The following is a 46200-nucleotide window of genomic DNA, read 5'->3' as shown; positions in this document are numbered from 1 at the left end:
CGTGAGCACACCCCCCGACAAGCACGACGACGAGTCCCCCGAGTGCCCCTGGGCCTCCCGCCCGGCCACGGGTGAGCACGAGCGGCTCTCGCCGCCCGCGCCCATGATCGAGCTGGACACACCGCCGCAGGAGGACGCCGTCAAGCCCCTCGGGCCCCGCCGGCTCGCGCGGCTGCAGCGTGAGATGGCCGAGCACGCGCGGCAGCTGCAGGAGACGCCGGCGCAGAACGGGGGCGAGCAGGTGGACGACGCCCTGCTCGCAAAGCAGCATCGGCTCGCCGAGCTGGCCCTGCGTGCAGCCGCGGCGAACGAGCAGGACCGGCGGGACGCCGACGCGTGGCCGGACGTGCTGCTGGGAGCGGTCCCGCTGCAGTAGAGACCGTACTTGTTGATGTACTGCACCACGCCGTCCGGCACGAGGTACCAGACCGGCTTGCCCGCGGCCACCCGGGCGCGGCAGTCCGTGGAGGAGATCGCCATGGCCGGGACGTTCAGCAGGGACACGCTCTCCGATCCCACGGGGGCGGAGAGCACGTGCCCGGGGCGGGTCACGCCCACGAACCGGGCCAGGCGCCACAGCTCCTCGGCGCCCTTCCACGTGAGGATCTCCGCCATGGCGTCCGCGCCCGTGATGAAGAACAGCTCGGCGTCCGGGCGCTGGGCGTGCAGGTCCCGCAGCGTGTCGATCGTGTACGTGGGCCCGTGCCGGTCCACGTCCACGCGGGACACGGTGAAGCGCGGGTTGGACGCCGTGGCCACCACCGTCATGAGGTAGCGGTGCTCGGCGTCCGTGACGTCCTGCCCCGCCTTCTGCCACGGCTCACCCGTGGGCACGAAGACGACCTCGTCCAGGTCGAACACCGCCGCGACCTCCGACGCGGCCACGAGGTGCCCGTGGTGGATGGGGTCGAAGGTGCCGCCCATGACCCCCAGCCGGGTCCTGCCCGGGATGCGCGGGGGAATGGTCAGCTCCGTCTCGGCCGTGACCACCGGGGCGCTCGTGGGATTCACTCCAGGCGGTCCGGTGTCAGTGGCGCGGTGCGGCGTGCACGCTGTCGAGCATGGCCTGCTCGTCCGCGGGCAGCTGCGAGGGATCGTGGTATTCGCCGACCACGGGGGCCTTGCCGCGGGAGGAGAAGGACATGGCGGCCAGCAGGCTCACCACGAAGAGCACGAACGCCACGATGCCGAACACCGGCGCCATGGAGAGCAGCTCCTCGTTCACGTGGTGGGCTCCCTCGGAGGCCACGAGGGTGGCGTTGGACAGCAGGTGCAGCGAGCTCATGCGTTTCCCTTCTCGGACCGGCGGCGCCGGTGGTGTGGTGCGGCGGACGTCTGTCGCGCCACGTCCGTTCCATGGTACGTCTCAGGGGCGCACGTGACCGTCACCCTGGACTACCCACTTGGTGGTGGTCAGCTCCTCCAGGCCCATGGGGCCGCGCGCGTGCATCTTCTGCGTGGAGATCCCGATCTCCGCACCGAGTCCCAGCTGGCCGCCGTCCGTGAACCGCGTGGACGCGTTGACCATGACCGCGGCGGAGTCCACCTCGGCGGTGAACCGCTCGGCGTTGGCGAGGTCGTTGGTGATGATCGCCTCGGTGTGGCCCGTGGAGTAGCGGCGGATGTGCTCGATTGCCGCGTCCAACGAGTCCACCACCTTCACCGCCATGTCCATGTCCAGGTACTCGGTGGCCCAGTCCTCGTCCGTGGCCTTGAGGTGGTCCGAGCCCGGGGGCAGCAGCGCGGCGGCGCGGTCGTCCACGTGCAGGGTCACGCCGGCCTTGTCGAGTGCGGCGAGGACCTCCTTGCCGGTCTCCTGCGCGTCCGCGTGAAGCAGGAGGGTCTCCGCGGAGTTGCACGTGGAGGTGCGGTGGGTCTTGGAGTTGACCACCAGCCGGGTGGCCGTCTCCGCGGCAGCGGAGGCGTCCACGAGCACGTGCACGTTGCCCTCGCCGGTCTCGATCACGGGCACCGTGGCGTTCGTGACCACGGACTGGATCAGGCCGCGCCCGCCGCGCGGGATGAGCACGTCCACCTTGCCGCGGGCACCCATCAGGGCGTTGGCGCCGTCCCGGCCGTAGTCGTCCACGGTCTGGACGCAGTCCACGGGCAGCTTGGCGTCCGCGAGGGCGTCCCGCAGGACACCCACGAGGGCCCGGTTGGAGTCGAACGCCGCAGAGCCGCCCCGCAGCAGCACGGCGTTGCCGGACTTCACGGCGATCCCGGCGATGTCCACGGTCACGTTGGGGCGGGCCTCGTAGATCACACCCACCACGCCCATGGGCACGCGCACCTGGCGCATCCGCAGCCCGTTCGCGAGGGTCTGACCACGCACCACGGAGCCCACCGGGTCCGGCAGCGCGGCCAGCTCGCGCAGCGCGTCCGCGAGTCCCGTGATGCGCGCGGCGTCCAGCTTGAGGCGGTCCAGCATCGCCGCGGAGGTGCCGGCCTCGCGACCGCGCTCCAGGTCCCGGGCGTTGGCCTCGAGGATCACGTCGCGGCGCGACTCGATGCGGTCCGCCATGAGGTGCAGCGCCCGGTCCTTCCAGGCACGCGGTGCCCTGGCGAGCGTGCGCGCGGCCACGCGGGCGTCGTCGGCCATCAGGCCCACCCCGGTGACGGGGTCGTCCCCGAACGTCTCCTGGGCGGTCAGTACGGACGTGTTCTCGGCCATGGTTCCTCCTGCGGGTGTGTGGCGGGCGGTGCGGTCGGTGTCGTACGGCTCCGGCGGCTGCGGTGTCCGGAAGCGGGCGGCGGGCCCGGGCAGGACAGTGCCCCTCGCTCTGCCGCCGCGGGTCTCCGGTGTCAGCCCGGGGTGCTCACGTGAGCTTGGTGCGGGCGGAGCGGGGGCGCAGGTTCACGAGGTTGTCCACGTGCACGAGCTCACGCGCGTAGTCCTCCCCGAACTCCTCCCCCAGCTCGTAGGTGCGCTTGCCGAGCATCCCGGGGATCTCGTCCGAGCCGTAGTTCACGAGCCCGTGGCCCACCTCGGTGCCGGTCGAGTCCACCATGGACACGGGGTCTCCCGCGCTGAAGGTGCCCTCCACAGCGGTGACCCCCGCCGCGAGCAGGGAGCGCCGGCCTCGAACGGCCTCCACGGCGCCGTCGTCCAGGGTGAGGGTGCCCTTGATGTCCGCGAGGTGCGCGAGCCACAGAAGGCGCACGTTGCGCCGCCCGCCAGTGGTGGCGAACCACGTGCCCACGTCGTCCCCGGCCAGCGCGCTCTCGATGTTCGCCGCGGAGGTCACGAGCGCCGGGATGCCCGACGCCGCCGCGATGCGCGCGGCCTGCACCTTGGTCACCATCCCGCCGGAGCCCACTCCGGCGCGGCCCACGGTGCCGATCTCCACGCCCTCGAGGTCCGCGATGGGGTCCGTGACGGTGGGGATGCGCTCGCCGCCGTCCTTGGGCGGGCGGGTGTAGAGCGCGTCCACGTCCGAGAGCAGCAGCAGCGCGTCGGCCTTGATCAGGTGCGCCACGAGTGCCGCGATCCGGTCGTTGTCGCCGAACTTGATCTCGTGGGTGGCCACGGCGTCGTTCTCGTTGACGATCGGCAGGATCCCCAGGTCCAGCAGCCGCTCGATCTGGCGGTGCGCGTTCTTGTACTGCGAGTGGCGCATGAGGTCCTCGGCGGTCACGAGCACCTGCCCCACCGTGACGTCGTAGCGCGCGAAGTGCTCGGTGTAGCGGGAGATGAGCAGACCCTGACCCACCGACGCCGCGGCCTGCTTGGTCGCGAGGTCCTTGGGCCGCCTGGACAGCCCCAGGGGCTGGAGCCCGGCGGTGATCGCGCCCGAGGACACGAACACCACCTCCACGCCCTGGGCCTTGATGCGCCCGAGGGCGTCCACGATGGAGCGCAGCGCGTTCTCGTCGATCGAGTTCTCGATGGAGGTCAGGGACGAGGAGCCCACCTTCACGACCACGCGCCGCGCCTTGGGCAGCTCCTCGCGGCTCTCGATGGCCGAGCGCCGGTTCTTGCCGCGGCTCTCAGTGCTGAGCTGGATCGCGGACTTCGAGGCCTGCTGCTCCACGGCGGAGACGTCGATGGTCTCGGTGGGGGTCTTCTCGTGGTGGGTCACTTCTCGTTCGTCTCCTTCGTCTCGGACGTGCGGCGGCGATCTCGTGCGTCCACGGACTCGGTCCAGATCCCGGCGCGGCGCTCCTGCTCGAGCTCCGCGCGGGCCTCGGACTTCGCGTCCATGCGGTCGTAGAACTGTTCCCGCTTCTCGCGGCGGGTGGGTCGGGAGGTCTCCTCGAGGCGCAGGTCCGAACCGCGGGGTCCGCCCAGCAGCTCGGCGCCGCCCACCATGGTGGGCTCCCAGTCGAAGACCACGCCGTTCTCCTCGGGTCCGATCAGCACGGCGTTGCCCGGCTTGGCACCGATCCGGAACAGCTCGTCCTCGATGCCCAGCTTGGCGAAGCGGTCCGCGAGGTAGCCCACGGCCTCGTCGTTGTTGAAGTCCGTCTGCAGCACCCAGCGCTCGGGCTTCTCGCCCCGCACGTGGTACAGCGGCTCCTCGGCGCGGTCCTCGCGGGTGATCACGAACTCGTGGCGGTCCTTGCCACGACGACGCCGCGCGGGCTCGGGCTGCAGCACCGGCACGGTGCGGCGGCGCTCCTCGCGCTCCTCCTCCTGGGCCCGTGCCTCCGAGACCAGGCGAGCCATCGCGAAGCTCAGCTCCCGCAGCCCCTCGTGGGAGGCCGTGGAGATCTCGAACACCGGGTAGCCGCGCTCCTCGAGCTCGGTGCGCACGAAGTCCGCGAGCTCCCGGGCCTCGGGCACGTCCACCTTGTTGAGCACCACCAGGCGGGGCCGCTCCGTGAGAGGAATGGAGGACGGGTCGTCGTCCTCGATGTCCTGCGCGTAGTGGGCGAGCTCCGCCTCCAGCGCGTCGAGGTCGCTCATCGGGTCGCGGCCCGGTTCCAGGGTGGCGCAGTCGATCACGTGCACCAGGGCGGCGCAGCGCTCCACGTGGCGCAGGAACTCCAGGCCGAGTCCCTTGCCCTCGGACGCACCCGGGATCAGACCGGGAACGTCCGCCACGGTGAAGCGCGTGTCGCCGGCCTGGACCACACCCAGGTTGGGGACCAGCGTGGTGAAGGGGTAGTCGGCGATCTTGGGCCGCGCGGCACTCATGGCGGCGATCAGGCTGGACTTGCCGGCGGAGGGGAAGCCCACGAGCGCGATGTCCGCAATGGACTTCAGCTCCAGCTCCACCTCCTGCTCCTCGCCCGGGGTGCCGAGCAGCGCGAAACCGGGAGCCTTGCGCTTGGGGGACGCGAGCGCCGCGTTGCCACGCCCGCCCATGCCGCCGGAGGCCAGCACGTACTCGCTGCCCTCCCCCAGCAGGTCCGCGAGCACATTGCCCTCGCGGTCCTTGACCACGGTGCCGTCCGGCACGGAGAGCACGAGGTCCTGGCCCTTGAAGCCGTGGCGCATGTCTCCCTTGCCGGGCTCCCCGTTGGGGGCCTTCTGGTGCGGGGCGTGGTGGAAGCCCAGCAGGGTGGTGGACTGCCCGTCCACCCGCAGGATCACGGAGCCGCCGTCCCCGCCGTTGCCGCCGTCCGGGCCGCCGAGCGGCTTGAACTTCTCGCGCTTGACGGAGACGCAGCCGTGGCCGCCGTTGCCGCCCGTGGCGTGGACGATGACTCGATCAACAAAACTGGCCACGTGGCTCCTCGGATTCTGGGGTCCCCCGCGCGGGGCGGGGAGACGGGGCTGTCCTGAAAAGACTAGAGGGTGAGCGCGTGACGCGCCCACCCTCCAGTGGTCGCCGTCACGCTGCGGTGACGGCGGGGGGACCCTGGGGTCCGGAAGAACTGACTACTCGGCGGTCTGGATGTTGACCACGCGGCGGCCACGACGGGTGCCGAACTCGACGACACCGGCGGCCAGGGCGAACAGGGTGTCGTCCTTGCCGCGGCCCATGTTCAGGCCCGGGTGGAAGTGGGTTCCACGCTGGCGGACGATGATCTCGCCGGCGTTGACGGACTGGCCGCCGAAGCGCTTGACACCCAGGTACTGGGCGTTGGAGTCACGGCCGTTGCGAGTGGAGCTCGCACCCTTCTTGTGTGCCATGGTGTGTGCCTACCTTCGTTGGAAATGTATGGGGGACCGGGAAATCAGGCGTCGATGCCGGTGATCTTGACCGTGGTCAGCTCAGCACGGAAGCCCTGGCGCTTCTTGTAGCCGGTCTTGTTCTTGTACTTCATGATCGAGATCTTGGGACCGCGCAGGTCCTCGACGATCTCGGCCGTGACCTTGACGTCGGCCAGGGTCTTGGAGTCGGAGGTGACCTTGTCCCCATCGACCAGCAGCAGCGCAGGAAGCTCTACGGTGCTGCCTGCCTCGCCGGCGACGCGGTCAAGGGTCACGAGGTCTCCAACGGAAACCTTCTCCTGGCGGCCGCCTGCGCGGACAATCGCGTACACCACTTGGGAACTCACTTCTCTCGACATCTACGGACTGCGTGTAAAGGTCGGGTGGGCTCCTGCCGGACTGCGAATGTCGAGACATCACGCCGCGGTGGTCTGTGACCGACCCGCTCTCTGCGTGGCTGTCGCACCGAGAACAGGAAGTTCACCCGAGTGTGCCGAGTCCGGGCGCATGAAAACGACTATGCGCACACCGGTGTCCGGCACCGACAGTCCAGACTACCCGATCCCCGGAAGTCACGCCACTCGCGGGCTCTCCGCCGTGCGGGATCAGCCCTCCTGGCGTGCGGTGGCGGCCGAGGTCTGTGCGAAGAACTCGAGCTCCAGGTGGCACGCGCGCAGGAACGCGCGGCGCATGGCCTCGCGCGTGGCGGTGTCCGCCTGCTCGGCGGCGCGGTCCACGGCGGCACGGGCCACCTCCGTGGCGGCGTGGAACTGCGGGTCGTCGTAGGTCTCGAGCCAGTCCGCGAACGGGTGCCCCTGCAGCCCCGTGCGGCGCGCCCGCTCCGTGAGCTCCGCCCCCACGTGCGCGTAGAGCCAGTAGCACGGCAGGACCGCGGCGGCACCCACCGCGAACCCGTCCTGTCCCGTGCGGGCGAGCAGGAAGTCCGCGTACGCGCTCGTGGTCCCGGAGGGCTGTTGCGGGGCGCGCCCGTCCAGCCGCGCGCGGTGCAGTGCGGACTCCCCCGTGACCACAGCGGCCGCCGCCCTGGCGAAGAACTCCCGGGTGCTCTCCTCGGGGGCCGCCGCCGCGAGCAGCGCGAGGGCCCGCGAGTAGGCGTCCAGGTACTGCATGTCCTGGTCCAGGTAGCGCTCGAACTCGTCCCGCTCCAGCGTGCCGTCCCCCAGCCCCACCACGAAGGGCAGGACCGCGATCTGCTCGCGGATCGGCGCGCTCGCCTCCCAGAGCTCGTCGGTGAAGCGTGTGCCGGGATCCTCGGTGCCCCCGCACGACGCCGCCGCGTCACCACGCGCGGACACGTCCCCCGCCGCGGCCTGCAGTGCGTGCCCGGCCGCCACGGCCCTCTGTGCCGGGGAGGCAGTGTGGACAGCGCCGTCTGCCGGGGAGACAGCGGGAGCGGCGTCGTCGTCCTCCCCGCACGCCGCCGCCACGAAGGCGGGGTCCGTGACGAGGTCCTGGACGTGGTGGAAGTGGTGGACCGGGCCGTTGCCGTGGCCCACGTGCAGGGAGTCCGCCGCGCGCAGCGCACCGCGCAGCCAGCGGCGGGCGGTGTCGATCCCCTGTGCCCAGTCCCCCGTGCGCGCCACGACCGTGGCCACCGCAGACGACAGTGAGCACCCGGTCCCGTGGGTGTTGCGCGTGGCCACTCTCGTCCCCGAGTACTGGGCCACGGGCTCGGTCCGGCCCGGGACCACGAGGGCGTCCGGGGTGGACTCCCCGCTCAGGTGCCCGCCCTTGACCAGCACGCGCGTGCCGAAGGTTTCCGCCACGGCCCGGCCCTGCTCGAGCGCCTCGTCCCACGTGGTGGCCACGGGCCGCTCCGCGAGCACGGCGAGCTCGGGCAGGTTGGGGGTGATCAGGTCCGCGTGGTGCAGGATGCCGCGCAGTGCGTCCTCGGCGTCGGGCTCGAGCAGCCGTCCCCCGGCGGTGGCCACCATGACGGGGTCGATCACGGCCACGGGCGCACGGTGGGCCGCGAGCCACGCCCCCACCGTCTCGATGACGTCCACCGAGCCGAGCATCCCGACCTTCACGGCATCCAGCTCCACGTCCTGCGCCACGGCGTCCAGCTGCGCCTGCAGCACGGACACGGGTGGGGTGTGGACCGCCACCACGCCCTGCGTGTTCTGCGCGACCACCGCAGTGACCACGCTCAGCCCGAAGCCGCCCATGGCGGCGATGGACTTCAGGTCCGCGGCGTGCCCGGCACCACCCGTGGGGTCGGTGCCGGCGATCGAGAGGACGCGGGGGGCGGGGACAGAAGGCGTGGGGTTCACGACATTCCCTTCGCTAGTACGAGCTAGATCAGGTTCTACGGGTGTGTTCTCAGCCGCCGTGCGGCACCCCGTGCACGTGGTCCCGATCATGCCACAGGAGCGCCCGGACGAGTCCGAGCGCTCCTGTGGTGGGTGGTCCCCCGCGGTCCTCCCGGGAGGGCCGCGCGGGGCGTCAGTCCCCCTTGGGGGTCATCGTGATGTCCCGGGCGCTCACGCCCACACCCACGATGGTGGGCTGGCCGTCCGAGGAGGCCGAGCTCACGGGCGCGGCCGCGGCGGTGAACCGCGTGGCCGAGCGCTCGGCGGCGTCGTACTCACGGGTCTCCACGCTTCCGGCACCCGGTGCGGCCGTGGGAGCCACGGCGCGGCGGGAACCGCGGCGGCGCCTGGCAGGAGCGGCGTCCGTGGTGGACGCGGCGGGCTGTGCCGTCGTGGCGCGCCGGGACGGGTCCGGCTGTCCAGCCCCGCCCTCGGACGGCGACTGCTTCTGGGCGTCCCGCTCCGGCGCGGAGCCCTCGGGCTGCTCGGACCGGGTCTGCTCGGCGTCGGACGACGCGGCGCCGTTGCCGCGACCCCGGCCGCGCTGGCCCGCGGAGCGTCCCCCGCGGCCCTTCGAGCCCTCGCCGCCCCGCCGTCCGGAGCCGCGACCGGACCCGGTGCGGTCCTGCGACGCGTCCTCGCCGGAGTCCTCGGCCGAGAAGGCCGCGGAGAGCGAGTCCAGGGTGAGCGCCTCCTGCTCCGCGCGCTCGTCCTTCTGCCCCTGGGGGAGCTCGATGACCTCACCGTGGATCGTCAGGCTGGACCCGGCGTCACCCGCGGCGTGCTCGCCGCGGGGTTCGGAGGCACCGTTCCCACCGTTCTCGGTGGCGGTGTCCTCGCCCTGGTTCCCGCGACCGCGGCTGCGCTTGCCGCGGCGCTTCTTCCGACGCCGCCCGCTCTCGGAGTCCGCCGAACCGTGCTCGGACGCCTGCTCCGGGCCCTGGTTCCCGTGCTCCGCGTGCTGGCCGGTCGAGTCCTTGTGCTCGGCTCCGCCGCGGGAGGCGCCCTGGGCGTCGTCGTCCTCGTGGGAGGAGGCGGCCGCGATGTTCGCGAACGCCGTGCGGGCGGCCTCGTCCCGGGCCTGCTGCTGGTCGTCCGCGCCACCCCGGTTGTTGGACCGGGGCTTGTCCTGCGGCTGGTTCTGCTTCTGCCGCGAGCGCTTGCGCTCGTTGCGGTTGCCGCCGCGGTGGTCCGGCGCGGTGGCCGTGGAGCGACCCTTGAGGGGGTGGTCGTGGACAACGACGCCGCGGCCCGCGCACTCCTCGCACGGCTCCGAGAAGACCTCGAGCAGGCCGGTGCCCATGCGCTTGCGCGTCATCTGCACGAGACCCAGGGAGGTCACCTCCGCCACCTGGTGCTTGGTGCGGTCACGGCCCAGGCACTCCACGAGCCGGCGCAGCACGAGGTCCCGGTTGGACTCCAGGACCATGTCGATGAAGTCCACCACGATGATTCCGCCGATGTCCCGCAGCCGCAGCTGGCGCACGATCTCCTCGGCGGCCTCGAGGTTGTTCTTGGTGACGGTCTCCTCGAGGTTGCCGCCGGAACCGGTGAACTTGCCGGTGTTGACGTCCACCACGGTCATGGCCTCGGTGCGGTCGATGACGAGCGAGCCGCCGGAGGGCAGGAACACCTTGCGCTCCAGGGCCTTCTGGATCTGCTCCTCCACGCGCATGTGCTCGAAGAGGTCCTCGTCCTCCGTCCAGCGCTGCAGGCGGTCCAGCAGGTCCGGGGCCACGTAGGTCACGTAGGCCTCGATGTTGTCCCACGCCTGCTCGCCCTGGACCACCATGGCGGTGAAGTCCTCGTTGAACACGTCGCGGACCGTCTTGATGGTGAGGTCCGGCTCGGCGTAGAGCAGCTCCGGCGCCAGGGTCTTGGTGGAGCCCGCCTTCTCCTGGATCTGCTCCCACTGGGAGCGCAGCCGGTTGATGTCGTTGGTCAGCTCGGTCTCGGAGGCTCCTTCCGCGGCGGTGCGCACGATCACGCCCGCGCCCTCGGGCAGCCGGTCCTTGAGGATTCTCTTGAGCCGCTGGCGCTCCACGTCCGGGAGCTTGCGTGAGATCCCGGTCATGGACCCGCCGGGCACGTAGACGAGGTAGCGCCCCGGCAGGGACACCTGGCTGGTGAGCCGGGCTCCCTTGTGACCCACGGGGTCCTTGGTGACCTGCACGAGCACCGTGCTGCCGGGCTTCAGGGCGTTCTCGATCTTGCGGGGCTTGTTGCCGAGCTCCGCGGCGTCCCAGTCCACCTCGCCGGCGTAGAGCACGGCGTTGCGCCCGCGTCCGATGTCCACGAACGCGGCCTCCATGGACGGCAGGACGTTCTGCACCTTGCCCACGTACACGTTGCCGATCAGCGAGTCCTGCGTGGTGTGGGAGACGAAGTGCTCCGCGAGGATCCCGTCCTCGAGCACGCCGATCTGGATGCGGTCCTCCTTCTGGCGGACCAGCATCTTGCGCTCCACGGACTCGCGGCGGGCCAGGAACTCGGCCTCGGTGATCACGTGGCGGCGGCGGCCGAACTGGCGGGACTCGCGACGGCGCTGGCGCTTGGCCTCGAGGCGCGTGGAGCCCTTGACCCCGGTGACCTCGTCGCTGCTCGTGCCCTCGGACGCGCCGCGCGGGGCGCGCACCCGCGTCACGGAGCCGTCGGAGTCGTCCACGAGCTCCATGTCCTCGTCCCCGCGACGACGCCGCCGGCGCCGCCTGCTCGAGACGCTCCCGTTCTCGTCGTCCTCGTCCTCGTCGCGGTGCGCCGCACGCTCGGCGTCGCGCTCCTGGGCGGCCTCGCGCAGGCGGGCCTTCTGCGCCTCGGCCGCACGGCGGATCTCCTCCGGGTCCGGGGCGCGGAACAGCAGCGAGGCACCGGGGCCGAAGGCTCCGAAGTCGTCCTGCGTGGGGGGCTGGGTGCTCTCCTGCGCGGAGCCGTCGTCCTCGGACGCCGTGTTCTCGGCCGAGGCATCGGTGGCCTTCTCCGCCGCGGCACCGTCCTTCTCCGCGGTCTCCGTCTTCTGGGACCCGGTGTCCTGGCCCGCCGCGGCGTCGTCGTCCGCCTGGTTGGCCGCGGTTGCTTCCTTGGTCTCCTCGGCCGCCTTCTCGGCGGCGGGCTCCGGAGCGGCGGGGGCCTCGCCTGCGTCGACGGCGGCGGCCGTGGCGATCGCCTGGCTCGTGCCGTCCACGGGGGTCACCGTGGCCTCGGGGGTCTGTGCGGTGGTGTCCTGTTCAGGTTCCATGTGCAGTTGTGCTCCTGCTCGGGGCACCGTCCGCACCCGGGCCCGAGGTGTGCTCGGTCGGTCGAGCCGGTGTTCTCCACGCGGCCGCCGGAAGTCGGTGTCGTACCCGCGGGCGCGGCCTGTGGGGCGCGCTGTCCGCGAGCCGGCGGATGCCCGAGTCGCTCGGTCCGTGGGACCGCGAACTTGAACCAGTGGCGGACGCGCTCGATCCTGTGAGAGCCGCGGGTCCGTACCGATGGTTGTCGGTGCTCCTGCCGGGCCGGTGCCTCACGTGCGGCTTGAGGACCGACCGCGCACCAGTATCTCACAGTCGTCCCCTGTGGCCGCGCATCCGGGTGGTGCACGCCACAGCTCCACCGCGGTGAGAGCCACCGGAGGCGCACCTCCGCGCGGCACGTCCCCCGGCCGGTGGTCTACGATCGGGCGCGTGAGTTCAGCATCCCGCCCCGCACCCACCACCGCCACGGGACACCCGAGCGGTACCCCCTCGGACACGGTTCCGCCACCCGTGACGCGCTCGGACCGCACCTGGGGGGTGCTGGCCGTGGTCCTCTCCCTGATCGGCTTCGCGGCGTCCGCGGAGCTCGTGGCCGAGCGGCTGGCCCTGTACCAGGACGCCGGGCACCGGGCGAGCTGCGACATCAACGCGTGGCTGGCCTGCGGCACGGTCATGCGCACCCCGCAGGCGGAGCTGTTCGGCTTCCCCAACCCGTTCATCGGGATCGTGGCCTACGCCGTGGTGCTCGCCGTGGCGGTGGGCGTGCTGGCCGGGGCGCGCTACGCCCGCTGGTTCTGGTGGCTGCTGTGGCTCGGGATCGCCGCCGGTTCCGTGTTCACCCTGTGGCTGTGGTGGCAGACCACGTTCCACATCAACGCCCTGTGCCTGTACTGCATGATCGTGTGGTGCGCGCAGACCTACCTGCTGGCCCACACGACGGCACGGATGCGCCGTGCCGGAATGCTCGGCGGCGCCGGCCGGGAGGGCGCCGGCTCCACCGCGTGGGCCTGGCTGCTGGGCACCGCGGTGCTCGTGGTGGTCTTCGGCGTGGTGGCCGTCCGCTTCGCGCCGGCAATCCTCGGCTGACCAGCCCCTGGCACGACGACGACGGGGCGGCACCCAGCGTGGGTGCCGCCCCGTCGTCGTTCCCGCAGGCCAACGGCCCGTGTCAAGCCCGAGGGTCTGGCACGCGCCGTGGTGGTGCGGGTGCGGCTCAGGCGAACCAGATGCCGATCTCGCGCTCGGCGGACTCCGGGGAGTCCGAGCCGTGCACGAGGTTCTTCTGGACCTTCTCGCCCCAGTCCCGGCCCAGGTCCCCGCGGATGGTGCCCGGGGCAGCGGTGGTGGGCTCGGTGGACCCGGCGAGGCTGCGGAAGCCCTCGATCACGCGGTCACCCTCCACCACGGCCGCGACCACCGGGCCCGAGAGCATGAACTGCACGAGCGGCTCGAAGAACGGCTTGCCCCGGTGCTCGGCGTAGTGCTGCTCCAGGATCTCCCGGGTGGCGTGCACGAGCTTGAGCTCCGCGAGGGTGTAGCCCTTGGCCTCGATGCGGGCCAGGATCTGACCGGTGAGGCCGCGCTCGACGCCGTCCGGCTTGACGAGGACGAGGGTGCGCTGGGACATGGGTCTCCTTGGTGTCGGGGTGGAGGTGCGGGAGCCCTGGTGGGCCCCGCACCCGGTTCGGGACCGAGCCTAGCGAACGCGGGGCCGCTCGTGGGGCCGCGCCCGCCCGGTTGGCTCACACCCGGGGGTTCTCCGCCTCCCAGCGGCGCTGCTCCTCGGCCCGTTGCAGGTTCTCCCGGTCCATGCGACCACCCTTGACCACGGCGTACCACCACGCGAGCGCGCACAGCGCCCCGATCCAGAACATGGCGGGGACCACGAAGCCGGTGGCGATCAGCACGAGCTGCAGCACCCATCCGGCCGCGTAGCCCCACGGCCTGCGCAGCACCGCGCACAGCAGGACAAACAGCAGCGCAAGCACCACGGAGCCGCCCATGAGCCACAGCTTCTGGGGTGTGCTCCAGTCCTGAGTGAACAGCCCGTAGGCCGTGAGCGCGGCGAAGAACACGATGAACGCCTCGATGCACAGCACGCAGGACGCGAACATCATGCGGATCGAGCGGGGCTTCTTGGGCTGGCCGGGGCGCCACTCGCGCTGGGCCTTGGTCATGCGGGCCATGCGGCTCCTTCCAGGGGTGCGGTCACGAGGGGTGCGGGCGACGGGTCACAGGCCGAGCAGCGCACGGGCCTCACCCACCACGGTGATGGAGCCGGTGACGAGCACCGCGCCATCGAACTGCTCGCGGGCCGCGGCGTCCTGGATGGCCTCGGAGCACGCCTCGTCCAGGCGCTCGGCCACGTGCACCACGTCCTCGTCGAAGCCCATGTCCACGGCGATCTTCGCGAGCTCCGCCGGGGGCACCGCCCGCGGGGAGTGGGACGCGGTGCACCACAGCTCCAGCTCGAACTCGTGGTACTCGTCCGCGAGCACCCGCATCATCGTCTCCACGTCCTTGTCCCCCAGCACCCCGACCACCAGGTTGAGCTTGCTGAACGTGAACGCCTCGCGCACGGCCGTGGCGGAGGCCACGAGCCCGTGCGGGTTGTGGGCGGCGTCGAGGACCACGGGCGGAGCCTTGCGCGCGAGCTCGAGGCGACCGGGTGAGTACACCGCGCCGAGGCCCTCGCTCACGAGCTCGGGGTTCAGCGGCTTCTCGCCACCGCCCAGCAGCGCCTCCACCGCGGCAATCGCGACCGCCGCGTTCTGCGCCTGGTGGGCGCCGAACAGCGGGAGCATCACGTCCGGGTACTCGCCCGCGAGTCCCTGGACCGTGATGACCTGCCCCCCCACGGCGGTGGTGCGCGCGGTCACGGAGAACTCCACGCCCTCGAAGCGGAAGGGAACTCCCAGCTCCTGCGCGCGCTCGAGCAACACCTGGGCCGCACCCGGCTGCTGGGCGGAGCTCACGAGGAACCCGTCCGGCTTGACGATCCCGGCCTTCTCGCGGGCGATGTCCTCCACGGTGTCACCGAGGATGTCCGTGTGGTCCAGGTCGACGGGCGTGACCACGGAGACCGCGGCGTCCGCCACGGTGGTGGCGTCCCACGAGCCGCCGATCCCGACCTCCAGGACCATCACGTCCACGGGCTCGTCCGCGAACACCGCGAACGCCAGCACCGTGAGGGTCTCGAAGTACGTCAGGCGCGGGGCGCCCTCGCCCTCCAGGTGGCGGTCCACGAGGTCCAGGTACGGGGCGATCTCCGTGTAGATCCGCACAAAGGTCTCGTCGGAGACGGGCTCGCCGTCGATGCTGATCCGCTCGGTCACGCGCTCCAGGTGCGGGCTCGTGTAGCGGCCCACCCGCAGGTCGTGCGCGAGCAGCAGGGACTCGACCATGCGCGCCGTGGACGTCTTGCCGTTGGTCCCGGTCACCTGCACCACCGGGGCGCTGCGGTGCGGGTCCCCCAGCGCGGAGACCGCGAGCTGCATCGCGTCCAGGCGCGGCGCCATCCTGTGCTCCGGCGCCCGGGCCAGCAGCCCCTGGTAGATCTCCTCGACGGACGCGAAGTTCTCGTGCTCGGTGGCGCCGCTCATGCGTCCACCACCGCCACGGTGACGTCCAGGTCCGTGGCCTCTACCAGCTCCAGCTCCCGGGTGAGGGTCTCCCCCTGCACGAGCTCGCGGTGCGCGTCCACTGCGGCCAGCGTCGCGGGGTCGGCGTGGACCGTGGTGCGGATCCGGTCCGAGACCACCAGCCCGGCGTCCTTGCGGGCCTGCTGGATTGCACGGACCATGTCCCGGGCCACGCCCTCGGCGCGCAGCTCGTCGGTCAGCTCGGTGTCCAGCACCAGGAAACCGCCGCCGGGCAGCACGGTGACGGCGCGCGCGGAGGACGCCGCGGCGTCGTCGACCACCGTGACCAGCTCGTACTCGCCCTCCTCCAGCACCACCGAGCCGGCGACGACGCCGCCGTCCTCGGTCACGGACCAGTCGCCCGCCTTGGTGGCCCGGATGACCTGTTGCACCTGCTTGCCGAGCCGGGGACCGGCGGCGCGCGCGTTGACCTTGAGCTCCTGCGAGATGCCGTAGTCGGCGGCCGAGACCTCGTCCGCGTCCACCAGCGTGACGGACTTGAGGTTCAGCTCGTCCGCGACGATCTCCTGGAACGTGCCCGCGAGCGCCTGCGCCCCGGGCACGGCCACGGTCATGCCGGCGAGCGGCTGGCGCACGCGCAGGCTGCTGGCCTTGCGCAGCGCGGAGCCCGCGGAGCAGATGGCGCGCGTGCGCTCCATGGCGGTGAGCAGCTGCTCATCGCGCGGGAACAGGGAGGCGTCCGGCCAGTCGGTGAGGTGCACCGAGCGCCCGCCGGTGAGCCCGCGCCAGATCTCCTCGGTGACGAGCGGCAGCAGCGGGGCGGCCACGCGGCACACGGTCTCGAGGCACGTGTAGAGCACGTCGAACGCCTCGGTGTCCTCCTCGAAGAAGCGCTCGCGGGACCGGCGCACGTACCAGTTGGTGAGCGTGTCCATGTAGGCGCGCAGGCGCTCGGCGGCGGCCCAGATGTCGTACTCGTCGAAGAGCCGCTTGGTGTCCGTGACCAGGGCGCCGGTCTCGGCCAGGATGTAGCGGTCCATCACGTGCTCGGCCTCGTACCGCGGCTGGGCGTCGTAGCCCTCTCCCCCGCGGGCGGCGTTCGTGTAGAGGCCGAAGAAGTGGTAGACGTTCCACAGCGGCAGGATCATCTGCCGCACGCCGTCGCGGATGCCCTGCTCGGTGACCACCAGGTTCCCGCCGCGCAGGATGGGCGAGGACATCAGGAACCAGCGCATGGCGTCCGAGCCGTCCCGGTCCAGGACCTCGTTGACGTCCGGGTAGTTGCGCAGGGACTTGGACATCTTCTGCCCGTCCGAGCCCAGCACGATCCCGTGGGAGATCACGTTGCGGAACGCCGGGCGGTCGAACAGCGCGGTGGCCAGGATGTGCAGCGTGTAGAACCAGCCGCGGGTCTGGCCGATGTACTCCACGATGAAGTCACCGGGGTTGTGGGTCTCGAACCACTCACGGTTCTCCATGGGGTAGTGCACCTGCGCGTAGGGCATGGACCCGGAGTCGAACCACACGTCCAGCACCTCGGGAACGCGGCGCATCACGGACTTACCCGTGGGGTCGTCCGGGTTGGGGCGGGTCAGCTCGTCGATCCACGGCCGGTGCAGGTCCACCTCGCCGGCGGCGTTGCGGGGCAGGCGCCCGAAGTCCGCCTCCAGCTCCGCGAGGGAGCCGTAGACGTCGCGGCGCGGGTGGTTGGGATCGTCCGACTCCCACACGGGGATGGGCGAGCCCCAGTAGCGGTTGCGGGAGATGGACCAGTCCCGGGCGTTCTCGAGCCACTTGCCAAACTGACCGTCCTTGACGTTGCCGGGGATCCAGTTGATCTGCTGGTTCAGCTCCAGCATGCGGTCCTTGATGGCCGTGACGCTCACGAACCACGAGGACACCGCGCGGTAGATCAGGGGATTCCGGCAGCGCCAGCAGTGCGGGTAGGAGTGCTCGTAGGAGGCCTCGCGCAGCAGCGCGCCGCGGGCCCGCAGATCCCGGATCACGGTGCGCGCCACCTCCTTGTCGAACACGTTGTGCCCGGCGAGCTCCGCGAGCGGCGCCCCGGCGGCCAGGGACTCGTTCGTGAAGAGGTCGTAGAAGCGCCCGCCCTCGTCCACGGAGAGCACCACGGGGATCTCGTGCTCGGCGCACACCTGCTGGTCGTCCTCGCCGTAGGCGGGAGCCTGGTGCACGATGCCCGTGCCGTCCGTGGTGGTCACGTAGTCCGCCACGAGGATCTGCCAGGCCTGGGCGGTGCCGAAGCGCTCGTCGTCGGTGAAGTAGTCCCACAGCGGGGCGTAGCGGATGCCCGCGAGCTGCTCGCCCGTGTAGTGGGCGGTCACGGCCTCGCGCACGGCGGCGGCCGGGTCCTCGGCGTCACCGTAGCCGAGGTCCTTGGCGTAGCTGCCCGCGAGTTCGGCGGCCACGAGGAAGCGGCGTCCGGCCAGGTCCCCAGCACCGGGCACCAGCACGTAGTCGATGGCGGGGCCCACCGCGAGGGCCTCGTTGGTGGGCAGGGTCCAGGGCGTGGTGGTCCACGCGATGGCCTCCGCGCCCGCCAGCTCGGCGGCGACCTCCGGGTGCGCGGCCCACGAGGTGTCCTCGGAGAGCCGGAACGCCACGGTCACGGAGGTGTCCTGGCGCATCTGGTAGACGTCGTCGTCCATGCGCAGCTCGTGGTTGGACAGCGGCGTCTCGTCCTTCCAGCAGTACGGCAGCACGCGGTAGCCGGAGTAGACCAGGCCCTTGTCGTCCAGGGCCTTGAACGCGCCGATCACGGACTCCATGTACTCCGGGTTCAGCGTCTTGTAGTCGTTGTCGAAGTCCACCCAGCGGGCCTGGCGGGTCACGTAGTCCTGCCACTCGGAGGCGTACTTCATCACGGAGGCGCGGCAGGCGTCGTTGAACGTGTCGATGCCCATGGCCTCGATGTCCTGCTTGTCGGTCATCCCGAGCTGCTTCATGGCCTCGAGCTCCGCGGGCAGCCCGTGGGTGTCCCAGCCGAAGCGGCGCTCCACGCGGCGCCCCTGCTGCGTCTGGTAGCGAGCCACGAGGTCCTTGACGTAGCCGGTGAGAAGGTGCCCGTAGTGCGGCAGACCGTTGGCGAAGGGAGGGCCGTCGTAGAAGACGAACTCGTTGGAGCCGTCCGTGCCGCTGTCGCGCTGGTCGATGCTCGCCTGGAAGGTGTCGTCACGTTTCCAGTAGTCGAGGACGCGCTCCTCGACCGCGGGCAGACGCGGGGCCGCGGGGACGCCCTGGGCGTCGGGGTCGGTGCTCGCCTTGGGGTACACGAATGAGTCGGTCACGGTGCTCCATCCTGAGGTGCCGGTGGTTCAGGATGCGAGGACGCCCTGGCGCACGGGGCGCCCGTGGCGCGGTACCACCTCGCTTGTCCGCCACGCCGCCGGAGATGCCGACGACGCCGCGAGCCGCTCATTGGGGGCTGTCACGGGCCCGAGTCGTCCGGTTCTACTGAGGCCCGCACGGGCCGGTTCTTCCGGAAGGGCTCCCCGGTGATGGCCGGATCAGCGCCCGCGCGCACGAGACGCACCCGCCCATGATAGCGCGCCGGGCGGCGTCGTCCACGTCCGTCCGCTGCCTGGGGGCGGCGGGCGATCCGCAGGACGGGGTTGCTCCGCCCAGGAGACGGCAGTCACAGCTGCTCCCGGGTGCCGCCCGCAGCAGGGCACGGTCGCGGTCAGGGCCGCGGGTCGGTGCGCCCGAGGGCGGCGACCCGGCCCACGAGGATCACGGCCGGGGCCCGCACCCCTCGCTCCTCGGCCGTGCGCGCGACGTCCGCCAACGGCGCGAGCGTGGTGCGCTGCGTTGGCGTCCAGCCCCGTTCCACCACAGCCACGGGCAGGTCCCGGGGGTAGCGCGCGGCGAGCAGCGTCTCCGCTGTCCGCGCGAGGCCGCGCACCCCCATCATGAGGATCAGCGTGTGGCCCTCGCGGTACGGGACGTGGCGCAGCTCCTCGTGGGCGGTGATGACCGTGAAGCCGTGGGCCATGTCCCGGTGCGTCACGGGGATCCCGGCGGCCGCGGGCACGGAGATCGCGGAGGTGACTCCCGGAACCACCTCGGTGGCGATCCCGTGGGCGTGGCAGAACTCCACCTCCTCCCCGCCGCGGCCGAACACGTACGGGTCCCCGCCCTTGAGCCGCACCACCCGGCGCCCCGCCCGGGCCTGGTCCACGAGCGTCTGGTTGATCCGGTCCTGCGTGACCTTGTGGTAGCCGGCGCGCTTGCCCACGTCGATGATCTCCGCGTGCTCCGCGAGCGCCGGGAGCAGGTCCGTGGGGCCCAGCCGGTCGGCGACCACCACGTCCGCGCCGGCCAGAAGGTGGCGGCCCCGCACCGTGAGGAGCCCGGGGTCGCCCGGTCCACCGCCCACGAGGGCCACGGTTCCCGGCTGCTGGGCGTCCGGTTCGAGGTGGTCGCTGGACCGGGAGCCGAGCTGAGCAGGGACGTCGCCGATGCGTGCCTCGTCAGTCTGGTCAATGCGGGGACCCGGCGCCACAGGGCCGCCGTGGTGCGGGGAGGGGCCCGCGGAGCTGGGGAGTGCGGGCCCGTCGGTCCCTCCTGGCGACGAGGCGCCCTCCCGCGAGCGCCGCGCCCTGACCGGGATCTCCCCGGTCTCCAGGCGTGCCGCGATCCACGCGGTGACGGCCTTGGCACGCCGTGGGTCCCCGCCCGCGTTGACGGCCACGGTGACCCCGTGGGCCCGCGTCACGGCCGGGACCCACGCGCTGGACGCGGCGGCGTCGCCACCCGTGACGCAGAAGACCCGGTGCTGCTCGGCGGTGCGGGTCACGAGGTCCTGGACGGCGGGCGAGTCCGTGTGGGCCAGCACGAGCCACGCCCCGGCCACGTCCTCAGGGCGGAAGCCCCGGCGGTGCCACGTCAGCTCCCCGGCCTCCGCGAGTGCCCGCAGGTCCTCGTGGGCGCCCGGCGCCACGAGCTCGACGGCCGCACCCTCGGTGAGCAGCGCGGGCACCCGCCGCGCGGCCACCGGCCCGGCACCCACCACGAGCACCCGGCGGCCGGAGAGGTTCAGACCCAGGGGGTAGGTCATGGGCGGGGCACTCCTGAGCGACGGCGGAACGGAAACCGCCATGCTACGTGCGGGTCCGTGGCCCCGTACCCCGGCCGTCACGGGGCGTCACACTCCCCGGACGGGCCTCACTCGGTCGCGGCACCCTGCTTCCAGTAGCCCATGAACGAGATGTCCGCCTTGGGCACCCCGCCGCTGACGCACATCCGGCGCATGGACTTCACGGCCGAGGACTCCGCCGCGAGGAACCAGTACGTGCCGCGGCCCTCGGGGCGCGCCGTGGCCCACACGAACTCGGACTCGTCCTGCCAGGACGCCAGCTCCGTGTGGCCCACCGCCCAGTACCGGCGGGCGTGCTCCGCGAGCCGCTCCCACAGCCACAGCTCCAGGGCCAGGTTGCGCTCGCGGGCGCCGCGCGGCAGCCAGGCCCAGACCAGCTCGGTGCCGCCGTCCAGGACCACGCGGTGGGCGCCGGGCTCGTCGCACGACGCCGCCCGGGCCAGTGCCCGCGGACCCGCACCCGGGACAGCGTCGGCCTCCTCGGGGACCTCCACGGCCACGGTGATGGAGCGCGGGGGCTCGTACGCCCCGCCCGCCGGGCGGTTGACCCGAACCCGCTGCTCCACGCCGTCCACGATCGCGGAGATCGCGGGCAGGGCTGTCTCGTCCCCCGCGATCACCACGTCCTGACCGGCCGCGCGGCCGTCGTCCCATGCCGCCCACCACGCGGAGTCGCCGGAGGGTACGAGCAGCCGGGCGGAGTCCCCGGCGCGGACCGAGTCCCCCCACGCGGCACCCGGACCCATGCCGTGCTCGGGGTCCCCGTGCAGGACCACGTCGATCGCGAGCTCCGGCACCCGCTGCCCCGCGAGCTCCACCGTGGTGGCGTCCCGCACGGTGTAGGTGCGCATCCACCCGGCCTCCTCGCGCGGAGCGGCCATGAACTCGCGGCGCCAGCGGGCCATGTCGGCGACATCCACGTCCACCGCTCCACCGGCGGGCGGGATGAGCAGCTTGACGTAGGAGTCCGCCCGGGGCCCGGGGCCCTGCTCACCCCACGGCATGGTCCTCAGCTGCTCCCCCGCCACGTGCACCCGCACGAGGTGCTCGCTGAGCTCCTCGCGCCGGGTCACCGTGGCGTCCACGCACGCCAGCTGGGTCATGCGGGCACCTCCCCGTTCTCCTCGTTCTCGTCCCGGGCGTCCGGGTACGGCCGGGCCGTACCGGTCCGTGGCCCGGACGTGGGTCCGGCCGCCGTCCGAGCCGCCGATCCGACCGTGGCATCCGCCGGGGTCTCGGCCCCCGCAATTCCCGGGGCACGCGACCGGCCCGCCGACAGCGGGATCACCACGCGGGCGTCGGTCACGGGATCGTGCAGCACGCGGGCGTCCATGTCGAACACGCGACCGACCACCTCGTCGGTCATGACCTCCTCCGCCCCGCCGCGGGCCACCACCTGGCCGGCCTTCATGGCCACGAGCACGTCCGCGTAGCGCGCGGCCAGGGACAGCTCGTGCAGCACCATCACCAAGGTGATCCCCCGGGCACGCTGCAGCTCGCACAGGATGTCCAGGATCTCCACCTGGCGGGCGATGTCCAGGTAGGTGGTGGGCTCGTCCAGCAGCAGCACCTCGGTCTGCTGGGCCAGGGCCAGGGCGATCCACACGCGCTGTCGCTGGCCTCCGGAGAGGTCGGTCACGTGGCGGTCCATGAGATCGCGCAGACCGGTGAGCTCGAGCGCCTCGGCCACGGCGGCGTCGTCCTCCGCGCGCCAGCGCCCGAAGGCACCGCGGTGCGGGTGGCGACCGCGCGAGACCAGCTCCCGCACGCTCACCCCCTCCGGCGCCACGGGGTCCTGCGGCAGGAAGCCCACCGTCTGCGCAAAACGGGTGCGGTGCCAGCCGCGGACGTCCTCCCCGCCCACGAGCACCTCTCCGGCGGTGGGGGTCAGCTGGCGCGCGCACGTGCGGAGCAGCGTGGACTTGCCGCAGCCGTTGGCGCCCACGAGCGCCGTGACGCGCCCCGCTGGGAACGTGACGTCCACGTCCGTGAGCACGGGTGCGCCGCGGTAGCCGGCACGCAGTCCGCGCACGGCCACCTCGGACGACGCCGCCCGGACGGTCCGCGCGGCGCTCGCCGCTTCTGCGGGCCGGGCCTCGTGCCGCGGGCTCGCCGCGGTGTCCCTGAGCTCGTCCTCGGGGCTCATGCCTCCGCCTTTCCTCGTCCGATGAGCAGCCACAGCAGCGCGGGGGCGCCGGCAGCCGCGGTGACCACGCCCACGGGCAGCGCCAGGTTGGGCAGCGCCTCGGCGGCCACGTAGTCCGAGACGACCATGAGCACCGCACCCACGAGGGCCGCGTGGTGCGCGTGCCCGGCGCCGCCACCGATGCCGCGGGCGATGGGCGCGGCCATGAAGGACACGAACGCCACGGGCCCCACGGTGGCGGCGGCCACCGCCACCAGGGTCACCGCGAGCGCCAGGGCCGTGAGCCGCACGCCCTGCACCCGCACGCCCAACCCAGCGGCGAGCGCATCCCCGGTGCCGAGGGCGTCCACGGCGGGCGTGAGCACCGCGCACAGGGGCAGCAGCACGAGCAGGCAGAGCCCCACCTGCGCGATGTCCTGCCACGAGGCGGCATTGAGCGAACCGGTGAGCCACTGCATCGCGTCCTGCGCGGCGTAGATGTCTGCACGGGTGAGCACGCCGTTGATGGCCGCCCCGGTGAGGGCACCCCCGGCCACACCGGTGAGCACGAGCTTGCCGATGCTGGCATGCGTGCCCCCGGCGGCGAGGATGACCGCCAGCATCAGACCGAAGCCACCCGCCAGCGCGCTGACCGTCACCGCGGCCCCGGAGAGTCCCGCGGTGATCGCCACCACCGCACCGAGTCCCGCGCCGGAGGAGACGCCCATGATGTCCGGGGAGGCCAGCGGGTTGCGCAGCACGCGCTGGAACAGGTGGCCCGCGAGTCCGAAGGCGGTGCCCGTGAGGATTCCCAGGACCGTGCGGGGCAGGGTGATCTGCCACACGATGTAGTCCGCCGGGCCGTCGTAGTCGTGGGCCAGCACCGCGAGCAGGTCCGGAACCGCCACCACGTACTTGCCGAGCGCGATGCGGGCGAAGGACGCCACGGCCAGCACGAGCAGCAGCAGGAGGGTGACCCTCCGGGTGCGGCGACGCGTGCGGGTCCGTCCCGCGCGGACGGCGTCGACCGTCTCCGCGCGGGACGGGAGCTGCAGCGCTGCGCTCATGCCGCCACCGTCCTACCGCGCAGCACGGCCACGAGGGCAGGGGCGCCGATCACGACCAGGGCGATCCCCACCTGGATCTCCCGGTCTGGGACCAGCACGCGCGCCACGACGTCCGCGAGCAGTACGATGGCCGGTCCCGCGAGCAGGCACGCCGGGATCACCCGCCGGTAGGAGACACCCACCACCGCGCGCACGGCGTGGGGCACGAGCAGCCCGGAGAACACGAGCGGGCCCACCAGCGCGGTGGACGTGCCCGCCAGCAGCACCACGGCCACACCGACCAGTCCGCGGGTCAGGGCCGGGTGGGTTCCGAGCCCCCGGCCCAGGGCGTCCCCGAGCGTGAGGGTGTCCAGGGAGCGGGCCAGGCACCAGCCGAGCACCAGACCCGCGACGACCACCGGGGTGGCCACCACCAGGAAGGTGCCGTCCGGGCGGGTGAGCTCCCCCACCTGCCAGCGCCGGAAGGTGTCGAACGTGGCCTGGTGGCTCAGCAGGATCGCGCTCGTGAGCGCGGTGAGCCCCGCGGACACGGCCGCACCCGTGAGGGCCAGCGTCACGGGACGCGCCCCGCCGCGGGCGGCAGTGGCCAGCCCGTACACCGCGACCATGGCCACGGCCGAGCCCAGCGCGGCCAGCCACAGCTGGTTCGCCACACCCGACAGTCCGAACAGCGCGCCGCCTGTCACCACCGCGAACGCGGCACCGGCCGTGAGCCCCAGAATTCCCGGATCGCCGAGCGGGTTGCGGGTGGCTCCCTGCAGCAGGGCACCCGCCACGGACAGGGCCGCTCCGGTGAGCACCCCGGCGGCGGTGCGCCACACGCGGGACTCCACCACGGCGCCGTCGAGCGGGGGCACACCCGGCACAGCGCCGGGATCACCGCCGAAGACCTGCGGCACCACACGCCACGTGCTCGCGAGGTCGATCGGGCGGGAGCCGCACGAGATCGAGAGGACCACCGCCACGAGGAGGACGACCGCCATGACGAGCCAGGGCAGGACCCTGCGCCCCGGGCGCCCCGCAGAGGAGATGCGCGGGGCGTGGGCACCGGCGGTGTCCGCGGCGCCGGAGCGTGTGAGGGGGGTGCTGGCGGGCACGGAGGCTAGGCCCCCAGGGCGTTCTTGATCGCCGGGACGTGGGTGTCCAAGGCGCGCGGCAGGGACAGCGGCGAGGACGAGTAGCCCGAGAGCACGTCCTGCTTGGTCGTCAGGAACAGCCCGTGGCCGGCGGCAATCGCCGGGATGGTCTTGAGCACGGAGTCGGTGCGGAACTTTTCCGCCTGCGCCTCGTCCTCGGCGGCGGCCACGAAGAGGTCGCTCGTGAGCTCGTCCGCGCGCTCCTTGGGCCACTCGCGCCAGAACTCCCTCTCGGAGACGTTCTTGGTGACCACGGGCGCCAGGGTCAGGCCGAGCTCGGTGAAGAAGCGGGGGCGGCCGTCCGAGGGGCCGTAGAAGCCGAGGGCCTGGGAGACGTCCCCGTAGATGAAGCTCTTGCCCTTGGCGTCCCCGAGCTCCTCGGAGCGGGTGCGGATGAGCTCCTCGGTCTGGGAGATCAGCTCGTCACCGGCCTGGGAGCGCCCCAGGGCCTTGGCGGTGAGCCGTTGCATGTCCTGCCACGAGTTCACCCACGGGCCCGTGGGGTAGGCCACCGTGGGGGCGATCTTGGTCAGGCGCCCGTACTCTTCCGCGGTGAGCCCGGAGTTCACGGCGATGATCAGGTCCGGGCTGAGCTGGGCGATCTCGGTGAAGTTCACGCCGTCGGACTCGTCGATGGTCTTGGGCGCCGTCCCGCCCAGCTCGGAGACCTTGGCGTCGAACCAGTCGGTGGAGCCCTTGTCGTTGCCGCCCCACGCCACCTTGGTCATGCCCACGGGAACCACGCCGAGTGCGGCCACGAAGTCCTGGGTGTTGCTCGCACCCACGCACACCACGCGCTCGGGGGCCTTCTCCACGGTGGTGGACCCCAGGGCGTGCTTCACGGTCACGGGGAACGTGTCGGTGGGCGTGGAGGACGTCGAGGCACCCGGTGCGGCGTCCGAGCCGCCGCCGTCCCGGGATCCGGTGGAGCACGCCGCAAGCCCCATCAGGGAGGCCACGGCCAGGCCGGATCCGAGCAGGGAGCGGCGGCTGAGCTGACGACGGGTCTGGGAGGGGTCGCTGGACATGGCTCTCCTCGAGCGGTGAATTTGATAAGGCTTGCCTAACCTAATTCACCCGCTTGAAAACCCGCAAGTGGGCTGACCACACCGGTGCGCACGTTCCCCGCATCGGCGCGGAACCACCGGTCAGGAGGTGGTGCGGATCACCTTGTGCGGTGCCGCCTGGGCCACGGGCTTGAGGGTCAGCGTGTCGATGTTCACGTGGTGCGGCAGCTCCACCGCGAACGCACAGACCTCCGCGACGTCCTCCCCGGTAAGCGGCTCGGCCACGCCCGCGTAGACCTTCTCCGCGGCGGTCCGGTCCCCGCCCAGTCGGTTGAGGGAGAACTCGGGGGTGTGCACGAGCCCGGGCGCGATCTCGACCACCCTCACGTTGTGCTCGGCCTCCTCGAGCCGCAGCGCCTCGGTCATCGCGCGCTCGGCGTACTTGGCGGCGTTGTACCCGGCACCGCCCTCGTACGCACGGATCGCGGCCAGGGAGGTGAGGTTCAGCACCGTGCCCCGTCCGTTGGCGCGCAGCGCGGGCAGGAACGCGCGGGTCACCCGCAGGGTGCCCAGCACGTTGACCTCGTACATCCACTGCCAGCCCTCGGGGTCCGCGTCCGCCACGGAGTCCGTGCCGCGCGCCCCGCCGGAGATGTTGAGCACCGCGTCCACGGTCCCCTGCTCGGTGAGCACGCGGTCCCGCAGCGCGTCCACCTGACCCTGGTCGGTCACGTCCGTGGGCGCGGAGATCGCCCCGGTCTGCTCCGCGAGTTCGGCGAGCCGCTCCTCGCGCCGGGCCACGGCGTACACCGTCCACCCGCTCGCGCGCAGCCGCCGCACCGTGGCCTCGCCGATCCCCGTGCTCGCACCCGAGACCACCGCCACCTTGCCCGTCCCCGCGGTGCCGGGGGTGCCGTATGCCGATTCCGTGTTCTGCGTCATGCCCCGCAGTCTACGGAGCACGACGCCGCACGGCCGGGTCTCGGTGCCCGCGTGCGTTCCCGGGCCGGGTGCCGGGCAACGTCTCGCTGGTGCGTGGACCCGGCGGTGGGGACGGGCCCTGACGCGCACCGGTGACCGGGCGGCGTCGTCCCCCGGGGATTCGAAGTGGGGAAAAACCCCGTGAGAGACTGGGCGCATGGCACACGAGATGACGGGTACAGACACGCCCGAGACCCCCGACCACGCAGCGACCACCGCCACGGTGAGCGTTCCGGATAAGCCGGCCCTGGAGGGCCTGGAGGAGAAGTACGCCGCGCAGTGGCGCGAGAACGGGACCTACGCGTTCCGCGAGGACACGGACCGGGAGTCCGTGTACTCCATCGACACTCCCCCGCCCACGGCGTCCGGCTCCCTGCACGTGGGGCACATGTTCTCCTACACGCAGACGGACGTGATCGCCCGCTTCCAGCGCATGAGCGGCAAGAACGTGTTCTACCCGCTGGGCTGGGACGACAACGGCCTGCCCACCGAGCGCCGCGTACAGAACTACTACGGCGTGCGCTGCGAGCCCGGCCGCCCGTACGTGGAGGGCTACCGCCCGCCCGAGAAGCCCGCCAAGAACCAGCGGGACTGGGACGTGGTCTCCCGCCAGAACTTCATCGAGCTGTGCGAGGAGCTCGCCGTGGAGGACGAGAAGGTCTTCGAGCACCTGTTCTCCACGCTGGGCCTGTCCGTGGACTGGAACCGCACCTACCGCACGATCGACGCGCACTCCCGCAAGGTCTCACAGCTCGCGTTCCTCAAGGACTACGAGGCCGGCAACGCCTACATGGCCGAGGCACCCACCATGTGGGACGTCACGTTCCGCACCGCGGTGGCCCAGGCCGAGTTGGAGGACCGGGAGCGCGAGGGCGCCTACCACCGGGTCTCGTTCCACCGCCCGGACGGCGAGAAGGTCTTCATCGAGACCACCCGCCCCGAGCTGCTGCCCGCGTGCGTGGCCCTGGTGGCCCACCCGGACGACGAGCGCTACCAGCACCTTTTCGGCACCACCGTGCGCTCCCCACTGTTCGACGTGGAGGTGGAGGTGCGTGCCCACGCCCTGGCCAAGCCGGACAAGGGCTCGGGCATCGCCATGATCTGCACGTTCGGCGACCTCACGGACGTGACGTGGTGGCGTGAGCTGGACCTGCCCACGCGGGCCCTGATCGGACGCGACGGCCGTTTCCAGGCCGAGCAGCCCGAGTGGATCGCGGACGGCACCCCCGCCGAGCGCTACGCGGAGGTGGCCGGCAAGACCGTGTTCTCCGCGCAGAAGGCCGTGGTGGACATGCTGCGCGAGTCCGGGGACCTGGACGGCGAGCCGAAGAAGATCATGCACCCCGTGAACTTCTACGAGAAGGGCGACAAGCCCCTCGAGGTGGTCACCTCCCGCCAGTGGTACATCCGCAACGGTGGCCGGGACGCCGAGCGCCGCGACGTGCTGATCCAGCGCGGCCGCGAGATGGCCTGGCACCCCTCGTTCATGCGCTCCCGCTACGAGAACTGGATCGAGGGCCTCAACGGGGACTGGCTGATCTCCCGCCAGCGCTTCTTCGGCGTGCCCTTCCCGGTCTGGTACCCGCTGGACGCCTCCGGGGAGCCGGACTACGAGCACCCCGTGCTGCCCTCCCCCGAGCAGCTGCCGGTGGACCCCGCCGCGGACACCGCCCCGGGCTACACCGAGGAGCAGCGGGACCAGCCCGGCGGGTTCATGGCGGACCCGGACGTTCTGGACACGTGGGCCACCTCCTCCCTGACCCCGCAGATCGCCACGGGATGGGGCGTGGACGAGGAGCTGCACGCCAAGACGTTCCCCATGGACCTGCGCCCGCAGGGCCACGACATCATCCGCACGTGGCTGTTCTCCACCGTGGTGCGCGCCGAGACGCTGGCTGGTTCCGTGCCGTGGACCAACACGGCGCTGTCCGGGTGGATCCTGGACCCGGACCGCAAGAAGATGTCCAAGTCCAAGGGCAACGTGGTGGTCCCCACGGACGTGCTCGAGAAGTACGGCGCGGACGCCGTGCGCTACTGGGCGGCCTCGGCACGCCTGGGAGCGGACACCGCGTACGACGAGGGGCAGATGAAGATCGGGCGCCGCCTGGCCATCAAGCTGCTCAACGCCTCCAAGTTCGTGCTGGCCCAGGGCGTCACCGAGGCCTCCGTGCTGGGCTCCGGCACGGACGCCTCCGTGGTGACCAACGGCCTGGACCGCTCTCTGCTGGCCCAGCTGGCCACGGTGGTGGAGCGCGCCACCGCCGCGTTCCGCGAGTACGAGTACGCCCGGGCGCTGCAGCTGATCGAGTCCTTCTTCTGGACGTTCACGGACGACTACGTGGAGCTCGTGAAGGACCGCGCCTACGGTTCCCGCGGGCAGGAGGCTCAGTCGTCCGTGCACGCGGCCCTGGCCACCACCCTGGATACCGTGCTGCGGCTCTTCGCGCCGTTCATCCCGTTCGCCACCGAGGAGGTCTGGTCCTGGTGGCGCACCGGATCGGTGCACCGTGCGTCCTGGCCCGTGACCGACGGCTACGCCGGTCTTGCGGCCGAGGGCGACCCCGAGGTGCTCACCGTGGTGGGCGAGGCCCTGTCCGGGCTGCGCAAGTCCAAGTCCGAGGCCAAGGTCAAGCAGCGCACCGCGGTGCTCTCCGCCACGGTCTCCGCACCCGCGACTCAGCTGGAGCAGCTGCGTGCCGGGCTCGACGACCTCAAGGCCGCCGGCAACGCCGCGGACCTCACGCTCTCCCCCGCCGAGGGTGAGCTCAGCGTGAGCGGCGTGGAGCTGGAGCAGACCGAGGAGGCCTGACCCGGTTCCCCGGAGAAACACAACGGCGGGCCCCGGACATCGTCCGGGGCCCGCCGTCTACGGAACGGGTCGGAGGCCTCAGCTGAAGTCGGGGCCCTTCTCGCGGCCGCGCTTGAGCTCGTAGAACCCCGGGTAGGAGGCCAGCGCCAGCGCACCGTCCCAGACCTTCCCGGCCTCTTCGCCCTTGGGCGCGGGGGTGAACACGGGGCCGAAAAAGCCGACGCCGTTGACGGCGATCACGGGCGTGCCGATGTCCTTGCCCGCGACGGCCCGGGCCTCGTCCGTGGAGGCGCGCAGGTCGGCGTCGTAGTCCGTGGAGTCCTTGGCGGACGCGAGCTCCGCGGGCAGCCCGACCTCCGCGAGGGACTCGGTGATGATCTGCTCCAGGCTGTCCATCCCGCGGGGGTGGCGGCGCGTGCCCATGGCGTCGTAGAGCTTCTTGCGGTACTCGTCCCCGTGCTGCTGCGCGGCCGCCTCGACCACGCGCACGAGCCACATGGACTCGTCGTGGCCGTGGTGGTGGTTGTCCGGGTTGTCCTCGTTGAGGATGCCCAGGGAGATGATCTTCCAGTCCACCTCCACGTCACGGACGCGCACGACCTCCTCCATCCAGCGGGAGGTCATCCATGCCCACGGGCACAGGGGGTCGAACCAGAAGTCGACGTGCTGCTTCTCAGCCATGAGAGTTCCTTTCGTTGGTTCGTGCGGCGTGTCACGCTGACTTGTGACGACGCCGCTCGGCCTCGATCATCTCGTGCGTGAAGATCTCGGGGTCCGCGATCTTGGCCACGGCGTCCTCGGTCACGAGCACGGCGGCGATGTCGTCCCGGCCCGGGAGGTCGAACATGACGGGCATGAGGATGTCCTCGAGGATGGCCCGTAGTCCGCGGGCACCGGTGCCGCGCTCGAGCGCGAGCTTCGCGATGGCCTCCAGCGCCTGGGGGTCGAAGGTGAGCTCCACGCCGTCCAGCTGGAAGAGCTTGCGGTACTGCTTGACCAGCGCGTTGCGCGGTTCGGTGAGGATCCGCACCATGTCCGCCACCGAGAGCTTGGACAGCGTGGTCACCACGGGCAGGCGGCCGATGAACTCGGGGATCAGGCCGAACTTCAACAGGTCCTCGGGCTGGACCTGCCCGGCGATGTCCACCTCGGTGGTGTCCTTGATGGGCGCGCCGAAACCGATGCCCTTCTTGCCGGTGCGCTGCTGCACGATCTCCTCGAGACCGGCGAACGCACCGGCCACGATGAACAGCACGTTGGTGGTGTCCAGGTGCAGGAACTCCTGCTGGGGGTGCTTGCGCCCGCCCTGCGGGGGCACCGACGCCACGGTGCCCTCGAGAATTTTCAGGAGCGCCTGCTGGACCCCTTCGCCCGATACGTCACGCGTGATCGAGGGGTTCTCCGATTTACGAGAAATCTTGTCGATCTCGTCAATGTAAATAATCCCCTGCTCCGCTTTCTTGAGATCGAAATCAGCGGCCTGGATGAGCTTGAGGAGAATATTCTCGACATCTTCACCGACATACCCGGCTTCCGTCAGGGACGTGGCGTCCGCGACCGCGAACGGCACGTCCAGCTTCTTGGCCAGCGACTGCGCGAGGTAGGTCTTGCCCGAGCCCGTGGGGCCCACGAGGAGGATGTTGGACTTGGCCACCTCGATGGCCTCTTCGTCCCCCTCCGCTCCAGCAATCGCGAGCGTGTGCCCGGAGACCCCGGCGCGGATGCGCTTGTAGTGGTTGTACACCGCCACGGCCAGCGCCCGCTTGGCGGGTTCCTGGCCGATCACGTACTCCTGGAGGTGGTCGTAGATCTGCTGGGGGCGCGGGAGCTCCGTCTGGTCCGTCTCCGGGACCTCGGTGAGCTCCTCCTCGATGATCTCGTTGCACAGCTCGATGCACTCGTCGCAGATGTAGACGCGCGGGCCCGCAATGAGCTTGCGCACCTGCTTCTGGCTCTTGCCACAGAAGGAGCATTTGAGCAGGTCAACGCTCTCTCCGATGCGCGCCATGTGTCAGCCTCACAGTTCGTCGTGGCGGGTGCTGGGACCACTCTAGGCGAGGGGCGGGCGGTGCACCCAATCACCACCGCGGTGTCATGGGCACCCCGCCGGCGCTCGAACGGGACGCGGCCACGGCGGGCACCGGGTGCCCACCGTGGCCGCGTTCCACGCCGTGACAGACCGCGTCAGGCCTGGGTCACCGTGGAGGGCTTGTTGATCTTGCGGGAGTCCAGGACCTGGTCGATGATCCCGTACTCCTGCGCCTCCTTGGCGGTGAGGATCTTGTCGCGCTCGATGTCGCGGTTGATCTCCTCAACGTTCTTGCTGGTGTGCAGCGCCATGGTCTCCTCGAGCCACGTGCGCATGCGCATGATCTCGTTGGCCTGGATCTCGATGTCCGAGGCCTGGCCGCCGCCCTGGCCCTCCATGGCGGGCTGGTGGATCAGCACGCGGGCGTTCGGCAGCGCGAGGCGCTTGCCCGGGGTGCCGCCGGCCAGCAGCACGGACGCCGCCGACGCCGCCTGGCCCAGGCACACGGTCTGGATCTCCGGGCGGATGTACTGCATGGTGTCGTAGATGGCCGTCATGGCCGTGAACGAGCCGCCCGGGGAATTGATGTACATGGTGATGTCCCGGTCCGGGTCCTGGGACTCCAGCACGAGCAGCTGCGCCATGATGTCGTCCGCCGAGGTGTCGTCCACCTGGACGCCCAGGAAGATGATGCGGTCCTCGAACAGCTTGGTGTAGGGGTTCTGGCGGCGGTAGCCGTAGGGCGTGCGTTCCTCGAAGTCGGGGATCACGTAGCGGCTGGTGGGCAGCTGCGGTGCAGTGGCGTGAGGGAGGTTCATGAATCCGTCCTGAGAAGTCTGTGGGTGTGTCGTGGCGGGGCGGGGCGGGACTACTGCGCGTCCTTCATGGTCCCGCCGCCGCCGGTCACGTTGCTCGCGGACTGCGCGATGTGGTCGAAGAAGCCGTACTCCAGGGCACGCTTGGCGTCGAACCAGTTGTCACGGTCGTTGTCGCGCAGGATGGTCTCGAGCGTCTGCCCGGTCTGCTCGGCGGTGAGCTCGGCGAGGCGCTGCTTCATGGAGAGGATCAGCTCCGCCTGCACGCGGATGTCCGAGGCCGTGCCGCCCATGCCTCCCGAGGGCTGGTGCATGAGGATGCGGGCATTGGGGGTCGCGTAGCGCTTGCCCTTGGTCCCGGAGGAGAGCAGGAACTGCCCCATGGACGCCGCCAGACCGGTGGCCACGGTGACCACGTCGTTGGGGATCAGCTGCATGGTGTCGTAGATGGCCATGCCCGCGGTCACGGAGCCGCCCGGGGAGTTGATGTACAGGAAGATGTCCGCCTCGGGGTCCTCGGCGGAGAGAAGCAGCATCTGCGAGCAGATGAGGTTGGCGTTGGTGTCCTTCACCTCGGAGCCCAGCCAGATGATGCGCTCCTTGAGCAGACGGTTGTAGACGTAGTCGTCCTGGCCGCCCGGCGCCATGCCCTCCATGCGGGGAGAGGCCGGTGCGGCACCGTACGGCTGGTGGGGAGTGGAGGTCATGAATGCCCTCTTTCTTCTGGAAGGGTCGCCGCGGCTCGCCGGACGAGCGCGGGGCCCACGTACAGTTCCTGAGTCAGAAGCGTAGTGCTCACCGTGTCCACCCACCCCCCGGTCCCGGGGCTGTTCGCTGGTGGCGCATGGTGGCACGCCCACGGCGAAACGCCGCGGCCACCCCCCGTGATGGGGGCGGCCGCGGCGTCGTCTCACGCGTGCTCCGCCGGGGCGGAGTGGAGGATCACTCGCTGTCGGAGGCCTCGGCGTCCTCGTCCGCGGTGCCCACGAAGGAGGACAGGTCCACGGTGTTGCCCTTGGTGTCGGTGACCTTGGCGGTCTCCAGAACCTTGGCCAGCGCCTTGCGGCGGCGGACCTCGCCCACCATCATCCCGGCCTGGCCGGAACCGTCGAGCATCTGCGCGAACTGGTTCGGGTCCATGCCGTACTGCTGGGACATGGAGATGATGTAGTCGATCAGCTCGGACTGCTCCACGCCGACCTCTTCGGCCTCGGCCACGGCGTCCAGAATGATCTCGTTGCGGAACGCGGTCTCCGCGTTCTTGCGGACCTCGGCGCGGTGCTCCTCGGTGTCGTGGCCCGGCTCCGCGGAGGCCTGGGCCTGCTCGGAGTCGAAGTGCTGGGAGATCTGGTCCTCGATGACCTTCTCGGGCACGGGGACCTCGATGAGCTCCACGAGCTTGTCCAGGACCTTGTCGCGGGCCTCGATGCCCTGCTCCACCACGGCGGACTCGGCGGCCTGCTTCTTCAGGTCCTCCTTGAGCTCGGCAATGGTGTCGAACTCGGAGGCCAGCTGGGCGAACTCGTCGTCGGCCTCGGGCAGCTCGCGCTCCTTGACGGCGGTGACCTTGACCTTCACGGTGGCCTCGGCGCCGGAGTGCTCGCCACCGGCCAGGGTGGTCTCGAAGGTGGCGTCCTCGCCCGCCGAGAGACCAGTCACGGCCTCGTCGATGCCCTCGAGCATGGTGCCGGAGCCCACCTCGTAGGAGAGGTCGTTGGCGGCGTCGACCTCGTCGCCGTCCACCAGGGCCTGCAGGTCCAGGGTCACGTGGTCACCCTCGACCGCGGGGCGGTCCACGGACTTGAGGGTGCCGAAGCGGGCGCGCAGCTCGTCCAGGGCCTTCTGCTCGTCCTCGGCGGTGGCCTCGCGAGCCTCCACCTCCACCTCGAGGCCCTTGTAGTCGGGCAGCTCGATCTCGGGGCGGATGGCCACGGAGATCTCCACCTTGGTGTCGGCCTCGCGGTCGTTCTCCTCGGGCTTGGAGAGCACCTCCACCTGCGGCTGGGAGAGCGGGGTCAGCTCGTTCTCCGTGAGGGCCTGCTGGTAGAAGTTGTTGAGGCCCTCGTTCAGGGCGTTCTCCACCACGAAGTCGAAGCCCACGCGCTGGTCGATGAGCTTGGAGGGCGTCTTGCCCTTGCGGAAGCCGGGGATCTGGATCTGGTTGGCCAGCTCCTTGTAGGTCTCCTGCACAAAGGGCTTCAGATCCGCGTACGCGATGTCAATCGTGATCTTCGCCTCGGTGGGGTTGAGTTTCTCGACGGCGCTCTTCACTTCCGCTGTACTCCTGGGGTCGTTGGGTGCTTACGGCAACGGACCGGGGTCGGTCCGGTGGGTCGACGGGCGCTGCAGCACGGGTGCTGCGGTGCCCAGACGTCGGGGTGACAGGACTCGAACCTGCGATCTCCTGCTCCCAAAGCAGGCGCGCTAGCCACTGCGCTACACCCCGTGGTCGCGAGCTCGCCAGGCGGGCCGCGGGATCCCGCGCGAGCGCGGGACGAGGGCGCCGGACCACTCGGAGCGGGCCGACAACGTTCCACTCTATCGTGTCGCGGGGCCACGCCCGGAAATCGGGGCCCGGGACCGCGGGCAAGTGGAAGGCGGGGAGGGCCTCGTGTACTCTTTTCACGTCACCGGGGGCGTAGCTCAATGGTAGAGCCCCAGTCTTCCAAACTGGCTACGCGGGTTCGATTCCCGTCGCCCCCTCCAGACCCACCGAGAACCCCGCAGCGCCCGGCGTTGCGGGGTTCTCCGCATCTTGACGACGCCGCACGGTCACCGCAGCGGGCCGGCTGAGCTCCCCGAGTTTCCGGGCGTCCCCGAGTTCCCGGGCCTCCCCGACCTCAGGCCTGACAGCTCGGGCACCAGTACAGGCCTCGACCGTTGAGGTCCTTCTTCAGCACGGTGGCCCCGCACCGAAGGCACGGCTTCCCGTGGCGGTGGTAGACGTAGTTGGCGTGCTCGGGCCAGGCCTCGGCCTCGGACAGCCCGGGGCGGTCCACGGGATCCGTGGTGATGATCCTGCCCACCCGCACACCCACGGCCATGAGGGCCACGTTCTCCTCCCACAGCCCCAGCAGGTCCTCCCGCGTGAGCGAGGTGCCCGGGGTCATGGGGTCCACTCCGCGGCGGAAGAGGGACTCGGCCCGGAAGATGTTGCCGATCCCCGCCACCACGTGCTGCTCCATCAGCAGCACCCCAATGGGCCGTCGAGACCTCCCCGCGGCGGCGACGAACGGCTCGGGGTCGGCCTGCGGATCCAGCGGGTCCGGACCGAGCTTCGCCTCGGCGGCCGCGGCCTCCTCGGGGGTCTCGGCCACGCACAGCGCGGGGCCGCGCAGGTCAGCCCAGCCGTGCTCCCCCGCGAGCCGGACCCGCACCGCACCCACGGGGGCCTCGGGGACCACCCGCCCGGCGTCGTCGTGGGCCACGGGGGCCGCCGCGGAGCCGGACTCGCGCTCCCCCAGCCGGCGCGGCGCGCCGATCGACGACGCCGCCGCGAACGTCTCGTCCCCCGCGAAGCTCCACGCGCCGTAGATGCCCAGGTGCGAGCGCAGCACGATGACGTCCGCGGGGTCATCCGGCGCGGCGAAGTCCAGGTAGAGGTGCTTGCCGTGGGCCCTGGAGCGCGTCAGCACGCGGCCGTCCAGCAGCGCGGCACCGGCGGAGAAGCGCCCCTGGGGACTGCTCACCCGCAGCTGCTGCCCCTCGAAGAGGTCGGACAGCTGGCGCGCGAGGCGGTGGACGGAGTGGCCCTCGGGCACGGGTGCGGGCCCGCTCAGTTCGCGGTGAAGGGGCGCGCGGTGACCGCGGACAGCTTGCCCGCGATGTCCCCGGTGCGCTCGTACTCGCCCAGCTGGGCGATGCGGCGGACGTGGCGCTCGTCGCCCGAGAACGGCTCCGCGAGGAAGGTGAGGGCGAGCCCGAGCGCCTCCTCGAACTCGTGCTGACGTCCACCCAGCGCCATCACCTGGGCGTCGTTGTGCTCCCGGGCGAGCTTGGCGGTGTCCTGGTTCCACACGAGCGCGGCGCGGATGCCCTCCACCGTGTTGGCCGCCATCTGCTCACCGTTGCCGGAACCACCCAGCACGATCCCCAGGGAGTCCAGGCCGTTCTCCCGGTCCTCCTTGACGCCCAGGGCGGCGCTGATGCAGAACGCGGGGTAGTCGTCCGCGGCGTCGTACTCCACCGGCCCGTGGTCGATCATCTCGTACCCGTGCTCGGTGAGCTTCTCCATGAGGTGGTGCGAGAGCTCGAGGCCGGCGTGGTCGGTGGCGATGTGCACGCGCATGGGTGTCAGCAACTCCTGGCTTGGCGTGGGCGGTGCGCCGGGCGGCGCCCGCGGGGTCGGTGTGTGACCCCCACTGTATCGCCGCCTTCCCACACCCTCGGGCCGGGCGGCCGGTGTCCGCCACGCGCTGCCCGCCTGATGCGTGGGGATGTGTGGCGGCTGTCATAATGACTGAATGCGCCGCGTGCGCATGGACTTGTCGTCGAGGAGAGGAACGCCGTCGTGCCCGGAACCAACCTGACCCGAGCGGAGGCCGCCGAGCGCGCCAAGGTCGTCTTGGTGCAGTCGTACCGAGTGGAGCTGGACCTCACCGAGGACCCCCGGACCTTCCGCGCGCGCACCACGGTGGCGTTCACCGCCGAGCCGGGGACGAGCACGTTCATCGACGCGATCACCGCCTCGGTGGAGTCCGTCACCCTCAACGGTGCGTCCCTCGACCCCGCCGAGGTCAGCGACGGCGAGCGCATCCAGCTCCCGGGGCTCGCGGCGCAGAACGAGCTGGTGGTCGAGTCCACCATGCACTACATGAACACGGGCGAGGGCCTGCACCGCTTCGTGGATCCGGCCGACGGCCAGGTGTACCTCTACTCGCAGTTCGAGGTCGCGGACACGCGCCGGATGTTCCCGGTGTTCGAGCAGCCGGACCTCAAGGCCACGTTCCAGTTCTGCGTGACGGCCCCCGCTGAGTGGGCCGTGGTGTCCAACCAGCCCAGCCCCGAGCCCGTGGCGGTCTCCGAGGGCGTGGCCCGCTGGGACTTCTCCCCCACGCCCGTGATGTCCTGCTACGTGACCGCGCTGATCGCCGGCCCGTACCTCAGCACCCACGACAGCCTGGTCTCCTCCGACGGCCGCACCGTCGAGCTGGGGCTGTACGCACGGCGCTCCCTGTTCGAGCACATGGACGCCGAGGAGATGTTCGAGGTCACCAAGCAGGGCTTCGAGTTCTTCGAGTCCCAGTTCGACACCCCCTACCCGTTCGAGAAGTACGACCAGCTCTTCGTGCCCCAGTTCAACGCGGGCGCCATGGAGAACGCGGGTGCGGTCACGTTTGTGGAGTCCTACATCTTCCGCTCCAAGCCTGCCCAGGCTCTCGTGGAGCGCCGCGCCATCACTGTGCTCCACGAGCTCGCGCACATGTGGTTCGGGGACCTGGTGACCATGCGCTGGTGGAACGACCTGTGGCTCAACGAGTCCTTCGCGGAGTACATGTCCACCCTGGCGTGCGCGCAGAACACGCAGTACACCAACGCCTGGACCACGTTCGTGGCCGGGGAGAAGTCCTGGGGCTACGCGCAGGACCAGCTGCCCACCACGCACCCCATCAAGGCCGAGATCCCGGACCTCGAGGCCGTGCTCGTGAACTTCGACGGCATCACCTACGCCAAGGGCGCCTCCGTGCTCAAGCAGCTGGTCGCGTGGGTGGGCCAGAAGGAGTTCATGGCCGGGCTCAAGCGGTACTTCGACAAGCACGCGTGGTCCAACACCGAGCTCTCCGACCTCATGGTGGAGCTCGAGGCCGCGAGCGGGCGGGACCTGACCGACTGGTCCGAGCGCTGGCTCGAGACCGCCGGGGTGAACACCCTGGTCCCCCGCGTGGAGACCGACGACGACGGTGTGATCACCTCCTTCGCGATCGAGCAGATCGGCCAGGAGGGCCACCCCACCCTCCGCCCCCACCGCGTGGCCGTGGGCTTCTACGACCACCACGAGGACACCGGACGGCTCACCCGCACGTTCCGCGTGGAGCTGGACGTGGACGGCGAGCTCACCGAGGTCCCCCAGCTCGTGGGCCGGGAGCGCCCGGACCTGGTGCTGCTCAACGACGACGACCTCGCCTACGCCAAGATCCGCCTGGACGAGTGCTCCCTGGCCACCGCCATGACCCACCTCGGGGACTTCGAGGAGTCCCTGCCCCGCTCGCTCGTGTGGGCCGCGGCCTGGGACTCCGTGCACGACGGCGTGAGCCCCGCGAGCGACTACGTGGACCTGGTGCTGTCCAACGTGGGCCACGAGACCGACTCCACGGCCGTGCAGGTGCAGCTGCGCCAGCTGGACACCGCCCTGGACCGCTACCTGGCCCCGGAGCACGCGGACGAGGTGCGCGCACGGGCCGCGGACACCCTGTGGGACCTCACGGCGGCGGCCGAGGCGGGCTCCGACCACCAGTGGCAGTTCTTCCGCGCCTTCCTGCGCCGCGCGTGCACCGAGGAACAGGTGGACCGCGTGGCAGGCTTCTCCCGCGGCGAGGGCGTGCCCGAGGGCGTCGAGCTGGACACCGACACCCGCTGGTCCGTGCTCACCGCGCTCGTGGCCGCGGGCCGTGCGGGCACCGAGGAGATCGAGGCGGCCCTGGGCGAGGACAACACCGAGACGGGTGCGATCGCCGCGGCCACCGCCCGCGCCGCGGTGCCCACCCCCGAGGCCAAGGCCGAGACCTGGCGTCTGGTCGTGGAGCAGGGTGCCCTGCCCAACTCCCAGCAGCAGGCCGCAATCGCCGGCTTCTTCCGGGTGCACGACGACGCCCTGCTCGCCCCGTACGCCTCCCGCTACTTCGCGGAGGTCACCGGCGTGTGGCGTGAGCGCACCCACGAGCTGGCCCAGCAGATCGCCGTGGGGCTCTTCCCCCGCAGCGCCACGCAGGAGACCGTGGACGCCGCCCAGCAGTTCCTGGACGAGCTGGACCCCGCCCACAGCGGTCTGCGCCGGATCGTGCTGGAGCGTCAGGACGCCGCGCGTCGGGGTGTCCGCGCCCAGCAGGTCGACGCCGCCCGGGCCGAGCACCCCGCCGACGGTCCGGACTCCGAGCGGTGAGCCCCGACTCCGATCCCGCACGGGAACCCCACCACACCGGCCCCGGACCGCTGTCCCCGGACGCGGCCGCCCCGAGCGGACGGCGCACGTTCACGCTCGGAGCGGTCGGTTCCCGGTCCGCCGGGCCGTCCGTGACCCAGCCACCGCAGCAGGTGGGGGACGCTCGGGAGGCGGCCGAGGCGGTGTCGTCGGACTCCTTCTACGCGCAGGTGGGCGGGCACGAGACGTTCGAGAAGCTCACCCGCGAGTTCTACGCGCGCGTGGCCGAGGACCCGGACTTCAAGGCCCTGTACCCGGAGCAGGACCTCGGCCCGGCCGAGGAGCGGCTGCGGATGTTCCTGGAGCAGTACTGGGGCGGGCCCACCACGTACTCGGAGCAGCGGGGCCACCCCCGGCTGCGGATGCGCCACGCCCCGTTCCCCGTGGACACGTGGGCGCGCGAGACCTGGCTGCGGCACATGCGCGCGGCCATGGACACCCTGGAGCTGTCCCCGCTGCACGACGGCATCATGTGGGACTACTTCGACCGCGCGGCCCACGCGATGGTCAACCGCCCGGGCTGAGATCCGGGCGCGTCCTCGGACGGGCAGGCCGTGCGGCCGCCCGGCAGAGCGCAGCGGGCCGCACTCGGGAAGTGCTCCCGGGTGCGGCCCGCTGCTGTGGGATCCTCCGCTGCCGTGAACGGCTCAGCGGGGCAGCTTGACGAGCACGTGTCCCGCGCCCGTGCTCAGCCGGGCCCACTGCCCCGTCTGCTCCACGGCCACCCGCACCACGGGCTCCGAGGACGGGAGGAAGCCCAGCACGTCCAGGGCGAAGGCGGCGCCGTCGGGAATTTCCGGGCCGTCCAGCGGGCCCCAGTCCGAGGACGCGCCCCACACACGGGAGCGCACCTTCTGCACCACGGCCGCGCCGGAGTCCGCCGGGACGGTGTCCGCCACGGTCTGGATCCCCCGCCGGGCCACCTCGTGCACGCGGTGGGCCGCCACGGAGCCCACGGCGCTCCAGCCGGTGCGCGGTGCCACGATCCCGGCCCACGCGGCCGAGACCTGCTGCGGCGGGGCGCTGAGCCACACCGTCTCCTCGCCAGCGGACGGGGGCTCACCCGCGACCCGCGCCAACCGGTCCGTGACGGCGGACGCCGCCACGGTGAGGTCCAGCTCGGAGGACTCGGCCAGACGCATGGTCCGCAGCCCCAGCACCACGGGGGCGGTGTCCAGCAGGCCCGCGGGGTGGATCACCGAGACCCACACCGCGAGCACACGGTCCAGGCCCTGCAGCCGGACGGCGGCCTGCGGGTCCACGGAGCGGGCGCGGCCCAGATAGGTGGCCAGGTCCGCGGCGTCCTGCCGGTCGAGCAGCGCGAAGCCCTCCGCCCCGGGATCTCGGGGGGCGCTCATTGCCCGTGGGAGTACTTGACGTCGTCCTCGAGCGAGGCCAGCAGCGCGCGGTGGTCCTCCGAGAGCTTCACGCTCTTGCCCGACTCGGGGTCCATGACCACGATCACGGACTCCCCCTCCGCGTACACGTGGGAGCCGTCCTCCTCCTGCAGCCGGTAGGAGATGGTGAAGGAGGAACCGCCGATGCGCGAGATCCACGTGCGCACGTACACCGGGTCCATGCGGAAGAACAGCTGCTCCTTGTAGTCCACGCTCTGGTGGGCCACCACCGTGCGCAGCTCCCCCACGGACTCCCGGAACGTGGTGTCCTCGGGGATCCCGTGGTCCGGGTCCTTCGCGATCGGCGAGGCGGTGAGCCGCACGCGCGCGTCCTCGAAGTAGCGCAGCATGGTCACGTTGTTGATGTGGCCGTACTGGTCCTGGTCGAAGAATCGCATCTGCACGGGAACGTCGAGGGAAGTCATGCGTCCATCACACCACATCCACCGCCCGGTTTAGAGTGGGCCCATGACTTTGGATCCGACGCAAGACCCCGTGGAAGCCCTCATCCGCATGCTCGATCTCGCCGACGGCGGCGGTGCGCGCACCACGGAGGACATCTTCGTGGGTCGCACCATCACCACCCCCCGCGCCCGCGTGTACGGGGGGCAGGTGCTCGCGCAGGCCTCGATGGCGGCCATGCGCACCGTGGACCCGGGCCGGGCGATCCACTCGCTGCACGCGTACTTCCTGCGCGGCGGGGATATCGAGCTGCCCATCACCTTCGGGGTGGAGCGTGTGCGGGACGGACGCTCCTTCTCCGCGCGCCGTGTCCACGCCTACCAGGAGGGCAAGACCATCCTGTCGATGATCGCGTCCTTCCAGGAGCCCGCCGAGGGTCTGGAGCACCAGGACCAGATGCCGGAGAACGTCCCGGACCCGGAGACCCTTCCGTCCCTGCGGGAGACCATGGGTGCCCTCGACATCCCCGAGGCGCGCGCCCAGGCGTTCGAGCGCCCCTTCGACATGCGCTACATCACCGAGCCGCTGTTCCTGCCGTGGCAGGGGTCGCAGGACTCCTACAACGCCGTGTGGGTCAAGGCCCTCGCGCCGCTGCCGGACGACCCGCAGATCCACCGTGCCGCCCTGGCGTACGTCTCCGACTACACGATGATGGAGCCCATCCTGCGCCGCCACGGCCGCTCCTGGGGCGAGCGCGGCATGAACGTGGCCTCCCTGGACCACGCCATGTGGTGGCACCGCTTTGCGCGCGCGGACGAGTGGATCCTCTACACCCAGACCTCCCCGAGCGCGTCCTCCGCGCGCGGGCTGTCCATCGGGAAGATGTTCACGCGGGACGGCACCATGATCGCCACCACCGTGCAGGAGGGCATGATGCGCCTGCCCGAGTTCCACTGAGCCGCACCGCGCACGGAACGACGACGCCGCAGGGGTGACCCTGCGGCGTCGTCGTTCGTCCGGTGCGGTAACCGTTACTCCGCGGTGCGGCCCGCGCGGGGTCGGCCGCCAGCGGTGCCGCGCGAGAACGCCCCTCCAGCGGTGCGGCCCGCGCACGGTGGGCCAGCAGCGGCGCGGACGGCTGCGGCGTCGGTCAGCGCCTCGCGGAGAGCAGCGGGTGCGTCCGGCACGCCACCACGCCGGCCACGGCAACGAGCAGGCCGAAGACCAGGGCCGTGCCGTAGCCCCCGGCGCCGGCGATGAACAGCCCCGCCGAGGCGCCGATCGTCCCGCCCAGCATGGAGATCGAGCTCAGCAGGGTGAAGTCCGCGCCCGCGTGACCGGGGCGCGCGATCCCCAGGTTGACCGCGTAGATGCCGGTGTTCATCACGGTGTAGCCCGCGAGCACGCAGCACGCGCCCACGATGCCCAGCAGCACCTGCATGCCGTGTGCGAGCTCTGCCCCGGACCAGACCACGGGCACGAAGCAGATTCCGCCGAGGAGCTGGATGGCCGCGCCGATCAGCAGGGTGGCGCCGCGGCCACGGGTTCGGCACAGCCGGCCACCCATCAGGGCGGCCGCGAGAGCGGGTGCCGCGGCGACCACCGAGGTCACGGTGCCGATGAAGCCCAGCGACCACCCGGCGTCCACGAGCGCGGGCGTGACGAGCGACCACACGGCCGCCGAGCCGAGGGCCACGGGCGGAACCGCCACGAGTGCCCACCGCTTGCCTCCGGGCACGGACAGCACGCCGAACATCCGGGACAGGGCCGCGGGACGCGCCTCCAGGGGCGCGTACTCCTGCTCCCGGTGGCGCAGCACGGGGACCATGGCCACCGCGGTGCAGGCCGCGAGCATCACGACCGCCGCGCGCCAGCCCCACGCGTCGTAGACGAGCAGCGCCAGGCCACCGCCCACCACGGTGCCGATGTAGCTGGCCCCCACCTGGACGCCCGCACCGAGATCGTGCTGCTCGGGCTCGAGCCCGCGCACGGACAGCGCGTCCGCGGCGATGTCCTGGGTGGCGGAGAACAGCACGAAGGCCGCGGCCAGCAGGATGATCACGCCGAGACCGTCCTGAGGGTCCGAGAACACCGCCATGGCCAGCAGGGACAGCACCATGAGCGGCTGCAGCACGAGCAGCCACGTGCGGTAGTGCCCCCGGGAGCGCGCCGGGGACCAGCGGTCCAGCAGGGGCGCCCACAGGAACTTCAGCGGCCACACGAGCGCGAGCAGCTGCAGCATGCCCAGGGTTCCGAGGTCCGTGCCGCCGTCCCGCAGGATGCCCACCAGCCCGGTGGAGAGGAACGAGGCCCCGATGAACTGCGTGGTGTACAGGGCCCACAGCAGCAGCCAGAAGGGCCGGTTCCCGGAACGCACCGCTGCCACGGGCTCGGGGGCTGTCAGGGTGCTCATGCGTTCCTCCAGTAGGCGGTGGCGTCGATGTGGGTGCGCGGAACCCCGTAGTGGGAGCGCAGGGTGGTGCTCAGCCGCCGGTTCTCCGAGGCCTCCACAGCGATCCAGAACCGGTCCTGCGCGGTGGGACGGTGGGCGTCCCAGTCCGCGAGCACGGCATCCGCCATGGTGGCTCCCTCCCCGTCGTGGCGCACCCGGCGCACCGTGTGGTGGGGTGCGGCGGCGAGCGGGAGGTCCTCGTCCTGCGCGTTGCGGTAGCCGAACCACACCTCCACGTCCTGGGACTCCAGTGCGGGGAGCATCGCGTTGACTGCCGGCAGGCTCGCCGGGTCCCCCACGATCACGGTCCGGCCGCTGAAGGCGGCGTCGAGGGACGGAGAGGGGGACTCCTCGGAGGCGCGGCGCGGCGCGCGCTTGGGCTGCCACGGCGGGGTGCTGCCCAGCAGGGAGGCCCGGATGGTGTCCCCGGGCGCGCACGTGCGGGCCCAGTCGGAGGCCGCACCCTCGTGCAGCGCGAACTCCATGTCGAAGAGGCCCTGATCCGGACGGGGATTGATCACGGTGAACGCCCGCTGGTGGTCCTTCCCCTCGGACATGAACCACAGTCGCAGCCACAGGGTGGGGAACGGGGTGTGCCGGGCCAGAAAGCCCTCGTCCCGCACGGTGATGCGCGTGTAGGTGTCGCTCACGTCCTCGCGGGCGACGACGTTCAGCACGGTCTCCGAGGCCCCGAGCGCGCGCACGGCCAGTCGTTCCCAGTGGGGCATGGGGTGTTTCTCCTTGCTCGGCGGGCGTGTCCGCGCGGCGGTCCTGGGGGCCTCCGCACCCGTGGGCTGCGTGGCTCCAGCCGCCCGGCGCGGATCAGGTCCAGGGTGCTCGCCCCGTTCCTGCCCACCGCGCCCGGCGCCGTGACCGCGAGTGCACATCGACATGTTCTTAGGTTAGCCTAACCTGTCGTGGAATAGGATACCGATTCGTATCCTATTACGCCTGACGAGTGCACCCCACGGAAAGAAGCCACGTTTCATGAGCTCACCCCTGCTGCACCAGGACACCGTCGCGGACCTCGTGAGGGACGTCACCACGGCCGCGGCCGCCGGCGCCGCGCGCATGGCCTCGGCCGAGCAGCCCCACGAGCCGGCGACCCACGCCCAGATCGCCGCGGACCTCGCGCACGTGGACCTCGACTCGCCCCTGCCGGACTTCGACGCCGCCGTGGACGAGCTGGACCGCACGTGGCTGCGCCACGCGGTGTGGTTCCACCACCCGCGCACCCTCGCCCACCTCAACTGCCCGGTGGCCGTGCCCGCCGTGGCCGCCGAGACGCTGGCCGCCGCGGTCAACGTGTCCCTGGACACGTGGGACCAGTCCAAGGCCGCCACCGTCATGGAGCGGCAGCTGCTCGCGTGGACCGCCGGGCGCATCGGCTTCCCCGAGGGCGCGGACGGCATGTTCACCCCGGGCGGCACCACCTCCAACCTGCAGGCCCTGATGCTGGCCCGCGACGAGTGCCTCGAACGCTCCGCGCTCGTTCCGGGAGCGGCCCCGCGACCGGTGCGGGCGGCGTCGTTGCGGATCCTGGCCAGCGCGGAGAGCCACTTCTCCGTGGTCACCGCGGCGCACGTGCTCGGCCTGGACGACGACTGCGTGGTCCCCGTGCCCGTGGACGACCGCGGGATGCTGTCCGTGCCCGCCCTGCGGCGCGTGGTCGCCGACCTCGAGGCGCAGTCGCTCACCCCGATGGCCGTGGTGGCCACCGCGGGGACCACGGACCGCGGGGTCATCGACCCCCTGCCGGAGCTCGCCGAGCTGTGCACGGCGCAGGGGATCTGGCTGCACGTGGACGCCGCCTACGGCGGAGGGCTGCTGGTCTCCCCCGCCCACCGGGACCTGCTCGCGGGGATCGAGGGCGCGGACTCCGTCACGGTGGACTTCCACAAGACTTGGTTCCAGCCGGTCAGCTGCTCCGCGGTGCTCGTGCGGGACGGGCGCACGCTGCGCCACTGCACGCACCACGCCGCGTACCTCAACCCCGCGGACACCCCCGAGCCCAACCAGGTGGACCGCTCCCTGCAGACCACTCGCCGCTTCGACGCGCTCAAGCTGTGGGTCACGCTGCGCACCCTGGGCCCGGACGCGATCGGTCGGCTGCTGGACACCGTGATCGACCTCGCCGCACGCACGGCGGACGGACTGCGAACGGACCCCCGCTTCGAGCTGGTGTGCGAGCCGTCCCTGAGCACGGTGCTCTTCCGGTGGCTGCCCCCGGCCCGGGAGGACGGGCCGGAGGACCCCGACCGCTGGGTCCGCGCGATCCGCCGCGCGGTGTGGGACATGGGCCGCGCCACCGTTGCCGAGACGGAGATCGAGGGCCGCCCGTGCCTGAAGCTCACCCTGCTGAACCCCGAGACCACCGACGAGGACGTCCGGGCTGTCCTGGACCTGGTCCACGAGACCGCCCTGTCCCTGCTGACCCGCGAGCACACCGGAAAGG

36 protein-coding genes, 2 tRNA genes, 1 pseudogene and 1 riboswitch are annotated in these 46200 nt (G+C 71.6%); of the genes and pseudogenes, 7 read left to right on the top strand and 32 right to left on the bottom strand.

Features of this window, described 5'->3' with window-relative positions; all coding sequences use genetic code 11:
• Nucleotides 1-327 precede the first annotated feature (327 nt).
• The 9 genes and pseudogenes from nadD to D9R02_RS03180 form a co-directional block, all read right to left on the bottom strand.
• Nucleotides 328-924 (bottom strand): annotated as a pseudogene (gene nadD, locus D9R02_RS03220) (nicotinate-nucleotide adenylyltransferase); the annotation flags it as partial.
• Nucleotides 925-1027: 103 nt separating this feature from the next.
• The gene (locus D9R02_RS03215) at nt 1028-1285 is read right to left on the bottom strand and encodes a hypothetical protein (protein WP_039101256.1); all 258 of its coding nucleotides are present in this window, start codon (nt 1283-1285) and stop codon (nt 1028-1030) included.
• Between the two features lie 81 nt (nt 1286-1366).
• A complete protein-coding gene (locus tag D9R02_RS03210; RefSeq protein ID WP_102613726.1) occupies nt 1367-2674 on the bottom strand; it encodes a glutamate-5-semialdehyde dehydrogenase in 1308 nt (435 codons plus the stop codon).
• Nucleotides 2675-2819: 145 nt separating this feature from the next.
• Complete coding sequence (gene proB, locus D9R02_RS03205) at nt 2820-4082, bottom strand: glutamate 5-kinase (protein WP_183085941.1); 1263 nt, start codon at nt 4080-4082, stop codon at nt 2820-2822.
• Nucleotides 4079-5674, bottom strand: a complete 1596-nt coding sequence (gene obgE, locus D9R02_RS03200; RefSeq protein WP_039101258.1) for a GTPase ObgE — start codon at nt 5672-5674, stop codon at nt 4079-4081. Before obgE ends, proB begins: the two co-directional genes overlap by 4 nt.
• Nucleotides 5675-5827: 153 nt before the next feature.
• Nucleotides 5828-6082, bottom strand: a complete 255-nt coding sequence (gene rpmA, locus D9R02_RS03195; protein WP_012398199.1) for a 50S ribosomal protein L27 — start codon at nt 6080-6082, stop codon at nt 5828-5830.
• A 44-nt stretch (nt 6083-6126) separates the two neighbouring features.
• The gene (gene rplU, locus D9R02_RS03190; RefSeq protein ID WP_039101259.1) at nt 6127-6438 is read right to left on the bottom strand and encodes a 50S ribosomal protein L21; all 312 of its coding nucleotides are present in this window, start codon (nt 6436-6438) and stop codon (nt 6127-6129) included.
• A gap of 270 nt (nt 6439-6708) precedes the next feature.
• Complete coding sequence (locus D9R02_RS03185; RefSeq protein ID WP_102613725.1) at nt 6709-8397, bottom strand: bifunctional hydroxymethylpyrimidine kinase/phosphomethylpyrimidine kinase; 1689 nt, start codon at nt 8395-8397, stop codon at nt 6709-6711.
• Nucleotides 8385-8478, bottom strand: a riboswitch (TPP riboswitch). Its footprint overlaps the gene before it by 13 nt.
• A gap of 91 nt (nt 8479-8569) precedes the next feature.
• Nucleotides 8570-11671, bottom strand: a complete 3102-nt coding sequence (locus tag D9R02_RS03180) for an Rne/Rng family ribonuclease (protein ID WP_121566315.1) — start codon at nt 11669-11671, stop codon at nt 8570-8572.
• A gap of 427 nt (nt 11672-12098) precedes the next feature.
• Between D9R02_RS03180 and D9R02_RS03175 the strand changes: the two genes are divergently transcribed.
• A complete protein-coding gene (locus tag D9R02_RS03175) occupies nt 12099-12755 on the top strand; it encodes a vitamin K epoxide reductase family protein (RefSeq protein ID WP_035884944.1) in 657 nt (218 codons plus the stop codon).
• 127 nt (nt 12756-12882) lie between these two features.
• Here D9R02_RS03175 and ndk read toward each other — a convergent pair whose 3' ends face one another.
• From ndk to D9R02_RS03120, 11 genes are all read right to left on the bottom strand, one after another.
• On the bottom strand, nt 12883-13296 hold the full coding sequence (gene ndk, locus D9R02_RS03170; protein WP_102613723.1) for a nucleoside-diphosphate kinase: 414 nt from the start codon (nt 13294-13296) through the stop codon (nt 12883-12885).
• Between the two features lie 115 nt (nt 13297-13411).
• The gene (locus D9R02_RS03165; RefSeq protein WP_102613722.1) at nt 13412-13855 is read right to left on the bottom strand and encodes a DUF4233 domain-containing protein; all 444 of its coding nucleotides are present in this window, start codon (nt 13853-13855) and stop codon (nt 13412-13414) included.
• 45 nt (nt 13856-13900) lie between these two features.
• The gene (locus D9R02_RS03160) at nt 13901-15271 is read right to left on the bottom strand and encodes a bifunctional folylpolyglutamate synthase/dihydrofolate synthase (RefSeq protein ID WP_121566314.1); all 1371 of its coding nucleotides are present in this window, start codon (nt 15269-15271) and stop codon (nt 13901-13903) included.
• On the bottom strand, nt 15268-18579 hold the full coding sequence (gene ileS, locus D9R02_RS03155) for an isoleucine--tRNA ligase (protein WP_121566313.1): 3312 nt from the start codon (nt 18577-18579) through the stop codon (nt 15268-15270). The genes D9R02_RS03160 and ileS overlap by 4 nt, the downstream gene beginning before the upstream one ends.
• 392 nt (nt 18580-18971) lie before the next feature.
• Nucleotides 18972-20348 (bottom strand): uroporphyrinogen-III C-methyltransferase, encoded by a 1377-nt coding sequence (gene cobA, locus D9R02_RS03150; RefSeq protein WP_102613719.1) that lies wholly within the window; start codon nt 20346-20348, stop codon nt 18972-18974.
• A gap of 107 nt (nt 20349-20455) precedes the next feature.
• On the bottom strand, nt 20456-21490 hold the full coding sequence (locus D9R02_RS03145; RefSeq protein WP_121566312.1) for a siderophore-interacting protein: 1035 nt from the start codon (nt 21488-21490) through the stop codon (nt 20456-20458).
• Nucleotides 21487-22533 (bottom strand): ABC transporter ATP-binding protein, encoded by a 1047-nt coding sequence (locus D9R02_RS03140; RefSeq protein WP_070638247.1) that lies wholly within the window; start codon nt 22531-22533, stop codon nt 21487-21489. The genes D9R02_RS03145 and D9R02_RS03140 overlap by 4 nt, the downstream gene beginning before the upstream one ends.
• A complete protein-coding gene (locus D9R02_RS03135; protein WP_102613716.1) occupies nt 22530-23579 on the bottom strand; it encodes a FecCD family ABC transporter permease in 1050 nt (349 codons plus the stop codon). Before D9R02_RS03135 ends, D9R02_RS03140 begins: the two co-directional genes overlap by 4 nt.
• Nucleotides 23576-24676, bottom strand: coding sequence for a FecCD family ABC transporter permease (locus tag D9R02_RS03130; RefSeq protein WP_070638254.1), 1101 nt, complete (start codon nt 24674-24676; stop codon nt 23576-23578). Before D9R02_RS03130 ends, D9R02_RS03135 begins: the two co-directional genes overlap by 4 nt.
• Nucleotides 24677-24681: 5 nt before the next feature.
• Complete coding sequence (locus D9R02_RS03125; RefSeq protein ID WP_121566311.1) at nt 24682-25743, bottom strand: ABC transporter substrate-binding protein; 1062 nt, start codon at nt 25741-25743, stop codon at nt 24682-24684.
• 120 nt (nt 25744-25863) lie between these two features.
• A complete protein-coding gene (locus D9R02_RS03120) occupies nt 25864-26664 on the bottom strand; it encodes an SDR family oxidoreductase (protein ID WP_039100555.1) in 801 nt (266 codons plus the stop codon).
• A 196-nt stretch (nt 26665-26860) separates the two neighbouring features.
• Between D9R02_RS03120 and valS the strand changes: the two genes are divergently transcribed.
• The gene (gene valS / locus D9R02_RS03115) at nt 26861-29512 is read left to right on the top strand and encodes a valine--tRNA ligase (protein WP_121566310.1); all 2652 of its coding nucleotides are present in this window, start codon (nt 26861-26863) and stop codon (nt 29510-29512) included.
• A 78-nt stretch (nt 29513-29590) separates the two neighbouring features.
• Here the strand turns inward: valS and D9R02_RS03110 are convergent, their stop codons facing one another.
• From D9R02_RS03110 to D9R02_RS03085, 6 genes are all read right to left on the bottom strand, one after another.
• Entirely contained in the window at nt 29591-30193 is a 603-nt protein-coding gene (locus D9R02_RS03110; protein ID WP_019309021.1) for a mycothiol-dependent nitroreductase Rv2466c family protein, read from the bottom strand.
• A 31-nt stretch (nt 30194-30224) separates the two neighbouring features.
• On the bottom strand, nt 30225-31520 hold the full coding sequence (clpX, locus tag D9R02_RS03105; protein WP_019309020.1) for an ATP-dependent Clp protease ATP-binding subunit ClpX: 1296 nt from the start codon (nt 31518-31520) through the stop codon (nt 30225-30227).
• A 176-nt stretch (nt 31521-31696) separates the two neighbouring features.
• Nucleotides 31697-32359 (bottom strand): ATP-dependent Clp protease proteolytic subunit, encoded by a 663-nt coding sequence (locus D9R02_RS03100; protein WP_019309019.1) that lies wholly within the window; start codon nt 32357-32359, stop codon nt 31697-31699.
• Between the two features lie 50 nt (nt 32360-32409).
• Nucleotides 32410-33012: an ATP-dependent Clp protease proteolytic subunit gene (locus D9R02_RS03095; protein ID WP_183085942.1), complete on the bottom strand. Its 603-nt coding sequence runs from the start codon at nt 33010-33012 to the stop codon at nt 32410-32412.
• Nucleotides 33013-33298: 286 nt separating this feature from the next.
• On the bottom strand, nt 33299-34627 hold the full coding sequence (gene tig / locus D9R02_RS03090) for a trigger factor (RefSeq protein WP_019309017.1): 1329 nt from the start codon (nt 34625-34627) through the stop codon (nt 33299-33301).
• A 102-nt stretch (nt 34628-34729) separates the two neighbouring features.
• Nucleotides 34730-34802 (bottom strand) — tRNA-Pro (locus tag D9R02_RS03085).
• A gap of 186 nt (nt 34803-34988) precedes the next feature.
• Between D9R02_RS03085 and D9R02_RS03080 the strand changes: the two genes are divergently transcribed.
• Nucleotides 34989-35062, top strand: a tRNA-Gly gene (locus D9R02_RS03080).
• 134 nt (nt 35063-35196) lie between these two features.
• Here the strand turns inward: D9R02_RS03080 and D9R02_RS03075 are convergent.
• Entirely contained in the window at nt 35197-36117 is a 921-nt protein-coding gene (locus D9R02_RS03075; RefSeq protein WP_102613709.1) for an Fpg/Nei family DNA glycosylase, read from the bottom strand.
• Between the two features lie 14 nt (nt 36118-36131).
• A complete protein-coding gene (locus D9R02_RS03070; RefSeq protein ID WP_019309015.1) occupies nt 36132-36644 on the bottom strand; it encodes a ribose-5-phosphate isomerase in 513 nt (170 codons plus the stop codon).
• Nucleotides 36645-36866: 222 nt separating this feature from the next.
• Here D9R02_RS03070 and pepN point away from each other — a divergent pair, with 222 nt between their 5' ends.
• Entirely contained in the window at nt 36867-39455 is a 2589-nt protein-coding gene (pepN, locus tag D9R02_RS03065) for an aminopeptidase N (protein ID WP_121566308.1), read from the top strand.
• Between the two features lie 182 nt (nt 39456-39637).
• Nucleotides 39638-40018 carry a globin gene (locus D9R02_RS03060; RefSeq protein WP_047978143.1) on the top strand — a complete coding sequence of 127 codons (381 nt, stop codon included), beginning with the start codon at nt 39638-39640 and terminating at the stop codon, nt 40016-40018.
• Between the two features lie 123 nt (nt 40019-40141).
• Here the strand turns inward: D9R02_RS03060 and D9R02_RS03055 are convergent, their stop codons facing one another.
• Entirely contained in the window at nt 40142-40852 is a 711-nt protein-coding gene (locus D9R02_RS03055) for a DUF8185 domain-containing protein (RefSeq protein ID WP_121566307.1), read from the bottom strand.
• Nucleotides 40849-41316: an acyl-CoA thioesterase gene (locus D9R02_RS03050; protein WP_019309011.1), complete on the bottom strand. Its 468-nt coding sequence runs from the start codon at nt 41314-41316 to the stop codon at nt 40849-40851. Before D9R02_RS03050 ends, D9R02_RS03055 begins: the two co-directional genes overlap by 4 nt.
• Nucleotides 41317-41359: 43 nt before the next feature.
• Between D9R02_RS03050 and D9R02_RS03045 the strand changes: the two genes are divergently transcribed.
• Complete coding sequence (locus tag D9R02_RS03045; RefSeq protein WP_047978117.1) at nt 41360-42250, top strand: acyl-CoA thioesterase; 891 nt, start codon at nt 41360-41362, stop codon at nt 42248-42250.
• Nucleotides 42251-42443: 193 nt separating this feature from the next.
• On the opposite strand, the gene D9R02_RS03040 is transcribed toward D9R02_RS03045, so the two are convergent.
• Nucleotides 42444-43706, bottom strand: a complete 1263-nt coding sequence (locus D9R02_RS03040) for an MFS transporter (protein WP_121566306.1) — start codon at nt 43704-43706, stop codon at nt 42444-42446.
• Nucleotides 43703-44473: a siderophore-interacting protein gene (locus tag D9R02_RS03035; protein WP_121566305.1), complete on the bottom strand. Its 771-nt coding sequence runs from the start codon at nt 44471-44473 to the stop codon at nt 43703-43705. Before D9R02_RS03035 ends, D9R02_RS03040 begins: the two co-directional genes overlap by 4 nt.
• 259 nt (nt 44474-44732) lie before the next feature.
• Here D9R02_RS03035 and D9R02_RS03030 point away from each other — a divergent pair.
• Nucleotides 44733-46200 (top strand): pyridoxal phosphate-dependent decarboxylase family protein (locus D9R02_RS03030; protein WP_121566304.1); only part of this gene is annotated, 1468 nt, incomplete at its 3' end.

The sequence above is a fragment of the Kocuria rhizophila genome (genome assembly GCF_003667225.1).
Lineage (GTDB): Bacteria > Actinomycetota > Actinomycetes > Actinomycetales > Micrococcaceae > Kocuria > Kocuria rhizophila.
This window is presented reverse-complemented; position numbering and strand designations above follow the sequence as displayed.

Bases quoted from the DNA above. Each gene is read 5' to 3' on its own strand.
- D9R02_RS03215 (WP_039101256.1), bottom strand. From the start codon at position 1,285: ATGAGCTCGCTGCACCTGCTGTCCAACGCCACCCTCGTGGCCTCCGAG.
- D9R02_RS03210 (WP_102613726.1), bottom strand. From the start codon at position 2,674: ATGGCCGAGAACACGTCCGTACTGACCGCCCAGGAGACGTTCGGGGAC.
- rpmA (WP_012398199.1), bottom strand. From the start codon at position 6,082: ATGGCACACAAGAAGGGTGCGAGCTCCACTCGCAACGGCCGTGACTCC.
- D9R02_RS03180 (WP_121566315.1), bottom strand. From the start codon at position 11,671: ATGGAACCTGAACAGGACACCACCGCACAGACCCCCGAGGCCACGGTG.
- ndk (WP_102613723.1), bottom strand. From the start codon at position 13,296: ATGTCCCAGCGCACCCTCGTCCTCGTCAAGCCGGACGGCGTCGAGCGC.
- D9R02_RS03165 (WP_102613722.1), bottom strand. From the start codon at position 13,855: ATGGCCCGCATGACCAAGGCCCAGCGCGAGTGGCGCCCCGGCCAGCCC.
- D9R02_RS03160 (WP_121566314.1), bottom strand. From the start codon at position 15,271: ATGAGCGGCGCCACCGAGCACGAGAACTTCGCGTCCGTCGAGGAGATC.
- cobA (WP_102613719.1), bottom strand. From the start codon at position 20,348: ATGACCTACCCCCTGGGTCTGAACCTCTCCGGCCGCCGGGTGCTCGTG.
- D9R02_RS03145 (WP_121566312.1), bottom strand. From the start codon at position 21,490: ATGACCCAGCTGGCGTGCGTGGACGCCACGGTGACCCGGCGCGAGGAG.
- D9R02_RS03140 (WP_070638247.1), bottom strand. From the start codon at position 22,533: ATGAGCCCCGAGGACGAGCTCAGGGACACCGCGGCGAGCCCGCGGCAC.
- D9R02_RS03135 (WP_102613716.1), bottom strand. From the start codon at position 23,579: ATGAGCGCAGCGCTGCAGCTCCCGTCCCGCGCGGAGACGGTCGACGCC.
- D9R02_RS03125 (WP_121566311.1), bottom strand. From the start codon at position 25,743: ATGTCCAGCGACCCCTCCCAGACCCGTCGTCAGCTCAGCCGCCGCTCC.
- D9R02_RS03120 (WP_039100555.1), bottom strand. From the start codon at position 26,664: ATGACGCAGAACACGGAATCGGCATACGGCACCCCCGGCACCGCGGGG.
- valS (WP_121566310.1), top strand. From the start codon at position 26,861: ATGGCACACGAGATGACGGGTACAGACACGCCCGAGACCCCCGACCAC.
- D9R02_RS03110 (WP_019309021.1), bottom strand. From the start codon at position 30,193: ATGGCTGAGAAGCAGCACGTCGACTTCTGGTTCGACCCCCTGTGCCCG.
- clpX (WP_019309020.1), bottom strand. From the start codon at position 31,520: ATGGCGCGCATCGGAGAGAGCGTTGACCTGCTCAAATGCTCCTTCTGT.
- D9R02_RS03100 (WP_019309019.1), bottom strand. From the start codon at position 32,359: ATGAACCTCCCTCACGCCACTGCACCGCAGCTGCCCACCAGCCGCTAC.
- D9R02_RS03095 (WP_183085942.1), bottom strand. From the start codon at position 33,012: ATGGAGGGCATGGCGCCGGGCGGCCAGGACGACTACGTCTACAACCGT.
- D9R02_RS03070 (WP_019309015.1), bottom strand. From the start codon at position 36,644: ATGCGCGTGCACATCGCCACCGACCACGCCGGCCTCGAGCTCTCGCAC.
- D9R02_RS03055 (WP_121566307.1), bottom strand. From the start codon at position 40,852: ATGAGCGCCCCCCGAGATCCCGGGGCGGAGGGCTTCGCGCTGCTCGAC.
- D9R02_RS03050 (WP_019309011.1), bottom strand. From the start codon at position 41,316: ATGACTTCCCTCGACGTTCCCGTGCAGATGCGATTCTTCGACCAGGAC.
- D9R02_RS03045 (WP_047978117.1), top strand. From the start codon at position 41,360: ATGACTTTGGATCCGACGCAAGACCCCGTGGAAGCCCTCATCCGCATG.
- D9R02_RS03040 (WP_121566306.1), bottom strand. From the start codon at position 43,706: ATGAGCACCCTGACAGCCCCCGAGCCCGTGGCAGCGGTGCGTTCCGGG.
- D9R02_RS03035 (WP_121566305.1), bottom strand. From the start codon at position 44,473: ATGCCCCACTGGGAACGACTGGCCGTGCGCGCGCTCGGGGCCTCGGAG.